Here is a 57671-nt window from a genome sequence, read left to right on the forward strand (position 1 = left end):
CTCAGGCCTTGAAAGCCGCTTAACAGAAATGTCCAACTTTACGGGGTCACTTCATATGAGCAGGCTTTTTAATATCTGCTAACAAATGAGACTGTAGACTGTATTGTCTAACAAACAGATGAAAAAAAGCTCGCTAATGCGAGCTTCTTTATCATTCAAATTTGTTTGGTATTACGATTTAGCCGCCGCTTTCGCTTGTTCAGCACGCTTACGGCGAATCTCTTTTGGATCGGCTAACAGTGCACGGTAGATTTCGATACGGTCTTTATCACGAACCGTCGCATCTAGCTTAACGTTACGGCTGAACACGCCAACCTTATTTTTCGCTAAGTCGATTTCTGGATACAGTTCCAAAACACCAGACTGCGCAATAATCTCTTCCACAGTCGCGTTTTTGTTCACCACCAAGGTAAACACACGCTGTTCGTGCGGAAGCGCAAACACAACCTCTACGTGGATCATATCTGATTCAATAGTCATGGCTTAGTAAACCTGTTTCGCGCGTTGAGTAAAAGCACTGACCATATTGCTCGTCAGCTCATTGAAAACCTTACCAAATGCCATTTCAATCATTCGGCTAGAGAATTCAAACTCCAACTTAAGCTCAACCTTACACGCTTGCTCATCGAGCGGAGTAAAATACCAACCACCCTGCAGTTTTTTGAACGGGCCATCCACCAGCTCCATCAAGATCTCAGCACCATCTGCTAAGCGGTTCGATGTGGTAAATGTTTTGCTAATACCAGCTTTAGAGACATCAACCGAAGCCACCATAGTTGAATCTGAAGATTCGATCACACGTGAACCAGAACACCCTGGCAAAAACTCGTGATAACGAGCAACATCATTGACCAAGTTGAACATCTGGTCGGCACTAAACGACACTAATGCTGAACGAGTAACCTTTGGCATATAGACTCCTGTTAAAGACAGCGTTACATTAACACAAACTGCAATTTTAATTGTATTGGGCCAGAGCGCAAATAAAAAGGATTCCCCAACTAGGGTGCAATCCGTATAATGAGGCCATTATGGCAAAGAATAAATCAAAATCAAAAGCCGGTAGTAATACCATTGCGCTTAATAAGAAAGCTCGCCACGAATATTTCATCGATGATGAGATAGAAGCGGGGCTTGAGCTACAAGGCTGGGAAGTAAAATCCCTACGTGAAGGCAAAACCAATATCGCAGAAAGCTACGTCTACATCCGAGATGGCGAAGCATTCATCAGTGGTATGACGATCACTCCGCTAACTCAAGCGAGTACTCATATCGTGGCGAACCCAACACGCATCCGTAAACTACTAATGTCGAGAAAAGAACTCGATAACCTTATCGGTCGTATTAACCGTGAAGGCATGACGCTTGTCGCAACCGCACTTTACTGGTCTCGCTCTTGGGCGAAGATTAAAGTTGGCGTAGCGAAAGGTAAAAAGCTGCACGATAAACGTACTGATATGAAAGAAAAAGATTGGGCGAGAGATAAAGCACGAATTATGAAGAGTAATTTGCGTTAATTTTAAGCACTTAAACGCACAGTGCTAGACAGGGTAAGCTTTTCTGGTACTATGCAAATAACACTTGGGGCTGATTTAGGATTCGACAGGAATTTTGAAGTCTGAGGTGCATGCCGTGGGGCGGTTGGCCACGTTAAAAGCCGCAAAAAAATAGTCGCAAACGACGAAAACTACGCACTAGCAGCTTAATAACCTGCTCAGAGCTCTCTTACCCTAGCTTCCGCTCGTAAGACGGGGACCAATAAGAGATCAAACCCAAACTAGCTAGCGTGGCTTCTCCCACCTGAGAGGAAAAGCGCGAATTATAATTCAGGTTAGCCTTTAACTAGCGTGTCGGTTCGCAGGTTGCTGGTGAAATTAAAGATCGACTAAGCATGTAGTACCAATGATGAATGATTTTTGGACGCGGGTTCAACTCCCGCCAGCTCCACCAAACGTTTGGAAACAGCGTTATTTCAATAGGTTAGCGCCTTTTGGGATAGCGCTGTTTTTGTATGGGTGCCACAGTAAAGTGCCACACTTCATAAAGTCTATTCTCTTCCTTTCCCCTATTCAACACCTTGCATTATCATGGTTATCTAACTATCTGATTAATAGGTGCTTGCCAATGGAAAGAGGCGTTGTATTATCACCCCAGTTCTCGTACTTACCCACGGGGCAAGTTCTCTTTAAGTCGGCGGTAGATGACTTCGAGCTGCGCAAGTACCTCACGTATTGGGATAAAATAGACATTCCTAAAAGTTCATTCATCGAATTTGATTGCCAACAATTCAGAACCCTAGAGTCTTCTGGTCACCTGATTCGCACTCCTTATGGCAGCCCTCAATCATTCCGAGCTGTTGACCTTTCCAACGTCAGGCAACTCTATCTTGGCAATGCAATGTCAGCTCGCATTAACGATTGTACCAACATGACTTTAAACAGGTCTTGTGGTGACCAAATCCTACAGGCGCATGAGGATGTCTACCTTTTGCAATCAGGTAAAGAGCCGGGGCAATGATCAAAGGCTCAAGTTTCTACATCCCTCCTGTCATTCGACCCAGAAGACAAGCCAGCTATCGAGATAGAACTGTACAACATGCTTCCAGTACCTAGTGCCAACACACCTCTGGAAGACATACTAGAATTCAAACTTCAGCACCACGATGAACTAGTAGCGTTTAGGTGTTATCTAGATGAAATGTATCAACAGATTATTGGTGCTGCTGACATACCGAGCGCGCGTAACAGCCAGCTAAACAGGCTAGAGCAAGCTGTCAGAGACGTGGATAGAACAATGCGTGAATCTAGGATAAGAGTCTTCCCTGATTCCTTACGGTCTGTCCTGTCAGGTCTTGATGGCATCGTTGGCACAGGTTTAGCTGTAGGCGGTATTGTAGCGGCAGCCTCTTTTGGGGTACCCCCATTAGTAGCTGGTTTAGCTAGTGCTGCTGTGATTGCTGGTACAAAGATGATTCCTCAATCAAAGGGCACTACCAAGAACGACCTGACGTACCTAAAGAGCTTACGCAGCAACTTCCGATAGCATTACTCTAGTCAAAGAGCCTGTACAGCGTAGCCCTACTTATACCTAGCTCTTTGGCTGCTTTAGCTTTTGGTACACCGTTATCTAATAGCTTCTGGACATCATCCCTAGTGACTTGCGCTTTCGGTCTGCCGATGTGTTTACCTGCTGCCTTGGCTGCTGCTATGCCTTCCGCTTGACGCTCTTTGATTAGCTCACGTTCCATTTGAGCAACGGCAGCCAGTATTCCCAGTACGCCTTTCTGTGCTGCACTCATAGCACCATCGAATCTCATACCCTCTTTATGGAATTGAACCGAGACACCTTTCTTATTCATCTGCTCCACCAGCCCAACAGCATCACCTGCACCGCTACGACAGATACGGTCTAGACTGTGAACATGTAGTACATCTCCATCCCTGACATAATCCAAGCATGCCTGTAACTGCGGTCTGTCTACTGTCTTAGCTGATACCTTTTCCTCGAACACCTTATCCAGTTTCACATCTGCTAACTGTCTGCTGGTGGACTGCTCTGCTGTACTAACTCGAATGTAACCTACGTTCGCCATGCTTACTCCTAGTGTCTCAAAACCTCTTAACACTTACAGGATTTCATGTATCAAAACTCTAAGTCAATGCTTTTGAGACAACCTTAGATACAGTCTCATAAGGTATAGTTTTTTATATATCCAGAGTCGCTCTATGAAACTTACCGCACTGCTTAAAAAGCACCTGAGCTAGGACTTTTTACCTCTAAATAAAACCAGGCAATAACAAGTTAAAAATAAAAACCATCATGCCACGCAAAAACAAGAACATAACACCACCAAACAAGCCAAAAACCAACTTAAAATTGACATTATATGCTTAATTAGTGATATTTTATGCCAATCTTAATTATAGCTAAAAACTGACAATGAGCACGACAACCACAACATCGGATACCATCCAAAATAAGACATGGAAAATGCCAGATACTCTGGTGCTAATTTTCTTTATCGCGTTGCTTGCGACTGCAATGACATATGTCATACCTGCAGGCATGTTTGAAACACAAGACATCAGCTATGTTTCTGATGGTGCAGAGAAAACTCGTACCGTTCTAGATCCAGCTTCATTTTCCTATCACACCGACCCCCAAGGCAACCCGATTTACAATACTGTCGGACTATTCGCCAGCGGTGGTGATATCGGCTTAATGAACTTCGTATTTGAAGGTTTAGTGTCTGGATCTAAGTGGGGTTCAGCAATCGGCGTTATCATGTTTATGCTTGTGATTGGCGGTGCTTTCGGCATTGTGATGCGCACAGGTACTATTGATAACGGTATCTTGCGTCTCATAGACAAAACCAAGGGCAGTCAATCGCTTTTCATTCCAGTATTATTTGCACTGTTCTCGCTCGGTGGGGCTGTATTTGGTATGGGTGAAGAAGCCGTCGCCTTTGCCATTATTATCGCGCCGCTAATGGTACGTATTGGCTATGATGGTATTACTACGGTAATGGTGACGTACGTAGCGACTCAGATTGGTTTTGCTGCTTCTTGGATGAACCCATTTTCTGTTGCTGTTGCCCAAGGCATTGCTGGTGTACCTGTCTTATCTGGGGCATCGGTGCGTATCGCTCTATGGGTTTTCTTCACCGCGCTCGGCATCGCTTTTACGATGTGGTATGCGAATTCGGTAAAGAAAGACCCTTCGAAATCTTACAGTAAAGCTGGTGATGTTTACTTCAAGAAGCAACAAGGAGACTTGACTCAATCACGTTGGAATATCGGCGATACGTTGGTGATTCTCACCGTGATAGCGAGCATGACCTGGGTTATTTGGGGTGTAGTGGTTCACGCATGGTACATTCCTGAAATTGCCTCTCAGTTTTTCACTATGGGATTTGTTGCTGGCTTAATCGGTGTTATTTTCCGATTAAATGATATGACCATCAACGACATGGCCGATTCATTTAAGGAAGGCGCAAGTGTGATGCTAGCGCCCGCTATTCTTGTGGGTAGTGCTAAAGGTATCTTGCTGATTTTAGGCGGCGGCAGCGATGCAACCGAGCCAAGCGTACTGAATTCAATCTTAAGCAGTGCGGGCGGTGTGATTAGTGCATTGCCAGAAGCGATGGCTGCTTGGCTGATGTTCGCCTTCCAAGCTATTTTCAACTTCTTTGTAACGTCAGGATCAGGGCAGGCAGCTCTAACGATGCCATTAATGGCGCCACTCGCCGATTTAGCAGGTGTGACTCGTCAAGTCGCGGTTTTAGCATTCCAGCTAGGTGATGGCTTTACCAATATCATCGTCCCAACATCAGCTTCTTTGATGGCAACACTAGGTGTATGCCGCATTGACTGGGGTGATTGGGCAAAATTCTGCTGGCGCTTTATCGTGCTGCTATTCTGCTTGTCGAGCGTTATTATTGTTTCGGCTCACCTGCTGGGTTTTGCATAACAGCGCCTTTCAATATTTACGTGTATCTCAATGGGCAGTTTACTGCCCATTTTTAATCACAGCTTTCAATAACAATCATCCAACACAGACTCAGAATAGATTGTGAACCAGAGACAAAGGAAACTAGTGTGAGAAAAACTACTTATACCAATGATGTTCTAAATGGACACCCTGTAATATCTCAACTCAATGTTGATGACTTACCGATGGGATGCCATCGTTTCTGGTTTGAGGCACAAACTAACGGTGTTGGTCAAAATCATCATTTACCTGTGGTCGTCTATCGCGGTGAGCAAAGTCAAAATGCTCGCAAAATAATGGTAACGGCAGGCGTTCATGGTGATGAATTAAATGGAGTTATTACCGCACAGAAGGTCATTCAAAAGCTCGTAAACGAGGAGATACACGGCACAGTCATCATTATTCCGATGATTAATGTGTCAGGTATGTTGATGCACAGCCGAGATTTTATTTCATCGGATCCGGATGCATCCCCAGCAAACCTTAACCGTATATTCCCTGGAAACCCGAACGGTGATGCCTCACAACGTTTTACACATTCAATTTGGCAGAACCTACTCAGCCATAATGCGGATCTTGCTATCGATCTGCATACCCAAACTCGCGGAGCAGAGTATCCTTTGTATGTCTTTGCCGATTATCGAATCCCCGCAGCAATCAAAATGGCTCGATTGATCAATCCTGACTGTATTTTTGATGATCCAGGTGATGATGGCGTTTTAGAAACGCAGCTCAATAAGAGTGGTACGCCCACTATCACCGTCGAGGTTGGTTCTGGAAAGGTTTTACAACCCGACCTCATTGAGCGTTCAGTGAATGGCGTGATGAATATCCTGCACTCGGAAAATATCATCTCTACAAAGATAGATCAGCCTCACTATGCCTGCTTTGAAGGCAAAGAAACGGTGACCATTAGAGCCAATGTCGGTGGTTTCGCTCTCCCTCAAGTTAAGGTCAGTGAATCAGTACAATCAAAACAATTGATTTCAATTCAATATGATAGTTTTGGTTCTGAGAAACAACGTTATTACGCCCCTGCTGATGGCTATGTACTCAGTGTCAATCAAGATCCGATGCGTGAACCGGGCGCTTTGTTAGTCAGACTATTGAAGTAACACGTCACTTCATCAAATGGCTCTTTACTGATGGCATTTGAGTCGTTAACCCATATTGTGAAAAGGGGATAACTCGTCAGCGCTATCCCCTTATTATTACTTATAAATATTAATCACTTACTGTGATCGGTATGACTATGATTAGTATTACTGCTGAGAAAGCCCAGTACCACTGCGCCAACCATGACTGCACAAACAATGGCAAATAGACGTGTCATTTGTGCCGAGAGGGACGCAGATCCTGGGTGGCTGATGATCTGATAAGCCAAGGTCGTAAAATTAGTAAACAAGAGCTGATAAATCGTCAGATTCGCCTGCCGCCTGATAGCAAAACACGCAAGTTGCAAACCACACACCAAACTCACGCCATAAATAACCAAGATTGGAGCGCCTGACACCATCATGATCATCACAGGTAACGTAAACAGAATGCCAACGCCAGTGGTGACAAGCTTGTTTCGGCTGAATGTACGGTGGTCGTGATTCGATGGGCTTTTCAACATACTGCCAAGCGTAATCGCAATCAACATCGTTTGTGACACCGAATTTCCTACCAAAATCGCCAGCACAACCACAACCGCGGTCGCTTTAAATGCAACCATGATATAGTCACCAGTAGTGGGCGCATCGGAAACGGCCGCAGTCGGAAGGACATTCACTTCATCCCCCGGGAACAACCAGAACCCCAAGTAAGTGACGATCAAAGCTATCACCAGCTTTTCAAAGAACAATAGGGGCAATCCCGCCATTGGGAGATGCATCTGCTTGTTGACCACCACCATCACGATGACCACGATAATGGTCAGTGTCGCGATGATATCTTTTGTATTCTGATGGCTACGCTGATAACTCCAGAACAGCAATAGCCAGCAATAGAGGACAAAACCGGTTGGCGAGTCGACCAATACACTACCAAAAAACACCACACCAAAGCTGATTAAGATTAATGCAACAATCACCTTTAATATTAAATTAATCGGTGGTTTGGATGGCATCAATGTCATGAACATCACAACAAATATGGGCGACAAAACAGCGAGCATCTGCCCACTTTGTTGATGGTAGAACAATAGCGAAAGCGGCAGTAACACCAATCGAATAATGGAGTTAGCTGAGCTATGAAACATAAGTCCACACGCTTAGAATTCTCATCCAAAGCTGAGCAAGCCACTCACCTGGGGTACTTTGCTCTGTCATGACAGCCACTGTGGCTTGTGAACCAAAACGAATGTTGCTTGGAACCTCACCATGATCAAACACAATATTGACTGGGTAGCGCTGCGCGGCAATAGAATTGGTGTCTGAATTTAAAAAGCCAGTCTCTTGGTCAGTGCTATTGCTGCCACCCGTTCCCCAACCAATGCTATCAACCGTGCCGTATAGCACTCGCCCCGGTAACGCATCCAATACGATCTCAACTCTTTGCCCGACTTGTATATGCTCTAGCGAGTTTTCTCTGTATAACGCAGATATCCACACCTCTCGCGGATCAACAAAGGTCAAAACAGGTGAGCCTGCGGTTGCTCGCTGGCCTACCGTCAGTTGTAGGTTACTCACCACGCCATGAGAAGGAGCCATCACTTGGGTTTTCTGTAAGTTGAGCTGAGCCTGCTCAAGGGCTGCAATCGCCGCCAACACTTGTGGATTATCACTCCCTTCTGGCCCTAACGCTTGTTTTGCCTGAACCAAAGAGGCTTCTGCGGCTTTCAATGACGCTTCAGCACGATCACGATTCTCTATGGCGTTGTCTAATTCAGAGCGGCTAACCAGCCCTTTACTGGCGAGTTCACTCACTCGACTCGCTTGCTCTCGAGAATTATCCCGAGCCGCAACCGCCTCGGTCACTTTCGCTTGTGCAACGTTAACCGCCGCTGTGCTTGCGCCAATATTTTGGCCTACTTGAGCAAGATTCGCTTCAGCGGAACGCAAACTGATCTGATAGTTTCGAGCATCAATTTCAAACAACACTTGGTTCGTTTCAACGACCTGATTATTTTCAGTTTGCACAGACGTGATATTGCCAGAAACTTCAGGAGCAATACGCACAATATAAGAGTGAACACGGGCGATCCCCGTCATTGGTGTGACGCGGTCGGCCCACAAACTGTAAAGCCACACTACTAAAATAACCGAAATAATAATTAAACTAAGCTTACGCGAAGATTTTTCTGCTTTTGACATGCTCTCTCTCTCGATCCGACAGCACGATTTACTCGCCTGCCGAATACGATGTTTTAAAAATTAAAGTGAATTCCACTTCATTGTAGTCTAGTCGATCTGTCTCTTGAGTAAAAACAAACGATTACTTGAAATATTGTCACGGCAACAATCATCAATTAACAATTAACAATTAACAATCAACAAAAAGCCACACATCCCATTAATGAAATGTGTGGCTGTTTAGATCTGTTCTGCTACGAACTTAGATAAGTTTAGGGGTTACTCCATATCACCTAACAAGTAATCTTCATCGCTGCTCACTACTGCGCCGTGCTTCAAGAAGTTCTTACCTAGGATCATGCTGTATTCGAAGCGAGAGCGGTCTTGAAGGTTTACCCTTACTTCTTTCTCTAGGTCTCCGAGCTTAACCTTCATTTCTACCACAGGGCGAATGTTCACCTTCTCGCCTTTCTTGGCTTTAATGCGCATTACATCAATCACTGGCTTGGTGAAATCTTGCTTATCGCCTTGGTTGTTTTGATAGGTAAAGCTCACCATGTCTTGGCCATCTTTCTTAAATCGTTTGATGTTGACTGCGTTCATTGAGCTTACATCGGCACCTGTGTCGAGCTTGGCCGGGAACTTCATGCCGTTCACTTCTACTACTTCAATATGCCCAACTTTAAACAGTGGTTCGGCTTTCAGAAGGTAATCAGAACGCGTATTAACGTAAACGCCCTCTTTTGCCATCTTCTTGCCTAAAATAAAGTACGCTTCTTTCTCATTTGTATTGAGCACGTCGATGGCGAACTCTTGCGTACGCACTTTTCCAGACACCGCAAACTCACCACTTACAACCGGACGAGTATCATCCCCGACTTTAAGCTTCTTAATAATTGGCTTGGTCACCTTCTGCTTCTCACCATTTACATCCGTAAGATAAAATTCAACGGAAGCATCTTTGCCTTTACCTGTCATTTCAAAACTGTCGACCTTCAACAAAGGCGTATTGACAGTGAAAGAAGCCACAGCCTTAAGCGGGAAATCATCTAAGGTGATGTCCTCTTCCGGAGAGATAATCATAGGCTCACCAGACTCAGCCACATCACTAAAGTTCTTTGAACCTTCGGATAAAATATTCTCAGCACTGGTATCAATCATGAAGAGTTCGCTGGCTGTGTTGGTTCCAAATCTCAACTGCGACTCACTACTCGAGCGCTCACGTAGGTACACCAGAACGTCTTTAGTCGTGTTTTCATCGAGTTGAACAGGCACATACACCAAAGGTCTCTTCTTACCGCTCACGCTTAACATACGAACCAACGGCAATGTCATCTCTTTTTGCTTGCCGTCGTTGTCGAACATATCAAACGTCACTTCACTGTTCTTCTTATCTATATCGATGTCTTTTGCATGAAGGATGCTGTAGCGATTTTTTAATGAGAAGGTCGCGTTCATCGCCATTCCAGAGATAGAAACCACCTCTTTACGGCCTACCACCGTTGCGTTTTCTTGCTCTTGCAAGTAGTCATAACCTGCAAACACCAGCGCGTTATCCGCAAGGAAGGTTTTACCAATCAGCACTGGCGCAGAGAAGTGGCTTCTGTCGGTCAGGTTAACGTCGGTTTTTAGCTCTTGGTCTGCAATGGTGAGCGACATTTTTACGGTAGGGCGAAGCAAAGGCGTGCTGCTGGTGCGGCTGCGTATCATGCTGACACGCTCTAAAGGCGCTTCGATTAATACCATGTCTCCCGTCCGCGGGTTTTGAACCTTAAAAGACACCACAGCCTCATATTTCGCAAAGGTACTGCCATCCCAATCATCGTAATCAACATCGGAATTGTTCAACAGGTCTTCGGTTAACGCCGCCATCAACTCTTGGTCTTTGAGATTTTGGTAATCGGGATTAGAGCTCTTCACATGAATGTCTTCAGCATGCATAGAAGTGGTTTCCGCACCGGTATCAATTTTACCAATGAAAGGAACGTCTTTTAGCCCTTGAACGCTAGATAGGTACACGTTCTCAGTGCGACCTAATACCGACTTACCATCGAGTTCGTAAGTGGGATTTTGAGTGGTAGGTGAAGTGTCAGTAGCCAAAGTGTATTGTGAAAAAAGTAGAGTGCTTAAAAGAGTTAGAGCCAAAGGTATCTTTTTCATTAGTTGGTCCGTTGTGATCAGTTCACTAATAATACTGGCGTTTGCGCGAAGAGTTCCCCCACCAGCAATGGTTCTCACATAACGTTAACGCTATGAGTTTTTAAATGACAAACCGATGACTTTGCGCTGCATTCGCTTATCGATTATTGACTAATGGATACCCAATAACCTTTTCAATGCTCGGTGTTCTATTGAAGAAATGAATACAAAAAAGGCCAACGACGAGCGCTGACCTTAGCTATTCAAAACACCTGAAGCGAGTTTAACTTGCTAAAACACAAACGGTTCTAGATAAACATAGCACTAAAAAGTCCCGACTGTTTTCTTTGCGCAGATAGCCCGAGCTTTTTCTGCGTCCTCACCTTTATTTTTGAGATAGCACTGTCGATAAGATTCGACGTAGCGCTCAAATAACACCTTGGCTTCAGGTTGTGGTTTAGAGAGCAGTTGGCTAACGAACTTTCTTGATCCAACCTCAAAATGCTGAGTATCGATTGGGCTATTCCAATCCCCTCCCCAGATCATAAATCCGTGATGGGCAAACAGCTCCACCACATCTTCAGCCATGCCGCGGCGTTCTATTTCATCACGCGCACGAAAGCGAGTACGGTTCACATAGCTTGTCGCAGATTGTGAAGGCTTTACCGTTATTCTTCCGTTGCTATCGAACTCTAAGAAAGGGTTTTGAACTGGGTTGATGTCTATCGCCACACCATAGGCATGCTTCGACCAACCTCCTCCTCCGGTAATAGGCCGAGCGTTAAACGCGCTGCTGTTGTTCGCATCCATTGAGGCGTTGTCGTCCCCTCTGAATTCACGCATAAGGCGAGCAGAATGAAGAGGAAAATTGCGCTGTTTAAGCTCTGAAAAGATTTGTTCAACAGCAGGCGCAACCACATCAAGCACGATCATATTGCCCTGTCGCGTTTCCCCTTTGAAATTAATGAAATCGAAGTCCACTTTGGATAATCGCTCACAACCAACGGGCGCACCACTACTCAAGACATTGTTCTTTTTCATCATGTCGCATTGCCATTGAGATATAGGGGCAACTTGGGCATAACTCGCAGCACTGAGCACAGTGACCAGCCAGCCGAGAATAAAACGTTTCATATCAAAGACTCAAAAATAGTAAGAGTGAAAAGTAGCAGAGTTGGAAAATAACATATTAAGCCAAGTTGAGCGTACGCTTTGTTAGCGCGTTTTGTCCCAATAGACAATCTCTCGAACTCGTCCGTTCTGGTCGACATCCGCTTCTCCACCAACATCAGAAGGCTCTGGTAAGGTCGATAATTGCGAAGCGTAATAGGCAACCAACATAAGTACGAACGCATCGTAAATATCGTCTATCGCGACGTCTTTGCGTTTAGTATTTGAAATGGCCAACGACAAGCCTTCACACCATTGAGGGGCGAGTTGCTGAATAATAGAAAGCCGTTCCTCTTTGCCTTCTTGAGTTCGTTTTGAAAACGCTAGCGGTTCACCTTTCAAAGCTGCAAACACCACCTCAGGATGTGATTCCCTGATAGAAAGACTGGGGTGAGATTCAATGAGCTCATCAAGCTCACGGATCTTGGGCACTATTCCCCAAGTCTGTTTAGAAAACTTCTTATCAAGCTGATCCACATTGGCACTGCACGCCGCAATGTAATCAGTTTGGTAAACCGCCTCACGGCACGGAACAGGAAACACGGAAGAACCACGCTTGCTGGTTAGAAAACGTCTTGCCGCTTTATCGCATAATCTATCTGGAGTAAGCGAATCGCTAAAGCCAATAGGCATGTCGATAAGCGCCGTTGAACCGATAAGATCACTCGCTAGCTCATCGAGGGTGTTTACCACTTTAAACGCAGGTATCTCATTGTCAGAGACAATCCAAGCGATCCAACCCGACTTGCAGCCATCAATTCCGATGTATTTCATTATGTTCTCGATGATTAGTTTGTTGAGGGTTATTTGGGATAACTAGCCCACTTAATGATCAGTGCCACTCACTAATCAGCAGTCTGCTTTTTACACCACGTACCTGCAAGCCCATTGCATCGAACACCTCTTCAAAGTCTCGACACTGCGCAGGGATGTTAGGTAACGAAAGCGCGGCTTCTGAAAAGAATTGTTGTTCAAAATGAGCCGAATCGTTCCAAGCGAGTTGCCACCACTCTAGAATCCTCGACTTAGACGAGCGCAGCTTTTCAGCCGTAGGAACTTTATCACTTTTACTTAAGTTCTCTTTGCTTGTAGTAGGAAAGAGGTTCCACTTATCGTTGTTTGGCCAGTAAGCGAAAGGCAAACAGTGATCAACGTGATACTCATTTTTTAATGATTTTCCACTCCACACGCTGACAATGTCGGCACGATCAGATCTAAGTTGCTCGACACGTTTACGCACATCGCGAGTATCATGGTTTTGATCGATCCATACCAAGCAGTCGTGATAAGTCTGTAGTGAAATGCTTCGCTGTCGGTTCAACTCGAAACGCTGCATCTCCATGACCCATTGATTCACCACCAGCGGTTCAATCCACGAGTGGTAGATTCTAAAGCACTCCCACAGGCTTTCATCGAGAGTAAAATAACCAAAACTTTCTAAGAACTCACTATCAATGACCAGTGATTCTCGGCTCTTCCGTCGTTTGTGAGGTGGGTATATATCGAATAGTCGGTTGTCTTTCGAGCCTTGATAAATGAAAGTCACAGGTCCTGATTTAATGGTGCTGATCGTTTGTGAAAATAGCTTTTGTAGAGCCTTAGCTTCATCGCCGAGAAACATAGCGCCTATCGCTAGATCATCAGCACTTAAGTGTTTGAGTTTATTCCACCCATCCTCTTTTACAAACCCAAGTCCCTTCGTTGTGTTGCTATTTTGCTGAATCCCTGCGCCTTCTATGTCGATATCAATCAGTCGCTTAAACTGCCTAACCCAATACAGAGCAACCAAGCCCACTGGTAGAGAAATTTTTCCATCAGTTCGATCAATCACAGCGCCTGAATGCGCATCAGCAATTCGCAGTAATGTTCTCAACAAAGCCAACTTGTATGTGGCCGACTTGTTGTCATTCACAATAATGTGGCGCACCTTGTTCAAATCACCGGAGCCATCATCTGGCAAGGTCATCACCACGGTTTGCCACCAAACCTCACAGCGCTTCAAGGTGTCTTGGCTGTTATCAACATGACGCACCAACAAAGCACTGTTCTTCGACAAACGCTCAAGCTCTTCAACCGAGACCTCATAACCCTCTCGGTCGTCATGAAACTCTCCGTGACGTAGGGTAATCACCAATTTGCCATTTGGAGCGAGTAAGTTAGATAACTTTCTGAATGCTCGCTCTCGATATGACGGTGCAAGGTGCATCCACACAGCACTGACCAATATCAAGTCAAAACGCATTCCGAGGTTTTCAGTGCGGCTAAGCGAGGGAAGTGAATCATCAATCCAGGTAACACTTGGGCCTGTATATTTCGAGCCTTGTTCGCGTAATGAAGCACTTGGTTCTATCGCAATAACATCAGCTCCGGCTTTGTGCATCCATAGCACATCACGACCGCTCCCAGCACCGACATCTAATACTTTATCGCCCTCTAAAGGCCAATAAGCTTGCCAGCTTTTATGCACCGTCTCGAACGTCACTGAGTTGTACTGCTGGCAAAGTGTGTGAGCATTTTTATCGTAAAAAGGAATCGATGAGGACATATGCGCTATTGGAGTAAGGAGTCTATCTCAATAGTAATGGGGAGCTTAGGCGATTGCTAGCAGCTCATGTAAGTTCAGCCACACCAATCAGCATTTATCGTTAGTGACTGTTTTATATCAATATCCACCTAATGAGTTCATCAGGCGAGTCACACCTCGAATTGATCTCGTCAGAAAAACAAAAACAAACAAGGTGCAAGCTGACGTGCGAACAGAGATAATTGTTTGAAGATGATTAACTCGCCTAAAGCACCTAGCCGATAAAGACTAATGAACACATACTCACACATAGATACCCCATTCAACCTGCGCCACACCTGTTGGTTTTGTGGTGAACCTTCCAGTAACCTTGTTGAATTCCCTAAGACAGCGCAGGCTGTTGCCAAGATTGGCCATTCACCGATAGCACTGCCGGCTTGTAATGAGTGTGCGAGAATTAACTATTCAAAGAATCTGACCTCAATTTGGTCTGTGCGCGATCAGATAAAACACACTCTGATAGACAAGTACGCTAAGCACCTTGGCATCGGTGAGAACTGGACAGAGCAAGAACTTATTGATTCTGATTTCTCGGGCTCGACACTTGGCGGGTTTGGGCGCAGCGCGTGGAAAATGTATCAAATCGCCAAGCAACGCGTCGATTATAAAGGCTGGCCTTTGTCGGTTGATGACATCCCACTTGAGGTATACGACGAAACCAGTGGCTTTGAGTTTGACGGTACTCGTTATGCCTCAATCAATTCGTGTATAGACTATTTCACCAAGGCTGCAGGCGTAGACAAAGAGCTGTTGTCGCAGCTTGTCGACATCGTTTCATCAGACCGATTTAGCTACGCACTGCGAATCGCTAAGCTGAACAAAAGTGTCTCTAATACCAAGCGCTCGGAGATCGTCGAAGAGGTACTACAACAAGAGTCTGAACAAGAAGAGATACTGCTTGAGCAAGCTAATTCAATGTTTAACCCAAACGTCGAAGAGGTGAATATTTCAGGCTCAGTTGCGCCTGTATTTGCCATTCAATGGGCGTTAGCTAACAAGGTTGAAGATTTGGCCCACCTATGTGCGCTCGAAGATGAGTATTTCGACTATTTCGAACACCTCGGCGGCCCTGCAGCTTTCATGTCTTATAACGGCCTACAACTCTACTTGGAATCGCGTCAAGATCCTGAATGGGTAGAAAAATCGGATCCAAATAAACAGTATTGGTGAACATGCCTCGCTACTGGTGAACACGTGTAAGCTCGATAATCGTGTCAAACACCCATTGTTAGTCCTTGTTTTATATAAAGATCTAAAAACAGAACCCTATAACAGTTAATTGTTGCAATTCGGTTAAATAGAGTGAAAACTTCAAGCATCTAAAACTATTTAATCACTGCCATCAGCGGTGAGTAAGGAGTGAATTGTGCTTGCTGTTCTTCGTATTATTTTGGCTACGGTGTTTATTATTTTCACCACTCTATGTGCTTTTGTTTACTGCTTGTTTAGCCCCAAGAACCCCAAGCATGTGTACGTTTTCTGTCGTTGGTTCAACCAACTCCAAAAGATCATCGGTGTAAAACTGGTGCAACGCGGCCTAGACAATGCCCCGACACCAGAAAACAGCGTCTACATCTCTAACCACCAAAGCATATTGGATTTTGTGACCGATCCAGGAATGCTAAGACCACGCACTGTTTCATTGGGCAAACGCGATTTGTTGTACGTGCCTTTCTTTGGCCTGCTGTATTGGATCACCGGTAACATCATGATTAACCGCGAAGACAAATCCAAAGCACGCGATACCATCAAGCAAGTGGCGGAAGCGATTCATCAGAGAGATCTGTCTGTTTGGGTTTACCCGGAAGGAACCCGTAGTAAAGGGCGTGGACTACTGCCATTCAAAACAGGCGCTTTCCGAATGGCAATTGAAGCTGGTGTGCCTATCACCCCGATGTGTACTAGCACCACGCACAATAAGATCGACTTTAATCGTGCCAATAATGGCATTGTGATCACCGAGATGTTGGAACCTATCGATGTATCCGGATACAAGCTTAGCGATGCGAGAGAGTTGGCCAATCGCTGTCACGCACTCATGGCAGAGAAAATAGCAGAGCTTGATGCCGAAGTGGCTCGTTTAGAGGCGCAGCAAAAAACAGAGTTGGATTCAGACCGTTCTTCTACGAACTAACTCGCAACGAAACCACTGAGTCATCGCTCAGTTACTTAAAAAGACACTCAACGATCGCAACTCTCATTGTTCTTGTTTTACTTGCTGGCGCTTATCCGCAAAATAAAAACAGGCGTTAACGGCTTTATAGAGCAATGGGAGCAAACGATGGAAGTGATTCACCATGGTGGCAAACATACTGTCACAGGATCTTGTCACGAGCTAAGAGATTCAGGCCAAGCGGTGCTCATCGATTGTGGCCTTTTTCAAGGTTTAGATCTTCAAGGTAAAAAACTTCAAGGTGCGGACACTCGCCCTCTTGATATTGAATTTGAAACATCCCACCTCAACGCTCTGCTGCTGACCCATACTCACATTGATCATATTGGCCGATTACCTTGGTTACTCGCCAGTGGGTTTAACCAACCGATTTATTGCACGCAAGCCACCGCTGAACTTGCCCCTTTAATGATTGAGGATGGCTTAAAGCTGCAACGACTCAGCAATAAACAGTCGAAGCTGATACTCAAAAAGATTCATTCGTTAATTGCTCCCAAGCCTTACGGGGAATGGTTTCCAATCACGTCTAAACAGCAAAACAACGGAAAGGATCATGATAGGCCAAATACTCTGTATGCTCGCTTTCAACCTGCGGGGCACATCTTAGGTTCTGCCTATATCGAGATTAAGTTACCCAACCAAGAGGTGGTGGTCTTTTCAGGCGATTTAGGCCCAAGTAACACACCACTACTGCCCGATCCTAAGCCACCACGACAAGCCGACTATCTGTTTATCGAATCCACTTATGGCACCAGTACACATGATGATATTGCTACGCGAGCTGAGCGTCTCAAAGCAATCATTGATCGTTCACTGCTCGACGGTGGCGTTATTCTAATTCCGGCATTTAGTATCGGCAGAACGCAGGAATTGCTTTTTGATATCGAACACCTGATCTTTGAGCATCAACTCAGTAGCGATATTCCTATTATTCTCGATTCTCCGATGGCTCAAAAAGTGACGCGTTCATACCGACGTTTTAAAGAGTTGTGGGGACAAGAAGCAAAGCAGCGTCTTGAACTGAAACGCCACCCACTCGCTTTTGAGCAGTGCATTACCGTTGATGGACATAGAATGCACAAGAAAATCGTGAATCGCCTCAAGTCGACAGGTGAACCCGCGATTGTGGTCGCTGCTTCTGGGATGTGTCAGGGTGGTAGGATAATGAACTACTTATCTGCCTTGCTTCCCGATAAACGAACCGATGTAATTTTAGCGAGCTATCAAGCGCACGGGACGCTCGGACGAGAGCTGCAACAAGGCGAAATGCAGGTTTCTATTGATAACAAAGACGTTGAGGTTAATGCTCAAATTCATGGCATGTCTGGCTATTCTGCCCATGCTGATAAAGAGGATCTTTACCAATTTATAGAGGGCATCGCGACTCCACCGAAAGAGGTGCATTTGATTCACGGCGAACCAAATACTCAGTCTGAGTTCGCTAAAGAATTACAGGCGCGAGGGTTCGTAGTTGTTTGAAACAGGCATCAAATTAACAACTTTTACTAGGTAGATATTAAGGCCTCAATTATCAAACCTTCAAAAGCCATAGTCTCATAGACCTGCTAGCTCACCTGATGCAGGTGATATATTCCAACCTACTTATCCCACCATCCATATGTCAGCCGTTTATGCTAATCGGCTTTAACCGCTGTTTTGCGCAATTTCGTTTCTTATGCGCACCTCAAGATCCCCTTTCTGTATTAATCACTATTTATTCACTTTTCAAAACACAACAAATCACAACTAGTTGCATATCAGATTAAATGGAACGATTCTAGAATTAGCACTAAGCATTAACAAACACCCTCTATAACTTGCTTTATGTCACAGTAATCCTAATGCGCAGTTAAATAATTTAACACTCGGGTTACAAGTGAAGTATTGTGTTGTTCGAAAAACAATCATAAGCAAAACTAACAGGGAAAATACTCATGCAGTCATTCGTTGATTTTTTGAATGGAATAATCTGGAGCCCAGTACTTATCTACCTATGTTTAGGTGCAGGTTTGTTCTACTCCATCATGACTCGATTTGTTCAAATCCGTCACTTCTTTGAAATGTGGCGCTTGCTACTATCGGGTAAAAGCTCATCAAAAGGCATCTCGTCTTTCCAAGCTCTAGCCGTTTCGCTATCTGGCCGTGTCGGTACAGGTAACATTGCTGGTGTTGCTGCCGCTATCGGTTTCGGTGGCCCAGGTGCCGTATTCTGGATGTGGGTTGTAGCCTTCTTTGGCGCCGCAACTGCTTACGCAGAATCTACGCTAGCGCAAATCTACAAAGAAGAAGACGAAGGCCAGTTCCGTGGTGGTCCGGCTTACTACATTGAAAAAGCAATGGGTCAGAAGTGGTACGCATGGATCTTCGCTATCGCGACTATTTTTGCATGTGGTATTTTGCTTCCAGGTGTTCAGTCAAACAGTATTGGTAATGCTGTAGAAGCTGCATTTGGATCAGGTGATATGATTGAAACAGCTGTCGGTACATTCAGTTTCGCTAAAATTTTCACCGGTACTGTTGTTGCTATCATCCTTGCTTTCATCATCTTTGGTGGTGTTAAACGTATTGCGAACTTCACACAAATCGTTGTTCCTTTCATGGCATTGGCTTACATCATCATCGCGTTCGTTATCATTCTGCTAAACATCAGCCAAGTGCCAACGGTTTTCGCAATGATTGTTGGTGATGCATTCACACCTATGGCAGGCTTCGGTGCTGCAATTGGTTGGGGTGTTAAACGTGGTGTTTACTCAAACGAAGCGGGTCAAGGTACTGGTCCTCACGCGGCAGCGGCTGCAAGTGTTGATCACCCAGCTCAGCAAGGTTTGGTACAAGCATTCTCTATCTACATCGATACTCTTCTAGTATGTTCTGCTACAGCGTTCATGATCATCATCACTGGTGCTTACAACGTTCACGGCGGCGCTGAAGGTGTGTTCCTTGTTCAGAACCTAGCAGCAAACATTGGTGCCAACGGTCCTGTATTTACACAGCTTGCTATTGAAAGTGCACTACCAGGCATTGGTAAGCCGTTCATCGCATTTGCTCTGTTCTTCTTCGCATTTACAACAATTCTTGCTTACTACTACATCGCAGAAACGAATATTGCTTACCTACGTCGTACTATCAAAATTCCTGGCATGATGTTCGTACTTAAGCTTGTTCTTATTACTGCCGTTTTCTATGGCACAGTTAAAACAGCGAACCTTGCATGGGCAATGGGTGATGTTGGTGTTGGTTTGATGGCGTGGTTAAACATTGTCGGTATTCTGATCATCTTCTTCATGTCTAAGCCTGCGCTTAAAGCTCTTGCAGACTACGAAGAACAGCAGAAACAAGGCGTCACTGAGTACACGTTCAACCCTGTAAAACTAGGCATTAAAGGTGCTACCTACTGGGAAGAGAAGTACAAGCGTAAAACAGGAAAATCTCCTGAAGCTGAAACTGCAGACACTAAACCTGTAGAGCAACCTTCAGCTTAAGCTTTCCTTAGCAAATAGATCGCTTTAACAAATAGTGCTATTAATAACGCATAAAAAAGGGGTTAGCTATTTCGGCTAACCCCTTTTGTTTTATTCATAACCAATAAATGGCTTATAACAAACTAACTGTTCCCGAGTTAGAGTATTAAGCAGCGATTTCTTGTGTTGCCATTTGAGGCGCTTTCTTCTCACCGATAGGCAGTACTGTGCGGCCGTATTCGTTGTTGATTACTTGTGCCATTGCAAAGTAGATAGCTGAAGCGCCACAGAAGATACCTTCAAAACCAGCGATAGTACCGATTAGTTCGCTGCCAGTGAAATCACGAGCTGCAAGTAGGAAGAACAAGATAGTTAGTGAACCGAATACTACTTGCTTCGCCACTGGGTAGCATAGAGAGCCGATGAACATGAAGCCTGTGAAGATGCCCCATAGTAGTAGGTACCAACCCATGAATGCTGCAGGGCTTGCAGGTAGGCCCATGTAAGGCATCACGATTAAACCAACCAAAGACAACCAGAATAGGCCGTAAGAAGTAAACGCAGTTGTACCGAACGTGTCACCACGTTTGAAACACATTGTGCCCACGATAACTTGGCTCAAACCACCGTAAAAAATACCCATAGCAAGAATCATTGAATCGATTGGAAAGAAACCTGCGTTGTGGATATTAAGAAGAATAGTGGTCATACCGAAACCCATTAAGCCTAGTGGCGCTGGGTTAGCTAGTTTGGTCGACATTGCGAATTTACCTTATTAAAGTGGTTGATTAAAAAAAAACAATAAAAGTTATCAGAAAATTTTAATCTATAAACCGTACAACTAGGTAATCCAGTTATCGAAAACTAAGATTGTGTAAATGATCTTATGGAAAATTAGTTTCATAACAACGCTAATTAATTCATAGAACCTATAAATGAACAAATTCCCTGTCGCGCTATGAAAAAGATGCGAGTAACGAGATGCGAGATACGAAAAGAGTCTTTAGATTCGAGTAAGCGGGATAAGAGGAGCAGGTCTCGATTGAAGCGTCATTCCAGAATCGAGGGACGAAATATCTGGAATCTCCTCTTCGATATAAGCACGTTTGGCGCACTAAAGAGATTCCCTATCACGTTCGTTCCTCACTGTAGGGAATGACGGAAGTTTGCTTAGATGCAAGTAAGTGAAATGAAGAACAAGAGAGCGAGCTTTTCGTTACTCGTTTACTCGCATCCCGTATCTACTCACTCACCCGTTATCTTAAATTATGCTTGTTGAGCTTTAGACTCAGACACTTGAGATTGAACGTCTGAAGAAGCGTTTTTACTCGCATCGCGCTTGGCTAACAACGTCACGACAATCAACTGAGCAACAAGAGCGCCTAACACAACCAATGCACTTCCCGTAAAGCCTGCGACTACAAAACTAATCAGAGCAATAGAGCCGTTCATCAATGCGTAAGGAAGCTGCGTCTTAAAGTGTTCAAACTGATCACACCCTGCCCCGGTTGAAGAAAGAATCGTGGTTTCAGAAATCGGTGAGCAATGGTCACCAAACAAGCCACCAGACAACACAGCGCCAATTGCGACGAGAAGCGGAGCATCTATCGCAATCGCGGTTGGAATAACCAATGGCATCATTATCGCGAAGGTTCCCCACGACGATCCCGTTGCGAATGAAATGATAGCCGATAATAAAAACGCGACCGCAGGTACTAACCAATATGGAAAGCCGCTCTGTGCTTGCTCAGCAATATAAGCTGCCGCACCCAACTCTTTACCAACGGTGCTTAATGCCCAAGCCAATACCAAGATGATCGCGACTGGCATCATGTTTCCCATGCCTTTTAAGTACACAGAAACACCATCAGACAACTTTCTTACACCGTAGTAAGCCATTAACGAAATTAATGTAATCGCCGCAAAGAAATAAGCCGATGATAACGCCGCTCTAAATGATGAACCTGCGACCTTTTGGAACGGGAAGCCTTGTGGAACCAACATGGCACACAACACCACCAGCATCACTAACAATGGTGCCCAGACAAAAGATGCCTTTGCATTTTTATGCGAGAACGGATTTAGTGATTCGTTATTCACGCCAGAGTTAATTCCCGCCTGGCAATCACGCTCGGCTTTTGCCATTGGCCCAAAGTCTAAACCTTTAACGGACACAAGCGGAACGATGAAAATCGCAAGAAATGCATAGAACTGAAAAGGAATCGCACCGATGAACGCATCCCAATCGGACATGTTGACATTCAACGCCGTGAACTCTTTCTGAATAAGGCTCATGATGTAAACACCCCATCCAATGAAAGGGATAAGAATAGCAACGGGCGACGAGGTTGAATCAATGATGAATGCTAGCTTCTGTCTAGAAAGTTTCAGTTTATCGAAAAGGGGACGAAAAACAGGGCCAACAATTAAAGGGGTGCCTAAGTCTGAGAAAAATATAACGATTCCACCCAACCATGCTGACAATTGAGCTTGGCATTTATTGCTTACCCACTGAGTCACTCGCTTTGCAAACGCGACGCCACCACCGGACTTTTCCATCAATGCGACAAAGCCACCGATGAATACCAACAGCATGATCACACCAGCGTTATAGCTGTCGGTAAGTTGAGGGACTAGGTAACCTTTCACCATGGTACCAAACGTATCAAGCGGGTTAAGTTCGCTAAACATGCCAGTCAGCATTGCAACACCACTCAGCACACCAGCAAAAAGGCCTATCACCACATTCCTTGTCGCCAATGACAACACCAAAGTAATCACAATGGGGATGAGTGACGTGATATCTGTCTGTTCCATAGGTACACCTTAACCCTAAAATAAGAGAATAAATATAAATTAAATTTGAATATAAATTCACAAGCATCATTTGTACAGAACTTTATCCTCTAACTGGATAATTAGTCTTTAAATGCGCTTCAACATAGCCAAATAGACCAATCACCCTGCTTAAATAGCAAAGTTCGAAACGGAAAAAAGCCGAAAGTAGAAACTTTCGGCTTTTGATTATTTATATCGCTATGGTCGTACTACTGAGCTCGTAACTTAGGCCACCTCTTCAGTATTCAAACGATCAATTACAGCTGATTTCATCCCAGAACCAATTCGATTGAACTGGGCTTTCCCAAACACCTGGGCCGTTTTTAGCCACGAAGCACTTACCGTTATGCGTCACTTTATCGCCATTACTCACTTGGCTAACACCGGCTTGCCACGTAATAAATTCAGATGGATCGACAACCACTGGCGGTTCTGTCACAGGTGGTTCAACGGGTGCAGGGTCTACTGGTTCTGGATCGACAGGGGCAGGATCAACAGGCGTTGGATCTGTCACAACTGGTGGTGTTGGCTCGCCCGCTACTAGTTTCCAAGGGCCACCATTGGCAGGGTCATCCCCTTGTGTCCACCATTTCGCTTCATAGGTTGCGCCGTTATGCGTCACTTGGTCACCCGCGTTGTAAACCTTGGTCGCACTCCAACCATTACCACCCGGATCAGTACCAAGATCTACCGGATCCAGCTTATCGACAACTTTCACTTCAGGCCAACTCGCATGAGAACCATAGAAGTTGGTCACACACTTCTCGTAATCACCAGCCACCAGTGCGGAATAAGCCGTTTGGAAACCAACAAGCTCACACTCAAACGAGTAACCTTCTGGGCGGTCTGCGTAGTATTTCCAGTTACCATCCCAGTTGGTGTACAACACATCCGTTGCTCCGTTGAGGTTTAAGCTTCCGTAAGGCGTTTGCTGCCAACAAGTATTAGCTTCATCCGCTTCTACCGGAATTTCATAGTGCGCTGCTAACCCTTCCCAATAACGAATACGGTTAACGGGTTGGCCTTTGTCTTTGTTCTGCTCGCCACATTCAATACCACCATTGATCACGTTGATTGTGGTACCAAAGCCATAACCAATACCCGCATCCAATTCGCGTTGAGATGGCGTCCAAGTGCGGTCGATGACATGCAGCATAGCTGGTTTAGGTGCTTGAGGGGTAAGGAAAAACCAAATAGCAGAAGCTAAGTTCAACCAAGAGTCCGCCACTAAGCCCGGATTGTTGAGAAGCACCGTCGCGTCACCATCAAACATCACTTCAGAGAACGCGCCATAATTAAAATGGTAAGAAAGCTGTTTAGCACCACGTCCGAAGTAGCCCTGTCCCGCAGCACATGGCCAACGGGCATTCTGCCAATCGTTCTGACCACAACCGGTGGTGTAACCTTCTTGGCCTTCAGACCAACCCATTTCGCGAACATGCACCAGCGCTTGCTGCCACTCTTCTAGAGCTAATGGATTATCAGAGGTGTTGTCTATCGCGATATGCCCACCCGTCTCTTGTGAAAAGTGAGCAAAGGCCGTGATGATGGATTTCTTACAGATGGCATCGGAGTCACGGCCATCGGTGTACTCTCCACAGAACGCTGGGAATTTACCGATCGCACGTAAGAAGCGAGTGTAGGTGTATTCTGGCGCTGCCATCTGAGTGAGGAAGTCCCATTCAGATTGAGGGAACACGCGCTCTACACGCTTTATGTTTTCAGGATTCGAGGGGGAACCGGGTTCAATCGCTTCAACGATTGTATTCGGGCGAGTTTGAAGGGCCTGTGACCAGATCGCATACATAGGATCGGATGTTTTCGCTTGTTCAGCAGCTTGTAGAGCCGACTTTTCAACAAGGTAACCATTCGGGTTTTGCGGATCAGGTTGAATGTTCAAAGACGCATGACTTTGCGCTGCTAATGTGCAGCCCAGTACTGTCGCCAAATATTTGATTTTTAACATGATGGATTCTCTTATCTGTCCTTAATAAGTCCATCAAAGAGTATGCTTCACATGTGGAATGGCCTAGCTGTAGCTGTGTGAATTTATAAAAAGTGCGAGTGATCTTTTTGATACATGGCTCAGCACAACAAAGCGTCTCATGGTTTCTTGAGCTGATATCTAGTTTCCAACTCATTTGGTTTCTAGTTATTGTTCATTTGATTTCGAGGTATTGCTCATAAGCCTTTAATGTAATGAATCAATATAATCAATCGAAAAGAAAAAAGCCCCGAACTGAGTTCGAGGCTTAAGATCTTAATCAAAGCTGGTTAAATCTCTAAGAGATTATTCCCACTCGATAGTTGCTGGTGGCTTACCAGAAATATCGTAAACAACACGTGAAATGCCGTTAACTTCGTTGATAATACGGTTAGAAACCTTACCTAGGAAGTCGTATGGTAGGTGTGCCCAGTGAGCAGTCATGAAGTCGATAGTTTCTACGGCACGTAGAGATACAACCCAATCGTACTTACGGCCATCGCCCATTACGCCAACTGAACGTACTGGTAGGAATACCGTGAATGCTTGAGATACTTTGTGGTAAAGGTCAGCAGCGTGAAGCTCTTCAATGAAAATAGCATCTGCGCGACGCAGTAGATCACAGTACTCTTTCTTGATTTCGCCAAGAACACGAACACCTAGACCAGGACCCGGGAATGGGTGGCGGTAAAGCATGTTGTATGGAAGACCAAGCTCAAGGCCGATCTTACGTACTTCATCTTTAAACAGCTCACGTAGAGGTTCAACAAGACCCATTTCCATATCATCAGGAAGGCCACCAACGTTGTGGTGAGATTTGATTACGTGTGCTTTACCTGTCTTAGATGCTGCAGACTCGATTACGTCTGGGTAGATAGTACCCTGAGCAAGCCATTTAGCATTAGATAGTTTCTTAGACTCTTCATCGAAGATATCTACGAATACGTGACCGATGATTTTACGCTTAGCTTCTGGTTCAGCTTCGCCTTCCAGAGCTTTAAGGAAACGATCTTCTGCATCGACTTTGATGATGTTTAGGCCGAACTGGTCACCAAACATATCCATAACTTGCTCAGCTTCGTTTAGACGAAGAAGGCCGTTATCAACAAATACACATGTTAGTTTGTCGCCGATAGCGCGGTGAGCAAGCATCGCAACTACAGATGAATCAACACCACCAGAAAGACCAAGGATAACTTCGTCGTCACCTACTTGTTCTTTAATACGTGCAACTGCATCTTCAATGATTGAAGCTGAAGTCCACAGACCTTCACAACCACATACGTTAAGAACGAAGTTCTCAAGCATTTTCAGGCCGTTTTTAGTGTGTGTTACTTCTGGGTGGAATTGAACACCGAAGTACTTCTTCTCTTCGTTTGCCATTGCAGCGTATGGGCAAGTGTCTGTTTCAGCGATCTTTGTGAAATCAGCTGGAATCTCAACTACTTTGTCGCCGTGGCTCATCCAAACATCTTGAGTAGACTCAAGGTCAGCGAAAAGTGCAGATTCGCCAGTCACTTGTACCGCTGCGTAGCCGAACTCGCGCTCAGTAGACGTTGCTACTTTACCGCCAAGTTGCTCAGCCATAGTTTGCATGCCGTAGCAGATACCGAATACAGGAACACCTGAATCAAATACGTACTGAGGTGCACGTGGAGAGTTCTCCTCCGTTACACTTTCAGGACCACCAGATAGGATGATGCCGTCTGGATTGAATTCACGAATATCCGCTTCTTCTACGTCCCAGCTCCAAAGTTCACAGTAAACACCGATCTCACGAATACGACGAGCTACTAGCTGTGTGTATTGAGAACCGAAGTCTAGAATTAGAATACGTTGGTCATGAATATTTTTAGTCATTGTAAGCAGTCTTATTGGCTATGTGATAAAACGGAGGTGAGTTTACTCACCTCTGATTAACTCTTCAAGAAATAAAGCAAACGTTTTCGTTAGATATCTTTAACCACGTGTTTTGAGACAATCGGACTTTTAACAAAACAGGCGGTAGATATAATACCAATCACAGTAAGTAAGTGTTCAGTAGTAGCGCTGGAAAAAGCTTGAGAACAAGGCTGCTCTATTCAACAAAGAGTTCTGATAAGTAGTTATTCTACAATCAAAAATTCTAACGAAGTTATCGAGGTTTTTAACAAGCTAGGATGACCAGTTATTTACTACGATTGGTATATTAATGTGCCGACTAAATCAGCACATTATTCAAACGTTTGGACGTATTATTAACCTAAACGGTAGTTAGGTGCTTCTTTCGTGATTTGAACATCGTGTACGTGAGATTCTTTCATGCCCGCACCAGAGATACGAACAAACTCAGCTTTAGTACGCATGTCTTCAACAGTTGCAGAACCCGTTAGGCCCATGCTTGAGCGTAGACCGCCCATCTGTTGGTGAACGATCTCTTTTAGACGACCTTTGTATGCGATACGACCTTCAATACCTTCTGGAACAAGCTTGTCTGCAGCGTTGTCAGATTGGAAGTAACGGTCAGAAGAACCTTGAGACATAGCGCCAAGAGAACCCATACCACGGTAAGACTTGTAAGAACGACCGTTGTAAAGAATAACTTCACCCGGTGCTTCTTCAGTACCCGCGAACATTGAACCAACCATCACACAAGATGCGCCAGCAACGATAGCTTTACAGATATCGCCAGAGAAGCGGATACCGCCATCTGCGATTACTGGAATACCGTATTCGTTAGCTACTTCAGCTGCGTCTGCGATTGCTGTTACTTGAGGAACACCAACACCAGTAACGATACGAGTCGTACAGATTGAACCCGGGCCGATACCTACTTTAACCGCACTAACACCCGCTTCGATAAGAGCACGAGCGCCAGCGCCAGTTGCTACGTTACCACCGATGATTTGTAGATCAGGGTATGCAGCGCGAGTTTCGCGGATACGGTTAAGTACGCCTTCAGAGTGACCGTGTGAAGAGTCGATAAGTAGAACGTCTACGCCAGCTTCAACTAGAGCAGCAACACGCTCTTCGTTACCAGCACCAGCACCAACAGCTGCACCTACACGTAGGCTGCCGCGCTCATCTTTACATGCGTTTGGTTTACGTTCTGCTTTGTGGAAATCTTTTGCAGTGATCATTCCAGTCAGTTGGAAGTCATCATTTACAACAAGAACTTTTTCAACACGCGCTTCGTGCATTTTCTCTTGAACTTCTTCACGAGTTGCACCTTCTTTAACAGAAGCAAGGCGAGCTTTAGGCGTCATTACTACATCAACTTTCTTAGAAAGGTCAGTAACAAAGCGAACGTCACGGCCAGTAATGATACCAACCAATTCGTTTGTTTCAGTAACAACAGGGAAACCGGCGAAGCCGTGTTTTTGAGTAAGGGCTACAACATCAGCGATTGTCGCGTCAGGGCTTACAGTTACTGGGTGAGAAACCACACCAGCTTCGTAAATTTTAACCTGGCGAACCATTTCAGCTTGCTGCTCGATTGACATATTCTTATGAATAAAGCCAATACCACCTTCTTGCGCAAGGGCAATTGCTAGGCGTGCTTCCGTAACAGTATCCATCGATGCAGAGATCATTGGGATGTTTAAAGAAATGTTTTTCGTTAACTGAGTGCGAAGATCAGCTGTGTTCGGAAGAACGGTTGAGTGTGCTGGGACGAGTAAAACGTCATCAAAAGTTAAAGCTTCTTTTGCGATTCGTAGCATTTGCAATATCTCACAACAAAGGTGTTAAAAGGAGTAAACCCAACTTTATCGTTTCGCATAATAAAGTGATTTGGATTTGATATTGCAGACGGATTATACGCACGGCGAAATCGCTTGGCTACACATTTTTGTATTTTTAATTTGCATTTACCCCCTTGCTATGTATTATATTGCCGCTATCTTCCATACTCACGCCCTGTGAGATTCCAAGAAAGACCTTCCTTCAAGGAAAGATAGTGCTTCTATGACTAATCCAAACATCTTTACTGTTTCTCGCCTCAACTCAGAGGTTCGTCTCCTATTAGAAAACGAAATGGGAATAGTCTGGCTCGTTGGTGAAATCTCAAACTTCTCTGCACCTGTCTCTGGTCACTGGTACCTCACGCTAAAAGACTCTCGCGCTCAAGTTAAATGCGCCATGTTTCGTGGCAATAACCGCCGTGTGACCTTTAAGCCTCAGAACGGCAATCAAGTTTTAGTCAAAGCTCGCCTATCTCTTTACGAGCCACGCGGTGACTACCAACTGATCATCGAAAGCATGCAGCCAGAGGGTGACGGTAAACTTCAGCAAGAGTTTGAAAAACTGAAGATGAACCTTGCCGCAGAAGGACTGTTTGCTCAATCAAGTAAGCAAGCTCTTCCTGAACACCCAAAACGTGTTGGCGTTATCACATCTAAAACCGGTGCAGCGCTGTTTGATATTCTTGATGTACTAAAAAGGCGCGATCCTTCGCTACCGGTTGTGGTTTACCCGACCATGGTTCAAGGCGAAGAGGCGGCGATTCAGATTGCCCAAGCGATTGGACGCGCTAACGAACGCAATGAATGTGATGTGTTAATCGTCGGCCGTGGTGGCGGCTCACTGGAAGACCTATGGTGCTTCAATAACGAGATCGTAGCTCGCACAATCGCAGCAAGCCAAATCCCGATTATCAGCGCCGTTGGCCACGAAGTGGATGTCACTATCGCTGATTTCGTTGCCGATATGCGTGCCCCAACGCCATCAGCTGCCGCAGAATTGGTTAGCCGTGACAACAGTCATAAAGAGCAAGCTTATGCCTCTAAACGTGCTCGCTTGGTGAGTGCGATTCGTCATGTGTTAATCAAACAAGCACAATCCACTCAAACGTTAAAATACCGCTTGGAGAAACAACACCCTAGCTACCAACTTCAAAAGCAGAGTCAGCAGCTTGATGACCTAGATATGCGTTTGCGTCGTGGTATGACTCAATACCTAAAACAGCATGCACAGCGTGTTGAACGTAAACAGCACCAGCTTCAATTGAACTCGCCAGTGAAACGCCTTGGCGAACAGAAACTGCATCTGCAACGTTCAGAGCAAAAGCTATTGGATGCAATGGACAAGACATTACTAACCACTCGCCACCAGCTCGCTATGGCTGCAGAGAAGTTAGAGACCGTTAGTCCACTGGCAACCCTAAAGCGTGGCTACAGCATTACTCATTCAGAATCGAGCAAGACGGTATCATCGATTAACGATGTCGAAGTCGGTGAAGTGATCACCACTCAAGTTGAAGACGGTGTGATTGAGTCGCAAGTGACCACAAGAGTGACTAAGAGCGAGCTTTAAGTTCGACCTAACGTTTCAAACCAGAAAGCCCTATCGATAATCGACAGGGCTTTTTAGTATCTAACGCTTTCAAAAAACTAACCTATTCCAACCCTACTCAGTAGTAGAAGGCTCCTTCATGGTTAGCATCCCTTCAGTCACAATAAAGTTGATGATGAAGTCTAGCCCTTGGCTCTCTTTGAGGTTGGTGAACACGTATGGCTTGGTTGGACGCATGCGTTGTGTGTCTTGCTCCATCACCTCAAGTGACGCACCCACATATGGTGCTAAATCGATCTTATTGATAACCAGCAGATCAGAACGCGTAATACCCGGACCACCTTTACGTGGGATCTTCTCCCCTTCCGCTACATCAATCACGTAGATGGTAAGATCGGCTAATTCAGGGCTGAACGTCGCACTCAAGTTATCACCGCCACTTTCGACGAATACCACATCGAGGTTCTTATGCAGCTTGGCAAGCTCTTCTACCGCAGCTAAGTTCATCGACGCATCTTCACGGATCGCCGTGTGCGGACAGCCACCCGTTTCAACACCAATGATACGATCCGGTTCTAGCGCTTCTGCTCGCGTGAGTATCTTGGCATCTTCTTGCGTGTAGATGTCGTTGGTTACCACGGCAATGTTGAGCTTGTCGCGAATAGCTTTACATAGCACCTCTAACAGCGCTGTTTTACCAGATCCTACTGGGCCGCCAATACCAATTCGAAGTGGTTGCTTATAACTTTCCATTGTCTACTTCCTTATATTCTTTTTACTATACCGTTCGAGCTGACCGCTACGAACGAAATAGTCGTGTGTATTGTGTTTCGTGCAGTGAACTTGCTAATGCCATTGATGGCGAAAAACTGCCTACCATCCAATCTTCTATCGCGTGGGCCTTTTCGATCACCTCAGGAAAGGTGTTGGTGATATTAATCAATGCCAACTGCCCGTCGGTTTGACCTAAAGGCACCAGTTTCACGCCTGCGGTAACGATATTTTCAAGCCAGCTCCATAAGTAACCTTGCTTGAGGCTTTCTAAATCAATGCCCCAATGCTGAGCCGCCATACACATGCCCAACAATTGGTTTGGGTGACTATCAACAGAGTCCACCAGTGAAATATCGATATCTAAGCGCTTCAACAAAGTATTCAATGCTTGCCCACGCTGTTTCTCTTCCGCTCGCAATTCACTGGTTTCACGGCTTGAGTACAGGTAATTACACCAGTGCTCAATCTCATCGAGTTCACCCTTTTCTAGAGCGTGGTAAAGACGCTCTAATATAGGCAATTCCAAGGTCGCGACACTGGAGTTGACGATGGTGTTGAGCCACTGTTCCATGCTGTTGCGATCGGTCACCCAACCCGCTTCAACCGCTAACTCTAAACCCTGCGAGTAAGTGAACCCACCAATCGGCAATGACGGACTGATCAATTGAAACAGGCGATAGATGGCGACATTTTCTGTTGTGGTCATAACCGTGCCCTCAATTTCCTAGAATCGAAAAAGTCCGAGAGCTTATGCGCCTAACAGTAATAGTGCGCTTGCTGAAGCCACGCCGACTGACAACCATTTAGAGTAAACCGCGCGGCCGACAAATGTACCGATAACCATCAGAGCCAAAGCTGTGATACTCATACCAGTTGCAAACTGAGTTAGGTTACTTGCCGCTTCAACGCCATGCGCATAACCATGGAAAAACAACATACCAATCGAAGCCGCTAATACACTGTTCACTCGCTTAGTCGATGGTGAGAACACGTGCCATAAACATAAGCTGACAACGAATAGAGAAGCGATGATTGCAGGTTCAACAATCACAGAGAAGCCTAGGGCTTGGCCTGCGATAAGCCCTACCACCAAAGACACCAACCCACCGCTAATCAGAGCGGCTTTTGTCTTGGTGGAAAATGAAAGTGCGCCAATTAACAGACCGAAAGCGATCAACATGATCAGGTGATCCATACCAGTCACAGGGTGAGTTAAACCAGACATAAATGAGTGAGACTCATGAACCGAATGCGAACCGTGCCCCGGGTGAGCGAAAGCCATCGTTGATGTTGTTAGAGAAGCTATTGTGAAAGTGCATAAGCCTGCAGCTGTTTTAAAGTTCATCGCGAGTTCCTTGCGTTTATAGTTATTAATATTTGTTGCTATATAAATCGTTTAGTGAGTCATCAATGACTCGATTAATGATGGTGATGATGTCCACCAGAGCGACCGCCATAAGCACCGCCTTCTGGTTCAAACGGTTGTTTCTCAGTGGTCACTTTCGCGCCTAAGCCTTCAACCATTTCATCTAAAACATGGTCGTGTTGATAACGAACCCAACCCGCTTCCACTTGCAGCGGAACATGACGGTTACCAAGGTGATACGCCACTCGCGTTAACAGGAGCAAGTCTTCACAGTAAACAGTCGAAACGGTTTCTGGTGCCGCTTTCACTTCTACGACTAAACCGCATTTACTTGAGAGTTGTTCGCCACCACGCAAGATATGACCTCGTGGTAGAAACAGTCCGGCATTGCGCCCGTCATCGAGCATCACCTTAAGGCGGCTCTTAATGCGGCTATCGATCGGCAGGCTTAAGTAGCCGTCCGGTGCATTTTGTATTTGAGTATTCAGTTGAGTCAGTTCAATCATGCTATTACCTCAATCTCCTTGTGAGATTTATAACGTTCAAAATAGGGTCACTAAAATAAGATTCTTTAGTCAAAGGCTTAGAATAGAAAGTACCGCTGAGCCATTGGCAGCTCTTCAGCAGGCTCACACGTGAGTAGTTCACCATCGGCGCGCACTTGGTACGTCTGAGAGTCGACTTCAATCTTCGGCATCCAATCATTGAGCTTCATGTCGGCTTTGCTGATGTTTCGGCAGTTGCTCACAACACCAATCAAGCTCTGCAGACCCAATTGCTTGTCGATGTTCTGCGCCTTGGCTTCTTTAGAGACAAACAGCATTGATGTGTTCTGACACGCCTTGCCGTAGCTACCAAACATAGAGCGATAGTGAACAGGTTGAGGGGTTGGGATAGAAGCGTTTGGATCGCCCATTGGTGCCATGGCAATCATGCCACCTTTCAAAATCACGCTGGGCTTCACACCAAAAAAAGCGGGCTTCCACAACACTAGATCAGCTAACTTCCCTGCTTCGATAGAACCGATTTCATGAGACATGCCATGCGTGATAGCAGGGTTGATGGTGTACTTAGCGACATAACGTCTTAAACGAAAGTTATCGCTGTAATCAGAATCTTCTTTTAGGCTGCCACGCTGAACTTTCATCTTGTGCGCGGTTTGCCAAGTTCGAGTTATTACTTCACCCACTCGCCCCATAGCTTGTGAATCCGAAGCGATCATCGAGAACGCGCCTAAGTCATGAAGAATGTCTTCTGCGGCAATGGTTTCACGGCGAATACGCGATTCGGCGAACGCGACATCTTCAGCAATCGATGGTGAAAGGTGATGACACACCATCAACATATCCAAATGCTCATCGACGGTATTGATAGTGTAAGGACGTGTCGGGTTAGTTGAGGAAGGCAGAACGTTCGGTTCACCTGCTGCGCGAATAATATCGGGAGCATGACCACCGCCTGCACCTTCGGTGTGATAGGTATGAATCACGCGATCACCGATTGCACCAAGTGTCGATTCAACAAAACCCGATTCGTTCAATGTGTCTGTGTGAATCGCAACTTGTACGTCCATCTCGTCAGCAACACTCAAGCAAGTATCGATTGAGGCAGGGGTTGTTCCCCAGTCTTCGTGCAACTTCAAACCCACAGCACCCGCTGCCACTTGTTCACGCAATGCTTCCGGTTGGCTCGCATTGCCCTTACCTAACAAACCAAAGTTCATTGGGAATTGGTCGAGTGATTCCAACATACGGTGCATGTTCCATGGACCCGGTGTACATGTCGTCGCGTTAGTCCCTGTGTTTGGCCCCGTACCACCGCCTATCATGGTCGTAACACCAGATGCTAAGGCTTCTTCAATCTGTTGCGGGCAGATAAAGTGAATATGTGAGTCGATACCACCCGCGGTGAGAATCGAGCCTTCACCTGCCAAAATTTCCGTGCCCGGGCCAATTACTATATCGACGCCCGGCTGAACGTCTGGGTTACCTGCTTTGCCTAAAGCTTGAACTCGGCCGTCTTTGATGGCGACATCGGCTTTTACGATGCCCCAATAATCCAACACAATCGCATTGGTGATCACCAAATCCGGTGTTTCGGCGCTTGGACGTTGGCTTTGTCCCTGTCCATCACGGATCACTTTACCGCCGCCAAACTTCACTTCATCACCGTATACGGTGTAATCCTTTTCAACTTCTAGCCATAAATCGGTGTCAGCAAGACGCACTCGGTCACCGACTGTAGGCCCAAACATTTCGGCATAAGCCTGTTTGGATATCGTCGCCATGATCAATCCTTTGTTGTTTTAATTCTTTCTATGGGAGCGCTTAGAGCTTGCCCATCACCTTTCCTTGGAAGCCATAAATCTCTAACTTACCGGCATAACGCACTAACTCGACGCTACGTGACTGACCCGGTTCAAAGCGGGTTGCAGTACCCGCAGGAATATTGAGTCGAAAGCCTTTAGTAGCTTCTCGGTCAAAGATCAGCGAAGGGTTTGCTTCATAGAAGTGGTAATGAGAGCCGATTTGCACGGGACGGTCGCCTATATTTTGAACCTTTACGGACGTCGTGTCTCGGCCTTCGTTTAGAGTGATATCACCGGGAGCGGTTTCGACTTTTCCGGGCACTAAGCCTGAATATTGTTTGGTGGATCCAGCCATATTTCTTCTCCCTACACGATAGGTTCATGAACGGTCACCAACTTGGTGCCATCGGGAAAAGTCGCTTCGACTTGTACATCTGGGATCATGGAAGGGATCCCCTCCATAACGTCATCGACGGTAAGCAGTGTGCGTCCAAAATCCATTAATTCTGAAACGGTTTTACCCTCGCGGGCACCTTCGAGAATGGCACTGCTGATCAGTGCGATAGATTCTGGGTAGTTGAGCTTTAAGCCTTTTTGTTTGCGCTGCTGTGCCAGCATTCCTGCGCAGAAGATAAGTAGCTTATCTTTTTCTCTTGGTGTTAATTCCATTTAGCCGCCCGCTGTTAGTGTTGTTTTCTTATTGCTCAAAAACGCATGAGCAGTAAGTGGGATTCAATCACAGCAAGCTTGAAAAAATGCACCTAGGGTCGGAAGTCACCCTAGGTACAAAAAGGGCTAATCGCTAAGTCGCCCAAATCCTTGGTAAATCAGGAGTCGTACCACATAAATGAGAGCGAGTTGCTTGCCATATCTGACCAAAGGCCTGGAGGATATCTTCACTCCAATTACCCAAGGCTCGCACCACAATCAATCCTTCTATCTGAGTCGCGCCCAATATTAATGTGGGTTCACTCGACATTTTTGATGTAACTGATTGCTGTGAAGCTTGCTGTGTAATAGATAAGAGCAAGCTCTGTACCAACTCTAAATCTTGCTTCTCATTTGAAGTGATATAAAAGGTTCCCATCATTGAATAATCAAGTAACCCCATATTTATCATTAACTTATCGCCACCATGAAAATTAAAGCCTTCAGTCAGAAGCCTTTGATTATCAAGATAGATTTCTGTTTTCCCAACGAGATGACCATGCTCGAATCCCTCATTCTGTGCAGGGCGTCCAAAACAGTGCATCTCCCAACCCCAAAACTGTGCACCCTTTTCTAGGCGAATTTCAGTATCTAAACGAACGTGTGCATTCGGGAAAAAGATGTTCTCTTGCGGCATCCATTCCAAGCGTGCATCTTTCTTCACTCGTAGGGTCTGCTTCTGCTTGGCGTACTTGTTGTTTGAGCGATAAAACTTGGTCGCACCGGGTGTGGTGATCAACGCATGCGCACCGCTTTCGATGGTCGCTTCAATATTGAGAGTGTCACCACCTACCACTCCGCCGGGGGGATGGAGTAAATAGGTGTGACACGTTTCCCCATCAGGATACAGGGGGCGTTGCACCGCAAGCGGACCAGACTGCTGACGATTCTTTAATACGGTTTTATCACTGCGGTCGACAAAAGTGAGGTTTAAACTCGCTTGCCAACCATCACGAATATCTTGTTCGATGGTCTCATTCAAAGATAAAGCTTCTACTAAAGAAGCCTTGCTTACTTCATTCGGAGAAAAGAGAGAATTCATACGGTTAGGTACTCCTTTATCAAGGACTCATCGAGCCCTGTCATTTCACCTTCTGCCACTTGGCGTCCACGGTCGATAATGCAAAAACGGTCACCGACCTTTCTTGCAAACGGCAGCTTCTGTTCAACCAACAGAACCGTGAGCCCCATTTTCTCGTTGAGCATGCGAATGATGTCGCCAATCTCTTGCACAATATTGGGTTGAATACCCTCCGTCGGCTCATCCAAGATCAATAGCTTTGGATTAACCACCAGCGCACGCCCAATCGCTAGCTGTTGCTGCTGGCCACCCGATAAATCACCACCGCGACGATGTAGCATCTCTTTTAACACTGGGAAAATATCGAAGATGAATTCAGGGATCTTGCGGTCACCCTTTTTACGAATCGGTAAACCGACCTCTAGATTTTCTTGAACAGTGAGCATTGGGAAGATCTGGCGACCTTGCGGTACATAGCCGATCCCTTGGCGTGGACGGTCCTCGGCATCGGTTTTCAAAAGTGACTCACCCGATAAGGAGATGTCACCGCTTTCAACCTTCACCAACCCCATAATGCATTGCAGTAAGGTGGTTTTACCGACACCATTTCGCCCCATTAGCACCGTGCATTTACCTTCTGGGATCTGCATATCCAAATCCCACAGCGTGTGGCTCTCACCGTAATATTGATTAACTGATTTAACCTCTAACATCCTATTCTCCGAGATAAACTTGTTTAACTTCAGGGTGAGCCTGCACTTGATCCATAGTGCCTTCAGCCAACACATGACCTTGATGAAGCACGGTGACATGGCTGGCGATAGAACGAACGAAATCCATATCGTGTTCAACGACCACAACCGAGTGCTTACCTGCCAGTGAGTTAAGTAACTCAGAGGTGCGATCCATTTCTTGGTGAGTCATACCTGCCACGGGTTCATCCACCAGCAATAGCCTAGGGTTTTGCATCAATAACATGCCTATCTCTAACCACTGTTTCTGACCGTGAGACAGGTTACCTGCCACATTCGCCGCTTCGTCTTTAAGGTGAATAAGCTCTAGTACCGAGGTGAGTTTGTCTTTCTGCTCGCCAGACATCACGGCAGTGAAAGTTGCCCACACCGAGCGATCACCTGCCATGGCTAATTCAAGGTTCTGCCACACAGTTAAACATTCAATCACGGTCGGCTTTTGGAACTTACGCCCAACGCCTGCGTTAGCAATTTCAGCTTCGTTCATCTTGAGTAGATTGATGTTCGAACCTAACCACACTTCGCCAGTATCTGGCTTAGTTTTCCCGGTAATGATGTCCATCATGGTTGTTTTACCTGCGCCATTAGGGCCGATGATGCAGCGTAGCTCTCCCTCTTTGATGTAAAGGTTGAGGTCGTTTATCGCTTGGAAACCATCGAAGCTTTTGTTGACGCCTTCGACATACAACAGCACGTTATGTCGAGTATCTATGGCAGGATGAATATCGGGTTTGAGGTAATCAAAGACTTCGTCTCGACGAGTGAACGCCTGAACCGATTCCTTTACGCTATTAAATGTGGTCATGCGATCACCTCCTTGGCCTTGTGCTGATCATCCTTATCTTTATCTTGGTTTTTCCCATTTGATGCCTTGCGCAGCTGCTGCCACTTTTCACTGACAAAGCCAATCACACCTTGTGGGAAGTACATGGTTGAGAGTACGAATAGTCCACCCAGAGCAAACAGCCACACCTCCGGGAACTCAACCGTAAACCAACTCTTGGCGTAGTTGATGATCAATGCACCGACAATGGCACCAAACAGAGTGGCACGACCGCCTAAGGCTACCCAAACCACAATCTCAATCGAGTTAAGAGGAGCAAATTCTCCCGGGTTAATGATGCCAACTTGAGGGACATATAAAGCCCCAGCAATACCAGCAATAACCGCTGAAAGAACGAAGACCCACAGCTTGATGCCATCGACGTCGTAGCCCATAAAGCGAGTACGTGACTCTGTATCACGAATCGCCAGTGCCACACTACCTAATCGACTGGTCACCACCATGCGACAAGCTATGTAGCTGAGAATAAGCGCAATACCAGTCGCGACAAACAGACCTATCTTGACCGCATCACTCTGTAAGCTCAGGCCGATGATGTCTTTGAAATCCGTCAGCCCGTTGTTACCACCAAAGCCCATCTCGTTGCGGAAAAATGCCAGCATCAATGCGTAAGTTAACGCCTGAGTCATGATAGAAAGGTAAACCCCTGACACGCGAGAGCGAAAAGCCAGATAACCAAACAAGTAAGCCAACGCGCCCGGCACCAACACCACCATCAAGCAGGCGAACCAGAACTGATCAAAGCCCTGCCAAAACCACGGCAGCGCAGACCAATCAAGGAACACCATGAAATCTGGTAAGACTGGATCACCATAAACCCCACGGTCACCAATCTGACGCATCAAGTACATGCCCATCGCATAACCACCAAGCGCAAAGAAAGCACCGTGACCAAGACTCAAGATTCCGAGATAGCCCCACACTAGATCGAGCGCCAACGCCAACATTGCGTAGCTCAGGTATTTGCCCATTAGTGAGATAGTGAAAGTCTCGACATGAAGCGGGTGCCCACTTGGTAACATGGTGTTAGCCAGTGGGATAAGAATGACGGCCGCAAGAATGGCAAGGATGGTCAGTTGGCCACCTTTGTCACCACGCATTGCCGAAAGTACAAATGATTTTGACTGCATGATGTTGTCCTTAACCTTCAGCCGCACGACCACGTTGCGGGAAGAGTCCGCGTGGGCGTTTTTGAATAAACAGAATGATGAAAACCAGTACCAGAATCTTGGCGAGAACCGCACCAGCCCATGGTTCTAAAATCTTGTTGAAAAGACCAAGGCTTAAGCCAGCGACTAGCGTGCCCCATAGGTTGCCAACACCGCCGAATACCACCACCATGAATGAGTCGATGATGTACGCCTGTCCCATATTAGGGCCAACGTTGGTCAGTTGAGACAGTGCCACGCCTGCAACACCCGCAACGCCAGAGCCTAAACCGAAGGTCATCGCATCAACTCGCTCTGAACGAATACCCATCGCACGAGCCATGCCACGGTTTTGAGAAACCGCACGAACCTGCAAACCTAGTGGTGTCTTTTTCAGAACCATTAATAAGCCCATAAACACCAAACCACAGAAGAGAATGATGTAAAGGCGGTTGTAGGTCAGGGACAACATTGGGTTTAATTGAAGTGCTCCAGACATCCATTCAGGCGTGCTCACTGAGCGGTTCAAAGGAGAGAAAATAGAACGAACAGCCTGCTGCAAGATTAAGCTAATACCAAAGGTCGCGAGTAAGGTTTCCAATGGGCGACCATAAAGATGACGAATCACACTGCGCTCAATCGCAATGCCCACTAAGCCAGAAACAATGAATGCCGCTGGAATGGAAAGTATCAGCGCTAGGCCAATATGATTCGGCATCAACAACTGCAATACATAGGTGGTGTAAGCGCCAATCATGATCAGCTCACCATGAGCCATGTTGATAACGCCCATCACACCAAAGGTAATCGCTAAGCCAATGCCTGCCAGTACCAATACCGAGCCTAAGCTCAAACCGAAGAATACGGTCTCTACACCCGAATAGAGTGCTTGGCTTTGTTGATAGCTATCCATCGCACGTTCTGCTGCAGCGGTAATGCTTGGATCTTGCTCAGTGTTTAACAGTTGATTCAGTGTTTTCAGAACCACCGAGTGTTTGAAGTCACCAACTCGTTCAATTGAAGCCACACGATCTTCAATGGTGGCACTGTTATTAAGAGAAGTGGCAATCGCTAACGACAAATCCATTAGCTCAGCTACTTTGCCATCTGATTCATTGGCTCTGAGTTCAGTTAGTCGTTCGATAATGTCAGCGTCTTTGGTTCCTAACAAATCCAAAACCGCCTTATAACGCACATCAGGGTTGCCGCTGTTCAGTCCAATCGAGGCTATTTCCCCGCGTAATATCCCGCGAAGTTTGTTATTCACACGAACCTTTTTAAACTGTCTCGCATTCTCGATATTAAGCGTTGAATCATCCCATACTGACTGAGCTGACGTCGCTGTTTTGATACTTTGAATGAGGTAGAGCTGTTTGTACTGCTCGCTCTGTTTCTCATTGAAGTAGTAAAGGTTTCCGTTTAACCAGCCATCTAAAATAGCTTTCGACACGTCTCCCGTTTGCGTCTCAATCACCCAATCGATAGCTAATTCTTTATCCGATGTTTTCTTACCAACTAGCGCCTTGGTAAAGCTAGCTTCATCCGTTATTCCAGCAAAAGCCAACTGAGCACTGACTGCCATGAGCAACAGCGCTTTAAATACGTTTAATACGTTTTTCATCCCTGCTTCCTTAACCAACCAAGTTAGATATTGTTATTTTTACTTGGAGGATGTGTGGATAGTGGTTATTACCTGAAACGATGAGCCTTCCGTTCGCTTCGCCCGTTAAACAGACGCGTTCTTCCCAAACCGGAAGGCTCAATATTCCTGAATTGACGCTCTAGTTACCGCCAGAACACTTCTTCGTTTCGACGTTAAACGCACCACATGAGAATGGCTTCGACCAGCTAGAGAACAGTTTTGCCGATTCAGGTAAGTAGCTCGACCAAGCATCACCCGCAACGAGTCCAGTGGTTTCCCAAACAATGTCGAATTGACCATCATCTTGGATCTCACCGATCAGTACTGGTTTGGTGATGTGGTGATTTGGTAGCATGGTAGAGTAGCCGCCAGAAAGGTTAGGAACAGACACACCAATCAAGGCATCTTGCACAGATTCAGGATCGGTTGTGCCTGCATTAGTGACCGCTTGAGCCCACATGTTGAAGCCAACATAGTGCGCTTCCATTGGGTCATTGGTGACACGCTTTTCACTCTTGATGAACGACTGCCACGTTTCAACGAACTCTTCATTGGCTTCGGTATCAACACTCATGAAGTAGTTCCAAGCCGCTAGATGACCCACCAGTGGTTCTGTGTCCATGCCTGACAGTTCTTCTTCACCAACAGAGAATGCAATAACTGGGATATCTTCAGATGAAATGCCTTGAGCGCCTAGCTCTTTATAGAAAGGTACGTTCGCATCGCCATTCACAGTAGAAACAACAGCGGTTTTCTTGCCCGCTTCACCGAACTTCTTGATGTCTGAAACGATAGATTGCCAATCAGAGTGACCAAATGGCGTGTAGTTGATCATGATGTCTTCTTCTGCGACACCTTTATCTTTTAGGTAGGCTTCAAGGATCTTATTGGTTGTACGTGGATAAACGTAATCGGTACCTGCAAGTACCCAGCGCTCGACTTCAAGCTCTTCCATCAAGTAATCCACTGCTGGGATCGCTTGTTGGTTTGGCGCGGCACCGGTGTAGAAAACGTTTTTAGAAGACTCTTCACCTTCATACTGTACTGGGTAGAAAAGGATGCTGTTGAGTTCTTCAAAGACAGGTAGCATGGATTTACGTGATACCGACGTCCAACCACCGAACACCACATCCACTTTCTCTTTTTCGATAAGCTCACGCGCTTTCTCAGCAAATAGCGGCCAGTTTGACGCAGGGTCAACCACGACAGGCTCTAGCTTCTTACCAAGCAAACCGCCCTTTTTGTTCTGCTCTTCGATGAGCATTAGCACGGTATCTTTTAGCGTTGTCTCACTGATCGCCATGGTGCCAGAGAGTGAGTGTAGAACACCGACCTTGATGGTCTCATCAGCAGCAAACACTGTTGCAGAAGAAAATGAAAGTGTTGTACACAGTGCAGCTAGCGATAAATTGAACACCTTGTTCATGATATTACTCCATAATTGTATTTTTGTTATTCAATTACAGAGTTACAATAAGAGTGCCAAACTTATAAACCAATGAAATTATTTATAAGTAATTGTATTAATAGAATTTAAAAGAAACTCACACCAATAGAGTGCATAGCAATCATGTAACTATGTTTCATACTGGTGCAGTGACGGTGGGAATGAACCAAGATGACACATTCCTGTTCTTCAGATACAAAAAAGACCCAACACTTTAGTATTGAGTCTCTGGTATAACATCACCGATGGTCGTTCAAACCATGTAGTTTAAGGCTATTCCGCTGTTTTAAATTCGAATTTTACTCTCGACTTAGATTTCAACTCGTTGCAATCACCGTTGCAAAAATAGCTCGCCGTACCACAGGCTTGAAGCTTCTCAAGTTGGCTGCTGCACTCAGGGCAAAACCCAACTTTAGTAAAGTGAGCCTGACAACTTTCACAATGATACTTGCCATCCCAAGCTAGCTCAGACTGGCACTTAGGGCAGATATTTTCACTCATTAGCATTTCCTAATTCACTACTATTTTTACAATCTACTACCGCTGAGACTTCGCTTGCTTGATTTGGTACATGTTCTTATCAGCTTGTGCGATCAACTGGTCTAATCCTTGAGGATCTTTCTCACAAGACAACCCAACACTCACTGAGAACTGCACATCATTGATATAAAGCGCTTGTTGCAGTGCTTTCTCTAAGCTGTGGTAGAAGCTAACAACGCTTTCTTGATCATCAAAGCAAGAGAACACCACAAACTCATCGCCACCATAACGGCCTATCTTGGCACATGCTGTGGTTGCCTCATCAAGAACTTCGGCAACCGCCAACAGCACATCGTCACCGAAACTGTGGCCATAGGTATCATTTATCGATTTGAACTTATCGACATCAACAAACAAACACGCCATCACCTTTTCAGAAAAGCATCGCTTGGCCAACACTTTCTCCGCTTCATTAAACAATGCGAGACGATTCAAGCAATGGGTTAAAGAATCTCGATTAGCGAAAAAGTTTAGCTGGTTCTCCAGCTCAAACTTCTCTAGTGCTACCGAATACAGGGAAGCCAGTAGCTCTAAGATCTCGAGCTCAAATTCATGTGGTTCAGAGATGTACTGGCTATAAATAGCGAAGGTAACCAACACATTACCGCGCGACGAGATAATGGGGACCGACCAACAGGCATGTAAATTCGCTTGATTGGTTAAGACCAGAAAAGGTGCCCAGTTTGGGTGTGCATTTATGTTGGAGACCATCACTGCTTTCTTAAGCGCAGCTGCCTCGCCACAAGAGCCTATCCCCGCACCAATTCCTATCCCTTCAATCTGTTGATTGTAAAAATCAGGCAGGTTTGGGGCATACTCAAGGTGTAACGTTTAGACTCTGAGTTGAGCAGTAAAATTGAAGCCATGCGCTGCTCGGTAAGCTGAATAATCTTGTGATTTAAATCTTTGCGATCCATCCCAAGCGCAAGCTTCCGCAGCAAACTATTGACGGCTCGATGACCTTCTAATAAAAATTGTTGTTCCATTCACTAAGGCTTTCAATTGTGTAATCGGGTACAGCTTGTTCCTATGCAAGCTTGTTATTGGTTAATAATAGCACACTAAATTAGTACGACACACAATCGAAGATCATAGGTTGATCTTTCGCTTTATCTATTTTGATCAGCGATCTACCCCAAAAAGAATATTTATATCACCACATACCGAAAGCATAAGTTACATGTGCTGCATTTCAATTTTAAACAGTAATTTATATTAAAAGTTACATGCAAAAACAAAACAAACAGCACAAGCCATTTCGATCTGTAGTCTAGATCATCGAATTACATGCGTCAGCATTTCAATATGCTGGTCATCTAACTGGGTTAACTTAACGGATAATGCCTTAAGTTCTGAGGTGTTCTCAATGTGAGTACCACCACACGGAATAGACACTAAAGTGTCGGCATCCAACTGCCATTCCCAATAGCGAGAGTCTGTTAATGCTTCGCCTTCCAGTCGCATTGCAACTGGCGTCGGCTCTGCAAACCAGCCCGCAATCATCTGGTTGATATCAGCTTCGATGTCATCAAGATTTGCTAGCATGTCTGCAACGTTCAAACCGCGCTTCTTGAGGGTTTTGCCTAAACGATACTTATCGGAACACAGCTCTGGAGTCACAAAGCTCGTCACTTGTGCGTAGCTATTGAAGTCGTAACTGCCAAGCGGATCTTTTCTATCCGCATCTTTACGCCAGTAGCGCTCAGCCAATACTTTATTCAAAGCTAGGAAAGCGATGTGGCCAGCACTGTGACCACGGCTCAAACTGGCTTGGTACTCTTTATCAACCGACAACACGACTTCGTCGTTAACCTTAATCATAGAAGCAGATGTAGGTAGCTGGTGGACAACAACAAACGCCCACCCTTCCGTATCACGCTTAACAGGGATATCTGCTGAGATATGAAGCTTGCCAGTAGATTGTTCTATAGCACCAACAAGGCAGTCTTCAACTGGATATAGCACGTCACCAACACTCACAAAGCCTTGGTCTGCAGGGTGATCTGGCCAAATGTGACTCACTGGGTGGAAGGGTGTCACGTCGGTGATCAGGTAAGTTTTGCTGTCATCGCTTTCAACGTACTGCGCTTTAGCATTGAGCTGCCAAGCCTGATGACAAAATTGAGTGATGGTTGGTGTGATTGCTGACACAGGTGTAATCAAATCGCTAGTAGTCATATCGTTCTTCTTCTGGAATCTAGTCTGATTCGTTGAGCCATGATGATAAAAACGTATTGTTATGGCTTAACGTGAATTTTGCTTAAAAAAATACCCGAGACAGGCTCGGGTATCAAATCTATTGGAAAGGTTTACTTACGACCTTTAACCATGCTCATCATACGTTTACGTTTACGTTCTTGAGAAATTGTCAGCTTGTTAGTCTTAGCTTCAAATGGGTTCTCGCTGTTCTGGAATTGAATGCGAATAGGTGTACCCATGATTTCTAGTGAACGACGGTAGTAGTTCATCAAGAATCGTTTGTATGAATCTGGCAAGTTACGAACTTGGTTGCCGTGGATAACTATAATCGGTGGGTTGTAGCCACCAGCGTGCGCGTATTTCAGTTTCACACGACGGCCACGAACCATAGGCGGTTGGTGATCATCAGTCGCCATCTTCATGATACGAGTTAGCACAGAAGTACCAACACGAGTAGTCGCTGACTTGTAAGCTTCTTGTACAGACTCAAACAAGTGACCAACACCTGTACCGTGAAGTGCAGAGATAAAGTGAATACGTGCGAAATCAACGAAGCCTAAGCGACGGTCTAGCTCTTTCTTAACGCGTTCTTTAACGTCGTTATCTAGGCCATCCCACTTGTTTACGGCAATAACAATTGAACGACCAGCGTTCAACGCAAAGCCTAGCAAGCTTAGATCTTGATCAGAGATGTTTTCGCGAGCATCGATAAGCAGCAATACAACGTTAGCATCTTCAATCGCTTTCAGTGTTTTAACCACTGAGAACTTCTCTACCGTTTCGTTGATGTTTTTACGACGACGAACACCCGCAGTATCGATTAGAACGTATTCACGCTCGTCACGCTGCATTGGGATGTAGATAGAGTCACGAGTCGTACCTGGCATATCGTAAACAACCACACGCTCTTCACCAAGAATACGGTTCGTTAGCGTTGATTTACCTACGTTAGGACGGCCAATGATCGCTAGTTTGATCGGTTGATCTTGAAGACGCTTGAATTCTGCTTCAGCTTCTTCTTCTGTAAATTCAACCTGCTCTTCTTCTTCGTCTTCAAACTCAGTTAAGTCGCTTACTTCGCCATTCTCAGCTTTTAGCGCTTCTGCGAATGGGTTAAGAGCAAGGTCAATAAGTGCAGTAACACCACGACCATGCGCCGCAGCGATTTGGTACATGTCTTCTACACCTAGTTGCCAGAAGTCAGCACTTGCAGCATCAGGGTCGATACCATCAACCTTGTTTACTACTAGCATTGAAGGCTTTTCTAGTTGACGTAGGTGCTTAGCAATCGCCACGTCTGAAGGTGTTAGACCCGCACGGCCATCTACCATAAATAGAACGACATCAGCTTCATCAATCGCCGCTAGCGACTGTTCAGCCATTTTAGTTTCAACACCTTCTTCAGTACCGTCGATACCGCCAGTGTCAATAACAATAAAGTCATGCTCGCTAAAATGAGCATGACCGTATTTACGGTCACGCGTTAAGCCAGGGAAATCCGCAACCAATGCATCACGAGTTCGAGTCAATCGGTTAAATAACGTAGATTTACCTACGTTCGGACGCCCTACTAGAGCAACAACAGGTACCATAACAACCTCTACAATTTCTTCTCTAAATGTAGTTATAGGTAAGCACTTGTTCGCAAGTTTAAACTCTTACCTATAACCACACGGTTTATTAATTTTTAACAACAAAACGGCTCCTGGCTGTTACCAACCAGGAGCCGACTGTGAATTATATCACGCTTTTATTGGCTAATCGTTAGTTTCTTTACATCGCCATTGCGAGTCGTCACTAAGTAGCCTTCAGGCAGTTCAATTGGTGCAACCGCAAAGCCGCTATCATCGACAAGCTGTTGAGCAACAAACTCACCCGATGAACGATCCAACCAGTGCAGATAACCTTCAGTATCACCCACGACTACATAACCATTAATAATAGCAGGTGCTGTCAGTAAGCGGTTTTCTAACAATGGAGTGCTCCACAGTTCAGTACCACTACGCGCATCAACCGCAACCACATGGTCTTTGTCGGTAACAACGAACAAACGGCTACCATCACTTGCTAAATCAATCGCTGATGAGTAGTTACGTTTCCAAATTGGCTTACCAGAACGAAGGTCGATAGCAATCAGCTGACCATTGATACCTACGGTATACAGGGTGCCACCAAGAACAATTGGAGATGCATCAACATCAACCAAACGATCAATTTCCGTTGCACCTTTTGGTGTGCCTACTGGCTGTTGCCAAATAAGCTGACCACGATCAACGATAGCCGCAGCTAGACGACCATTTGCTGTACCCCAGAATACACCACCAGAAACTGCAACAGGCGAGCTATCGCCACGCAGTGTTAGGCTTGGTACTTCCGTACTGATGGTCCATTTTTGTTCACCGCTTGCTTGATCTAACGCGATCAACATACCGCGACTGGTATGAACAATGACCATGTTGCTATCAGTTGCTGGGGATGCAAGCACCTCGCCATTGACTGATACACGCCACAGCTCTTCACCGGTCGATTCTTCCAGTGCGATCACTTCGCCATTTTCAGAACCAACAAAAACTTTACCGTAAGCCGCCGTTAAGCCACCCGATAAACGAGCCAATACGTCTTTCTCAAGATCGACTTTCCACAGCGCTTTACCTGTATCAGGATCAAGCGCTTTAACCATACCTTCACGGCTTGCAACAAACACTTTGTCGTAAGCCAATTCTGGCGTTAGTTTTGAAAAGTAGTGACCAACACCATCACCAACCGACGTAGACCATTCCTGACTAGGAGTGAACTCGCTGTTTACCGTTGGGACTGGAGCCATGATTACGGTGTCTTCTTCACCCGCACAGCCAGCTAGTAGGCCAAGAGCAATCGCACACAACGCCGCTTTTGGAAACATCTTCTTCATTCAAAGCGCCTTATTTAGCTAGGTCGTCAAGTTTGATTTGAAGCGTTTGGCTAGCGTCAACAGCTTGCTGTGCTTCTGTGTAAGCACTGTATGCTGCGTCTGTGTCGCCTTTACGAAGTGAGATATCACCACGCAGTTCAGCAACACGGCCTTTCCAAGATTCGTCTGTCATAGCAGCAAGATCAGTCAGTGCTGCGTCAAATTCACCTTGCTCAGCTTTAATACGTGCAACACGGTAAGTAAGTAGTGGCGCAAGTGCCGCGTCCTTAGTTGCCGATTTTGCCCACTCGAGCTGTTCAAGTGCCGCCGCTAGATCGCCTGCTTGTACTTGTACTTTTGCTAGTTGCATAGCAGCAAGTACTGAGTACTCAGCATCTTTGTTTGCGTCGATGAAAGCTTGAATATCAGATTGAGCATCAACACCCTTAACATCAAGAGCTGAAATTACAGAGGTGTAGCTTTCTGAAGCTGCTTCACGCGCTTCAACTACTGAATCTTGGTAATAGCGCCAGCCAAATAGACCACCTAAACCAATAACCGCACCAAAGATTACGGCTTTACCGTTCTCTTTCCACCAATCTTTAATGGCTTCAACTTGTTGCTCTTCGCTATCGTAAAGTTCCACTTCCTGTCCTCTTTAATTCTTTAAACGCCAGCATAGTGCTGACGTTAGTATTCATTATGAGCGTTTGCTCAATGGCTAATTAGATTAGCGCAGCAACTTTCTCTGCAACTTCCGTTTGAGACACGGTTTCTTGCTCGCCGCCAACCAGATCTTTTAGCACAACTGTATTGTCAGCAACTTCGTTCTCACCAAGTACCAGCGCCACAACAGCACCTACTTTGTCAGCACGTTTGAATTGCTTCTTGAAGTTACCACCACCGAAGTGGTTCATTACACGCACGCCTTCAACGGTGTCGCGTAACTGATTCGCTAACTGCATGCCCGCGATCATAGTACCTTCGCCAGCAGCAACTACGTATACATCAACGCTACGACGAACTTCTGTTAGCTCTAGCGTTTCCATCATCAGAACCAGACGCTCTAGACCCATTGCGAAGCCAACTGCATTGGTTGCTTTGCCGCCTAGTTGCTCAACAAGACCATCGTAACGACCGCCGCCACATACTGTACCTTGAGCACCAAGGCTGTCTGTGATCCACTCAAATACGGTGCGGTTGTAGTAATCTAGGCCACGTACTAGACGCTCATTAACTTGGTATTCGATACCAACAGCGTCAAGAAGTTCACACAAACCAGCAAAATGTTGCTTCGATTCTTCACCTAGATATTCAGATAGTCGAGGTGCGTCACCTAAGATAGCTTGAACATCAGGGTTCTTAGTATCAAGTACACGTAGAGGGTTAGTGTGCATGCGACGTTTGCAGTCTTCGTCAAGCACATCAATATGTTGCTCAAGGAAAGCCACTAACGCAGTGCGGTAGCTTACGCGATCTTCTTGAGAACCGATTGAGTTCAGCTCTAGGCGAACGTGCTTATCGATACCTAGCTCACGCCATAGACGTGCTGTCATCATGATAAGTTCTGCGTCAACGTCTGGACCGTCTAGACCAAACACTTCAACACCACATTGGTGGAATTGACGGTAACGACCTTTTTGAGGACGCTCGTGACGGAACATAGGGCCCATGTACCATAGGCGCTGTTCATCACGGTTGATAAGGCTATTTTGAATACATGAACGAACACAACCTGCTGTGCCTTCTGGACGCAGCGTTAGGCTATCGCCATTGCGGTCGTCAAAGGTGTACATCTCTTTAGAAACAACGTCTGTCTCTTCACCAACTGCACGGCTAAATAGGTTTGTTTCTTCAACGATAGGCATACGTACTTCGTTGTAACCGTATGCGCTCACCACGCTTTTAACTGCGCTTTCTACTTTCTGCCACAGTGGTGATTGAGTTGGAAGGCAGTCGTTCATGCCTCGAATTGCTTGGATATTTTTAGCCACAGTATTTATTCCGTAATTTCTCACGACCAGGTGTTAGTGCGAATAGACAATCACACCCCATCGCGTTGTATTAATCTTCTAAGTTTTCTACATCAATGCGATTTGCTTTATCAAGCACTGACGCTTTTGCACGAATCTTAGCTTCAAGTTTGTCGACAAGGTCATCGTTGTCGAAGCGCTCTTTCTGACGCTTACCATCTTCGTAGAAGGCACTCTTACGTGCACTACCAGCTAAACCTAAGTGAGACACTTCAGCTTCACCAGGGCCGTTAACCACACAACCGATGATAGATACGTCCATTGGAGTGATCACGTCTTCTAGGCGCTCTTCAAGGGCATTAACGGTGTTAATAACATCGAACTCTTGACGAGAACAGCTCGGACACGCAATGAAGTTGATGCCACGCGAACGAATGCGCAAAGATTTAAGAATATCAAAGCCAACTTTGATCTCTTCAACCGGATCAGCCGCTAGCGATATACGCAGCGTATCGCCGATACCTTCAGAAAGAAGCATACCTAAACCTACCGCTGACTTCACAGAGCCTGCACGCGCACCACCCGCTTCGGTAATACCAAGGTGGAGAGGTTGATCAATCTGCTTAGCCAGCAAACGGTAAGAACCGACAGCAAGGAATACATCAGAAGCCTTCACGCTGACTTTGAATTGATCAAAGTTCAGACGGTCTAGGATATCTACATGACGCATTGCTGATTCAACAAGCGCTTCTGCTGTAGGTTCTGTGTATTTCTCTTGGATCTCTTTCTCAAGAGAACCGCCGTTAACACCAATACGAATCGGAATATTCATATCACGTGCACAATCAACAACTGAGCGGATACGGCTTTCGTTACCGATGTTACCTGGGTTGATACGCAGACAGTCAACGCCGTATTCCGCCACTTTAAGTGCGATACGGTAGTCGAAGTGAATATCAGCAACCAAAGGAACAGAGACCTGCTGCTTGATTAGCTTAAAGGCTTCAGCTGCATCCATAGTCGGTACAGATACGCGAACGATATCAGCGCCAACTTTTTCCAGAGCTCTAATTTGAGCAACGGTCGCGGCTACATCTGTTGTTCTTGTGTTGGTCATGGATTGCACAGCAATTGGTGCACCATCACCGATCGGCACATCACCCACATAAATACGGGTTGATTTGCGACGAATAATAGGAGATTCGTGTTGCATATTAACTCTAAGGTAAGGTTATTCTAGCTACTTTGCCTGAAGTATACCCAGAAAGGTCGACAGGTTCACTTGCAAATGTCATTGATACGCCTTCTGGCGCACCTAGAATCACTTTATATGGCGCAGTTCCTGATAGATTTAACGACTGACCTGCTTTTTTGATGCCAGTCGACAAGGTTTTACCCGTTGCATCTTTTACTTGGATCCAGCAATCAGCGGTGAACTGCATCACTAGTTCGTTAGCCACAGCTTCAGGAGCCGTGCTAGCTTCAACCGTTTCTGCATTCGCAGCAGCTTCAGCAGTTGGTTCAGTCTCTGTTGTTTGTTGTGCAGAAGTTTCGTCAGCTGGAGTAACAGCATCTGAACTTTCTTCCGCATCGCTTATCGCAGCAAGGCCTTCAGCACCTTCAACAACAGAAGCACCCGCTTCGTTTTGTTCAGCTTCAATCACTTCCAAAGAGGTGAATTCAGGGGCAAGTGATTCTTCTACCGCTAGCTCTTCTGAGCTTTCAGTATTCGCTAAAGATTGAGATAGGGTGTCTTGCTGTTGGTTCTGCCACCACCAAAGTGAGGAGATACCCGCAATGACCGCAAAAATGCTCCAAGTCAGGATCATAATACGGCTGTTGTGCTTCTCGGTTTTGGTCTTACGAGAAAAACTCAGCATTTCTTGCTCTTGATGCTGAGCATCACCGGCATGATGCAGCGCACTCAATACGACTTTTTCGTCAAGATTGACGTATTTCGCGTATGAACGAATATAGCCACGCATAAACGTCGCCACTTGATCTGACTCGAATTGGTTTTCTTCAATTTGTTGGATCAGAGTAACGCGAAGTTTCAAGCGATCAGAAATCTGCTTTTGCGTTAAACCAAGAGATTCTCGTTTGTTCTTAAGCAGCGTTCCCGCTTCCAAAGCTGGAGCTACGTTTTCTTGCGCTTGTGTATCTTGTTCTGTGTTCATAGAGAGTGAACTTCTAAAGTATTATCGCAGGTTGAGGAGAGCGTTTTCTTATTGTCGTTTAAGCTCAATCTAACAACCCACGTTATGTGGAATTTTTCCTGCTATCTAAATCATCAACCCTTAAAGGCGAACATCATTCATTTATTATGGATGACCTTCTCAGGAAGCTAGTTTATCAAGTAGCCAACCTAAATAGACATATTGATGATCAGTAGCAAGCGAGCACTTAAATTAATTTAAGATTAGTTAATCATAAGCTAATGCCATTACAAGGCAAAAACACTTTAAACAAAATTTACCGTCAGCTCATGGTTTTGTCCAAAATTTGACGAAAAATGTAAGAAAGCGTGGGCAAGAAGTCCAAAAAATCAAAAACTGCACCCCAGAAAAGCAACAAGCCAGAAGTAAGACTTCTGGCTTGTTTAGGTTCTAATCGCGTTTTATAGCGCTTTTACTTCAATCACACCACCGGCAATCAAGTTCGCTTCAGAGGCTGCTTTGATCATTTTGGTACGTTTGGTTCTATCAATCACATCACCGACTAACTGACCACACGCGGCATCAATATCATCACCACGAGTCTTACGAACGGTTACTGTGTAGTTGTATTCCATCAGCGTTTTTTGGAAGCGATCAATACGAGAGTTGCTTGGCTTCTTATAAGGCGAACCCGGGTAAGGGTTGAATGGAATCAAGTTGATCTTACAAGGCGTCTCTTTCATTAGCTCTGCAAGTTCACGTGCGTGGTCCATATCATCATTCACATGATCCAATAGCACGTACTCAACCGTTACTTTACCGCGGTTAGCGTTTGAAGATGCAATGTAACGACGAACAGATGCTAGGAAGTCTTGGATATCCCAACGGTCGTTGATCGGCATGATTTGGCTACGTAGTGCATCGTTTGGCGCATGTAGAGAAATAGCCAATGCGACATCGATGTTGTCTGTCATTTGGTCAAGGCCAGAAACAACACCAGAAGTTGATACGGTTACACGACGCTTAGACAGTGCGAAACCTAGATCATCAAGCATGATTTCTAATGATGGCATTAGGTTCTTCATGTTCAATAGAGGCTCGCCCATACCCATCATTACAACGTTAGTAATTGGACGACGACCGGTTTCTTTTTCTAGGCCGATTTCGCGAGATGCACGCCAGATTTGGCCAACAATCTCTGAAACTTTTAGGTTACGGTTGAAGCCTTGTTGAGCTGTAGAACAGAACTTACATTCAAGTGCACAACCAACCTGTGAAGATACACATAGCGTCGCACGGTCACCATCTGGGATGTATACCGTTTCAACGTCTTGGTCGCCAACGCTCATCGCCCATTTAATTGTGCCATCTGAAGAGTGTTGAGCTTCAGAAACAACAGGTGCAACAATCTCACAGCGACGTTGAAGTTTCTCACGTAACTTTTTGTTGATGTTATTCATTTGTTCGAAGTCATCGACACCGAAGTGATAAATCCACTTCATCACTTGCTCTGCTCGAAACGCTTTCTCATTCAGTTCTTCTGTGAAAAATTTACGAAGACCTTTACGATCAAAATCGAGTAGATTGACTTTAGCTGTGGTCATGATGCCTCTCAATGACGGAACAATAATTAAGGGCGCGAATTGTACAGGCTTTACGCAACTTCAACAAGCATTGTAAAACCCTGTGTTTATTAAGACATTCAAACTTAAGCGATTAAAATTTGAACAATTGTATTTATCGGCCTGAGATTACCCAATTTAAACAAAGATTCCCGATTACACTCCTTCGTCGCTTTCGGGAATGACGTAAATAATCACCAATTGCTCGATAATATTTACCACGAGATGGTTGCTCCAAAGTTCCCCGTCATTCCAGAACTGAGGAACGAAGTATCTGGAATCTCCAATAACAAAAACAGATTCCCGATTACGCTCCTTCGTCGCTTTCGAGAATGACGACTAAATTGATTATCGAGAGCGTAAAATCCACTTACAAAAAAGGCCTCACCGAAGTGAAGCCTTTAGAATCATTTGCTGTGCCGATTATTGAGCTGGGCGTGGGCAAATTTCAGATTCTGGGAAGAAGAATTCGATTTCGCGAGCTGCAGACTCAGGGCTGTCGCTGCCGTGTACTGAGTTGTAACGCATGCTGATTGCGTAGTCAGCACGGATAGTGCCACATGCCGCTTCTTCTGGGTTTGTTTTACCCATAAGCTCACGGTAACGAGCGATAGCGTTTTCGCCTTCAAGCACTTGAACCATGATAGGACCAGAAGTCATAAACTCTTTAAGAGCCGGGAAGAACTCTTTGCCTTCGTGTTCAGCGTAGAAGCCACTCGCTTGCTCTTCAGTAAGACGAACCATTTTAGCAGCAATAATTTCTAGGCCTGCTTTTTCGATACGGTGGTAGATTTCACCAACAAGGTTACGCTTAACTGCATCCGGCTTAACAATTGAGAACGTTCTTTCTAGAGCCATAGGGATTCCTTCACTTCATTTTTTTGTTATTAAATACTGAAATTACTGAGATCTTTCGATCTGAGCTTTATGAATGAGCGGCACAAAATACCGCTCACCCTTATTATTATTTTGCTTGGTCGATAAGAAGACGAGCCAGTGTGCGAACGCCCATACCCGTTGCGCCTGCCGCCCACTTGTCACTTGCTGACTTACGGTAAGTACCCGCGCAATCCATATGAATCCAACCTTTTTTGTAATCATCTACAAAGTAAGAAAGGAATGCCGCTGCTGTACTTGCACCCGGTGTGTAATCGCCTGTGCTGATGTTTGAAAGATCAGCAAAGTTTGAAGGCAACATACCACGGTGGAAATCAGCAAGAGGCAGTGGCCATAAGCCTTCTTTCTCTTGGTTTGCCGCTGTTAGCGCTTGGTGAGACAACTCATCATCGAAGCTTAATAGTGCGTGGTAGTCGTTACCTAATGCGTTTTTAGCCGCGCCTGTTAGCGTTGCACAGTCGATGATCAGCTCAGGGCTTTGTGCACTTGCGTACATCAGGCCATCAGCTAGCACTAAGCGACCTTCCGCATCAGTGTTCATGATCTCAACTGTTTTACCGTTTTTGTAGGTAATGATATCGCCAAGCTTCAATGCGCGACCAGAGATCATGTTCTCTGCGCAACATAGAATAAGCTTGATGCGCTTGTTAAGACCGCGTTCAATCGCAAGACCTAAACCACCAGTAATCGTTGCTGCGCCACCCATGTCAGCTTTCATCGCTGTCATGAATTGGCCTGGCTTGATACTGTAACCGCCCGAATCGAACGTAATACCTTTACCGACTAAACAAGCAAATACAGGTGCGTTTTCATCGCCTGTTGGGTTGAAGTCCAGTTGCAGCATTGCTGATGTACGCTCAGAGCCACGGCCGACCGCGTAGATGCCTTCCCAACCTTCGGTTAGTAGATCCTTGTCTTTAACAATCTTCGCTTTAACAGTGCCCGCTGGTGCCACTGACTTGATGTATTCTGCAGCCATTGTCGCAAGTTGACGAGGTGCCACTTCTTCAGCGGTTTTATTGATAATGTCACGCGTCCAGTCAGTTGCGCGAATACGAGCTTCAAGCTCAGTTTGATCGGCTTCTGAAAGTGCATCCCATTCCAATGCATTCTTTTTCTTTGGTCCACGGTAGCCTTGGTAGAAAGCCCAAACGCTTTCTAGAACCCAACCTTCACCACGAAGTGAAACGAATGCGATACCTTGTCCGTCAAGCGTACGACCCGCACGTTGAACTGCGCCTAGATCGTGGCCTTCACCAATGTGAATTGTCGCTCCCGCTTCTGAGAACGATAAAATAGCTCTTGCTCCCCACTGAGGCTGGGCAGCTTCTTGACTTAAAAATACTGGCATCTGTGTAGACATGATTTCTCCTTGTCATGAACCACTTCGAGAGTGTGATTCTGATTATTTTTTATTAGCTCACTGATGTTAGCATTATGTAGGAGGAAAATGTCATTTTGATAAAAAAACGGACCATAAGGTCCGCTTTTTTTAGTAAGAATTGTTAACTTGGCTGCGTTTTATATTGGACTGATGCCAACCCGCGACCAAATCATCAGATAAGAGGATTAATCCATCTCATCCATCCAGCACAAAATAATAGCCTCTAAGATTTTCTCATTCGAGTGGTTAGGCTCGTCGTCGAACTCTTCAAGGTCTAGCACCCATTGATGCAGATCGGTAAAACGTACCGTTTTAGGATCAGTATCAGGGTACAAATCACATAGCTCAATTGCGATATCTCGCGAATCAATCCACTTCAAGCTCATAACACTTCCTTATATTTATCAGCGACGCTTGGTCACCTTTATGATCTATATTCTAGGCCAGTTTTCTTAGTATGTTTGTCTAAGCAATAACTCTCTCAGTCATCGCTGTATTAGCCATGACTGAGAACAGGTTCTTAATGGTCTTCAGAAGCCAGGTTCAACGTGTACTTTGGAATCTCTACAACAAGATCCGTATCAGCCACTTTAGCTTGGCAACCCAAGCGAGATTCCATCTCTAAGCCCCATGCTTTATCTAGCATGTCGTCTTCTAGATCATCACTCTCTTCTAAAGAATCAAAACCTTCACGAATCACAACGTGACATGTTGTACATGCGCACGATTTCTCACATGCGTGTTCAATACCAATACCGGCCTTCAGTGCAACATCAAGAACCGTCTCACCAGTTTTTGCTTCTAAAACAGCGCCTTCTGGACATAGATCTTCGTGAGGTAAAACAATAATCTTTGGCATGTTTATCTATTCTCTAACTATTAAATATTATCGACTGACTGACCTGACAGTGCAGCACGAATTGATTTATCCATACGACGAGAAGCAAAGTCTTGGCTCGCTTTGTCGGTATTCTTAATTTCTAGTTCAATAGCATCAGCGTTGTCGCCATTACGCACTTCAATCAGTGCTTCAATCGCTTGAACAAGTTGTTGTTTGCCTTGCTCATCAAGTAGCTCGTCACCGTCGGCTTGCATTGCAGCGATAAGGCCTTCGATAACGCGATCCGCTTCTACGCGTTGCTCAGCAAGAGCACGCGCTTGCATGTCTTCTTTTGCAAACGTCATCGAATCTTTCAGCATGCTAGCCACTTCGTTGTCGCTTAGACCGTAAGAAGGCTTAACTTGGATTTCAGCTTGAACGCCAGTGCTCTTCTCCATTGCGGTAACCGATAGCAGGCCATCAGCATCCACTTGGTAAGTAACACGAATATGAGCAGCACCTGCAGTCATCGGCGGGATGCCTTTCAGAGCAAATCGAGCCAGTGAACGACAGTCATCAACCATCTCACGCTCGCCTTGCACGGTGTGTACTGTCATTGCAGTTTGACCGTCTTTGAACGTGGTAAATTCTTGTGCGCGAGCAACAGGGATCGTGGTGTTACGAGGGATGATCTTTTCGACTAAGCCACCCATGGTTTCGATACCCAGTGACAGAGGGATAACATCCAATAGCAGCATCTCAGAGTCAGGCTTGTTGCCAACTAAGATATCCGCT

Annotated in this window: 51 protein-coding genes, 1 other RNA gene and 1 pseudogene (1 of these 53 running past the window's edge); 11 read left to right on the top strand and 42 right to left on the bottom strand. The window is 45.5% G+C overall.

Annotated elements, in window-relative coordinates:
• Window positions 1-171 precede the first annotated feature (171 nt).
• Window positions 172-480, bottom strand: a complete 309-nt coding sequence (locus AB6E78_RS11825) for an RnfH family protein (RefSeq protein ID WP_017069541.1) — start codon at window positions 478-480, stop codon at window positions 172-174.
• A 3-nt stretch (window positions 481-483) separates the two neighbouring features.
• Window positions 484-912 carry an SRPBCC family protein gene (locus AB6E78_RS11830; RefSeq protein ID WP_017065998.1) on the bottom strand — a complete coding sequence of 143 codons (429 nt, stop codon included), beginning with the start codon at window positions 910-912 and terminating at the stop codon, window positions 484-486.
• 119 nt (window positions 913-1031) lie between these two features.
• Here AB6E78_RS11830 and smpB point away from each other — a divergent pair, with 119 nt between their 5' ends.
• The 4 genes from smpB (at window position 1032) to AB6E78_RS11850 (ending at window position 3042) form a co-directional block, all read left to right on the top strand.
• Window positions 1032-1517 carry an SsrA-binding protein SmpB gene (smpB, locus tag AB6E78_RS11835; RefSeq protein ID WP_004735156.1) on the top strand — a complete coding sequence of 162 codons (486 nt, stop codon included), beginning with the start codon at window positions 1032-1034 and terminating at the stop codon, window positions 1515-1517.
• 66 nt (window positions 1518-1583) lie between these two features.
• Window positions 1584-1950: a transfer-messenger RNA gene (gene ssrA / locus AB6E78_RS11840) on the top strand.
• Between the two features lie 174 nt (window positions 1951-2124).
• Entirely contained in the window at window positions 2125-2517 is a 393-nt protein-coding gene (locus AB6E78_RS11845; RefSeq protein ID WP_372133651.1) for a hypothetical protein, read from the top strand.
• Between the two features lie 63 nt (window positions 2518-2580).
• A complete protein-coding gene (locus AB6E78_RS11850; RefSeq protein ID WP_372133671.1) occupies window positions 2581-3042 on the top strand; it encodes a DUF6236 family protein in 462 nt (153 codons plus the stop codon).
• Between the two features lie 7 nt (window positions 3043-3049).
• Here the strand turns inward: AB6E78_RS11850 and AB6E78_RS11855 are convergent, their stop codons facing one another.
• Window positions 3050-3592 carry a recombinase family protein gene (locus AB6E78_RS11855; protein WP_372131445.1) on the bottom strand — a complete coding sequence of 181 codons (543 nt, stop codon included), beginning with the start codon at window positions 3590-3592 and terminating at the stop codon, window positions 3050-3052.
• Between the two features lie 398 nt (window positions 3593-3990).
• On the opposite strand from AB6E78_RS11855, the gene yfcC reads away from it, so the two are divergent.
• Complete coding sequence (gene yfcC, locus AB6E78_RS11860; RefSeq protein WP_372133673.1) at window positions 3991-5469, top strand: putative basic amino acid antiporter YfcC; 1479 nt, start codon at window positions 3991-3993, stop codon at window positions 5467-5469.
• Between the two features lie 128 nt (window positions 5470-5597).
• Complete coding sequence (locus AB6E78_RS11865) at window positions 5598-6605, top strand: succinylglutamate desuccinylase/aspartoacylase family protein (protein ID WP_372133654.1); 1008 nt, start codon at window positions 5598-5600, stop codon at window positions 6603-6605.
• A 113-nt stretch (window positions 6606-6718) separates the two neighbouring features.
• On the opposite strand, the gene AB6E78_RS11870 is transcribed toward AB6E78_RS11865, so the two are convergent.
• The 6 genes from AB6E78_RS11870 to AB6E78_RS11895 all read right to left on the bottom strand — a co-directional run bounded on the left by AB6E78_RS11870 (window position 6719) and on the right by AB6E78_RS11895 (window position 14619).
• Entirely contained in the window at window positions 6719-7732 is a 1014-nt protein-coding gene (locus AB6E78_RS11870; protein ID WP_017059742.1) for a DUF2955 domain-containing protein, read from the bottom strand.
• Window positions 7722-8786 (bottom strand): HlyD family secretion protein, encoded by a 1065-nt coding sequence (locus AB6E78_RS11875; RefSeq protein WP_017059741.1) that lies wholly within the window; start codon window positions 8784-8786, stop codon window positions 7722-7724. The genes AB6E78_RS11870 and AB6E78_RS11875 overlap by 11 nt, the downstream gene beginning before the upstream one ends.
• A gap of 258 nt (window positions 8787-9044) precedes the next feature.
• The gene (locus AB6E78_RS11880) at window positions 9045-10925 is read right to left on the bottom strand and encodes an ATP-dependent zinc protease (protein ID WP_372133656.1); all 1881 of its coding nucleotides are present in this window, start codon (window positions 10923-10925) and stop codon (window positions 9045-9047) included.
• A 303-nt stretch (window positions 10926-11228) separates the two neighbouring features.
• Window positions 11229-12038: a M15 family metallopeptidase gene (locus AB6E78_RS11885; RefSeq protein ID WP_372133658.1), complete on the bottom strand. Its 810-nt coding sequence runs from the start codon at window positions 12036-12038 to the stop codon at window positions 11229-11231.
• Between the two features lie 81 nt (window positions 12039-12119).
• A complete protein-coding gene (locus tag AB6E78_RS11890; RefSeq protein WP_372104493.1) occupies window positions 12120-12848 on the bottom strand; it encodes a DUF429 domain-containing protein in 729 nt (242 codons plus the stop codon).
• 58 nt (window positions 12849-12906) lie between these two features.
• Window positions 12907-14619, bottom strand: a complete 1713-nt coding sequence (locus tag AB6E78_RS11895) for a class I SAM-dependent methyltransferase (RefSeq protein ID WP_372110122.1) — start codon at window positions 14617-14619, stop codon at window positions 12907-12909.
• Window positions 14620-14889: 270 nt separating this feature from the next.
• Between AB6E78_RS11895 and AB6E78_RS11900 the strand changes: the two genes are divergently transcribed.
• The 4 genes from AB6E78_RS11900 to AB6E78_RS11915 all read left to right on the top strand — a co-directional run bounded on the left by AB6E78_RS11900 (window position 14890) and on the right by AB6E78_RS11915 (window position 20313).
• Entirely contained in the window at window positions 14890-15828 is a 939-nt protein-coding gene (locus tag AB6E78_RS11900) for a hypothetical protein (protein ID WP_048658812.1), read from the top strand.
• 196 nt (window positions 15829-16024) lie between these two features.
• Window positions 16025-16792, top strand: a complete 768-nt coding sequence (locus AB6E78_RS11905) for a 1-acylglycerol-3-phosphate O-acyltransferase (RefSeq protein ID WP_065584647.1) — start codon at window positions 16025-16027, stop codon at window positions 16790-16792.
• 147 nt (window positions 16793-16939) lie between these two features.
• Complete coding sequence (locus AB6E78_RS11910) at window positions 16940-18310, top strand: MBL fold metallo-hydrolase (RefSeq protein WP_372133660.1); 1371 nt, start codon at window positions 16940-16942, stop codon at window positions 18308-18310.
• Between the two features lie 455 nt (window positions 18311-18765).
• A complete protein-coding gene (locus tag AB6E78_RS11915) occupies window positions 18766-20313 on the top strand; it encodes an alanine/glycine:cation symporter family protein (RefSeq protein ID WP_372133662.1) in 1548 nt (515 codons plus the stop codon).
• Window positions 20314-20458: 145 nt separating this feature from the next.
• Here the strand turns inward: AB6E78_RS11915 and AB6E78_RS11920 are convergent, their stop codons facing one another.
• The 5 genes from AB6E78_RS11920 to guaB form a co-directional block, all read right to left on the bottom strand.
• Window positions 20459-21052, bottom strand: coding sequence for an acetate uptake transporter (locus tag AB6E78_RS11920; RefSeq protein ID WP_010440610.1), 594 nt, complete (start codon window positions 21050-21052; stop codon window positions 20459-20461).
• 506 nt (window positions 21053-21558) lie between these two features.
• Window positions 21559-23109 (bottom strand): Na+/H+ antiporter NhaC family protein, encoded by a 1551-nt coding sequence (locus AB6E78_RS11925; protein WP_065584648.1) that lies wholly within the window; start codon window positions 23107-23109, stop codon window positions 21559-21561.
• Window positions 23110-23383: 274 nt separating this feature from the next.
• On the bottom strand, window positions 23384-25096 hold the full coding sequence (locus AB6E78_RS11930) for a glycoside hydrolase family 19 protein (RefSeq protein WP_372133664.1): 1713 nt from the start codon (window positions 25094-25096) through the stop codon (window positions 23384-23386).
• Window positions 25097-25420: 324 nt separating this feature from the next.
• Entirely contained in the window at window positions 25421-26974 is a 1554-nt protein-coding gene (guaA, locus tag AB6E78_RS11935) for a glutamine-hydrolyzing GMP synthase (RefSeq protein ID WP_017059729.1), read from the bottom strand.
• Window positions 26975-27351: 377 nt separating this feature from the next.
• Window positions 27352-28815: an IMP dehydrogenase gene (gene guaB, locus AB6E78_RS11940; RefSeq protein WP_017062496.1), complete on the bottom strand. Its 1464-nt coding sequence runs from the start codon at window positions 28813-28815 to the stop codon at window positions 27352-27354.
• A gap of 244 nt (window positions 28816-29059) precedes the next feature.
• Here guaB and xseA point away from each other — a divergent pair, with 244 nt between their 5' ends.
• A complete protein-coding gene (gene xseA, locus AB6E78_RS11945) occupies window positions 29060-30406 on the top strand; it encodes an exodeoxyribonuclease VII large subunit (protein WP_017071855.1) in 1347 nt (448 codons plus the stop codon).
• A 93-nt stretch (window positions 30407-30499) separates the two neighbouring features.
• On the opposite strand, the gene ureG is transcribed toward xseA, so the two are convergent.
• The 28 genes and pseudogenes from ureG to hscA all read right to left on the bottom strand — a co-directional run.
• Complete coding sequence (gene ureG, locus AB6E78_RS11950) at window positions 30500-31138, bottom strand: urease accessory protein UreG (protein ID WP_017062498.1); 639 nt, start codon at window positions 31136-31138, stop codon at window positions 30500-30502.
• Window positions 31139-31184: 46 nt separating this feature from the next.
• On the bottom strand, window positions 31185-31865 hold the full coding sequence (locus tag AB6E78_RS11955; protein ID WP_017062499.1) for an urease accessory protein UreF: 681 nt from the start codon (window positions 31863-31865) through the stop codon (window positions 31185-31187).
• 42 nt (window positions 31866-31907) lie between these two features.
• On the bottom strand, window positions 31908-32504 hold the full coding sequence (locus AB6E78_RS11960; RefSeq protein WP_017062500.1) for a HupE/UreJ family protein: 597 nt from the start codon (window positions 32502-32504) through the stop codon (window positions 31908-31910).
• A 74-nt stretch (window positions 32505-32578) separates the two neighbouring features.
• A complete protein-coding gene (gene ureE, locus AB6E78_RS11965; RefSeq protein WP_017062501.1) occupies window positions 32579-33031 on the bottom strand; it encodes an urease accessory protein UreE in 453 nt (150 codons plus the stop codon).
• 77 nt (window positions 33032-33108) lie between these two features.
• Window positions 33109-34812, bottom strand: a complete 1704-nt coding sequence (ureC, locus tag AB6E78_RS11970; protein ID WP_102320706.1) for an urease subunit alpha — start codon at window positions 34810-34812, stop codon at window positions 33109-33111.
• Window positions 34813-34852: 40 nt separating this feature from the next.
• Window positions 34853-35188 carry an urease subunit beta gene (locus AB6E78_RS11975; RefSeq protein ID WP_017069302.1) on the bottom strand — a complete coding sequence of 112 codons (336 nt, stop codon included), beginning with the start codon at window positions 35186-35188 and terminating at the stop codon, window positions 34853-34855.
• Between the two features lie 11 nt (window positions 35189-35199).
• Window positions 35200-35502: an urease subunit gamma gene (ureA, locus tag AB6E78_RS11980; RefSeq protein WP_004735119.1), complete on the bottom strand. Its 303-nt coding sequence runs from the start codon at window positions 35500-35502 to the stop codon at window positions 35200-35202.
• A gap of 133 nt (window positions 35503-35635) precedes the next feature.
• On the bottom strand, window positions 35636-36583 hold the full coding sequence (locus AB6E78_RS11985; protein WP_102394412.1) for an urease accessory protein UreD: 948 nt from the start codon (window positions 36581-36583) through the stop codon (window positions 35636-35638).
• Complete coding sequence (gene urtE, locus AB6E78_RS11990) at window positions 36580-37275, bottom strand: urea ABC transporter ATP-binding subunit UrtE (protein WP_017062505.1); 696 nt, start codon at window positions 37273-37275, stop codon at window positions 36580-36582. The genes AB6E78_RS11985 and urtE overlap by 4 nt, the downstream gene beginning before the upstream one ends.
• A gap of 1 nt (window position 37276) precedes the next feature.
• Window positions 37277-38119, bottom strand: a complete 843-nt coding sequence (gene urtD / locus AB6E78_RS11995) for an urea ABC transporter ATP-binding protein UrtD (RefSeq protein WP_372111255.1) — start codon at window positions 38117-38119, stop codon at window positions 37277-37279.
• On the bottom strand, window positions 38116-39288 hold the full coding sequence (urtC, locus tag AB6E78_RS12000) for an urea ABC transporter permease subunit UrtC (RefSeq protein ID WP_017071842.1): 1173 nt from the start codon (window positions 39286-39288) through the stop codon (window positions 38116-38118). The genes urtD and urtC overlap by 4 nt, the downstream gene beginning before the upstream one ends.
• A gap of 10 nt (window positions 39289-39298) precedes the next feature.
• Window positions 39299-40927, bottom strand: a complete 1629-nt coding sequence (urtB, locus tag AB6E78_RS12005) for an urea ABC transporter permease subunit UrtB (RefSeq protein WP_372111257.1) — start codon at window positions 40925-40927, stop codon at window positions 39299-39301.
• A gap of 160 nt (window positions 40928-41087) precedes the next feature.
• The gene (gene urtA / locus AB6E78_RS12010) at window positions 41088-42374 is read right to left on the bottom strand and encodes an urea ABC transporter substrate-binding protein (protein WP_004735113.1); all 1287 of its coding nucleotides are present in this window, start codon (window positions 42372-42374) and stop codon (window positions 41088-41090) included.
• A 294-nt stretch (window positions 42375-42668) separates the two neighbouring features.
• Complete coding sequence (locus AB6E78_RS12015; RefSeq protein ID WP_372111261.1) at window positions 42669-42896, bottom strand: zinc ribbon domain-containing protein; 228 nt, start codon at window positions 42894-42896, stop codon at window positions 42669-42671.
• 36 nt (window positions 42897-42932) lie between these two features.
• Window positions 42933-43921: pseudogene (locus AB6E78_RS12020) on the bottom strand (sensor domain-containing diguanylate cyclase).
• A 289-nt stretch (window positions 43922-44210) separates the two neighbouring features.
• A complete protein-coding gene (locus tag AB6E78_RS12025; protein ID WP_372133668.1) occupies window positions 44211-45113 on the bottom strand; it encodes an alanyl-tRNA editing protein in 903 nt (300 codons plus the stop codon).
• Window positions 45114-45244: 131 nt separating this feature from the next.
• Window positions 45245-46726, bottom strand: a complete 1482-nt coding sequence (gene der / locus AB6E78_RS12030) for a ribosome biogenesis GTPase Der (RefSeq protein ID WP_017062511.1) — start codon at window positions 46724-46726, stop codon at window positions 45245-45247.
• A gap of 158 nt (window positions 46727-46884) precedes the next feature.
• Complete coding sequence (gene bamB / locus AB6E78_RS12035; protein ID WP_017062512.1) at window positions 46885-48045, bottom strand: outer membrane protein assembly factor BamB; 1161 nt, start codon at window positions 48043-48045, stop codon at window positions 46885-46887.
• A gap of 10 nt (window positions 48046-48055) precedes the next feature.
• Window positions 48056-48670 (bottom strand): YfgM family protein, encoded by a 615-nt coding sequence (locus AB6E78_RS12040; RefSeq protein ID WP_017062513.1) that lies wholly within the window; start codon window positions 48668-48670, stop codon window positions 48056-48058.
• 79 nt (window positions 48671-48749) lie between these two features.
• Window positions 48750-50018 (bottom strand): histidine--tRNA ligase, encoded by a 1269-nt coding sequence (hisS, locus tag AB6E78_RS12045; RefSeq protein WP_004735105.1) that lies wholly within the window; start codon window positions 50016-50018, stop codon window positions 48750-48752.
• A gap of 70 nt (window positions 50019-50088) precedes the next feature.
• Window positions 50089-51210, bottom strand: a complete 1122-nt coding sequence (ispG, locus tag AB6E78_RS12050) for a flavodoxin-dependent (E)-4-hydroxy-3-methylbut-2-enyl-diphosphate synthase (RefSeq protein ID WP_009848294.1) — start codon at window positions 51208-51210, stop codon at window positions 50089-50091.
• Window positions 51211-51217: 7 nt separating this feature from the next.
• Window positions 51218-52174: a cytoskeleton protein RodZ gene (gene rodZ / locus AB6E78_RS12055; protein ID WP_017062515.1), complete on the bottom strand. Its 957-nt coding sequence runs from the start codon at window positions 52172-52174 to the stop codon at window positions 51218-51220.
• 440 nt (window positions 52175-52614) lie between these two features.
• Window positions 52615-53757 carry a bifunctional tRNA (adenosine(37)-C2)-methyltransferase TrmG/ribosomal RNA large subunit methyltransferase RlmN gene (locus tag AB6E78_RS12060; protein WP_372111268.1) on the bottom strand — a complete coding sequence of 381 codons (1143 nt, stop codon included), beginning with the start codon at window positions 53755-53757 and terminating at the stop codon, window positions 52615-52617.
• 441 nt (window positions 53758-54198) lie between these two features.
• A complete protein-coding gene (gene ndk / locus AB6E78_RS12065) occupies window positions 54199-54633 on the bottom strand; it encodes a nucleoside-diphosphate kinase (protein ID WP_016797173.1) in 435 nt (144 codons plus the stop codon).
• Between the two features lie 106 nt (window positions 54634-54739).
• The gene (gene pepB, locus AB6E78_RS12070; RefSeq protein ID WP_372111269.1) at window positions 54740-56035 is read right to left on the bottom strand and encodes an aminopeptidase PepB; all 1296 of its coding nucleotides are present in this window, start codon (window positions 56033-56035) and stop codon (window positions 54740-54742) included.
• A gap of 206 nt (window positions 56036-56241) precedes the next feature.
• Complete coding sequence (iscX, locus tag AB6E78_RS12075; RefSeq protein WP_004740335.1) at window positions 56242-56442, bottom strand: Fe-S cluster assembly protein IscX; 201 nt, start codon at window positions 56440-56442, stop codon at window positions 56242-56244.
• 134 nt (window positions 56443-56576) lie between these two features.
• Window positions 56577-56915 (bottom strand): ISC system 2Fe-2S type ferredoxin, encoded by a 339-nt coding sequence (fdx, locus tag AB6E78_RS12080; RefSeq protein ID WP_010440525.1) that lies wholly within the window; start codon window positions 56913-56915, stop codon window positions 56577-56579.
• Between the two features lie 20 nt (window positions 56916-56935).
• Window positions 56936-57671, bottom strand: partial view of a Fe-S protein assembly chaperone HscA gene (gene hscA, locus AB6E78_RS12085; RefSeq protein ID WP_372111272.1) — the 3' portion only. It continues 1115 nt past the right edge of the window; only the last 736 of its 1851 coding nucleotides appear in the window; its start codon lies off the right edge, out of view — the gene reads right to left on this strand; it ends in the stop codon at window positions 56936-56938.

The sequence above is a fragment of the Vibrio sp. 10N.247.310.98 genome (assembly GCF_041467395.1).
GTDB classification, from domain to species: domain Bacteria; phylum Pseudomonadota; class Gammaproteobacteria; order Enterobacterales; family Vibrionaceae; genus Vibrio; species Vibrio crassostreae_C.

Bases quoted from the DNA above. Each gene is read 5' to 3' on its own strand.
- AB6E78_RS11825 (WP_017069541.1), bottom strand. From the start codon at position 480: ATGACTATTGAATCAGATATGATCCACGTAGAGGTTGTGTTTGCGCTT.
- AB6E78_RS11830 (WP_017065998.1), bottom strand. From the start codon at position 912: ATGCCAAAGGTTACTCGTTCAGCATTAGTGTCGTTTAGTGCCGACCAG.
- smpB (WP_004735156.1), top strand. From the start codon at position 1,032: ATGGCAAAGAATAAATCAAAATCAAAAGCCGGTAGTAATACCATTGCG.
- AB6E78_RS11845 (WP_372133651.1), top strand. From the start codon at position 2,125: ATGGAAAGAGGCGTTGTATTATCACCCCAGTTCTCGTACTTACCCACG.
- AB6E78_RS11855 (WP_372131445.1), bottom strand. From the start codon at position 3,592: ATGGCGAACGTAGGTTACATTCGAGTTAGTACAGCAGAGCAGTCCACC.
- yfcC (WP_372133673.1), top strand. From the start codon at position 3,991: ATGCCAGATACTCTGGTGCTAATTTTCTTTATCGCGTTGCTTGCGACT.
- AB6E78_RS11870 (WP_017059742.1), bottom strand. From the start codon at position 7,732: ATGTTTCATAGCTCAGCTAACTCCATTATTCGATTGGTGTTACTGCCG.
- AB6E78_RS11875 (WP_017059741.1), bottom strand. From the start codon at position 8,786: ATGTCAAAAGCAGAAAAATCTTCGCGTAAGCTTAGTTTAATTATTATT.
- AB6E78_RS11880 (WP_372133656.1), bottom strand. From the start codon at position 10,925: ATGAAAAAGATACCTTTGGCTCTAACTCTTTTAAGCACTCTACTTTTT.
- AB6E78_RS11885 (WP_372133658.1), bottom strand. From the start codon at position 12,038: ATGAAACGTTTTATTCTCGGCTGGCTGGTCACTGTGCTCAGTGCTGCG.
- AB6E78_RS11890 (WP_372104493.1), bottom strand. From the start codon at position 12,848: ATGAAATACATCGGAATTGATGGCTGCAAGTCGGGTTGGATCGCTTGG.
- AB6E78_RS11895 (WP_372110122.1), bottom strand. From the start codon at position 14,619: ATGTCCTCATCGATTCCTTTTTACGATAAAAATGCTCACACACTTTGC.
- AB6E78_RS11900 (WP_048658812.1), top strand. From the start codon at position 14,890: ATGAACACATACTCACACATAGATACCCCATTCAACCTGCGCCACACC.
- AB6E78_RS11910 (WP_372133660.1), top strand. From the start codon at position 16,940: ATGGAAGTGATTCACCATGGTGGCAAACATACTGTCACAGGATCTTGT.
- AB6E78_RS11915 (WP_372133662.1), top strand. From the start codon at position 18,766: ATGCAGTCATTCGTTGATTTTTTGAATGGAATAATCTGGAGCCCAGTA.
- AB6E78_RS11920 (WP_010440610.1), bottom strand. From the start codon at position 21,052: ATGTCGACCAAACTAGCTAACCCAGCGCCACTAGGCTTAATGGGTTTC.
- AB6E78_RS11925 (WP_065584648.1), bottom strand. From the start codon at position 23,109: ATGGAACAGACAGATATCACGTCACTCATCCCCATTGTGATTACTTTG.
- AB6E78_RS11930 (WP_372133664.1), bottom strand. From the start codon at position 25,096: ATGTTAAAAATCAAATATTTGGCGACAGTACTGGGCTGCACATTAGCA.
- guaA (WP_017059729.1), bottom strand. From the start codon at position 26,974: ATGACTAAAAATATTCATGACCAACGTATTCTAATTCTAGACTTCGGT.
- guaB (WP_017062496.1), bottom strand. From the start codon at position 28,815: ATGCTACGAATCGCAAAAGAAGCTTTAACTTTTGATGACGTTTTACTC.
- xseA (WP_017071855.1), top strand. From the start codon at position 29,060: ATGACTAATCCAAACATCTTTACTGTTTCTCGCCTCAACTCAGAGGTT.
- ureG (WP_017062498.1), bottom strand. From the start codon at position 31,138: ATGGAAAGTTATAAGCAACCACTTCGAATTGGTATTGGCGGCCCAGTA.
- AB6E78_RS11955 (WP_017062499.1), bottom strand. From the start codon at position 31,865: ATGACCACAACAGAAAATGTCGCCATCTATCGCCTGTTTCAATTGATC.
- AB6E78_RS11960 (WP_017062500.1), bottom strand. From the start codon at position 32,504: ATGAACTTTAAAACAGCTGCAGGCTTATGCACTTTCACAATAGCTTCT.
- ureE (WP_017062501.1), bottom strand. From the start codon at position 33,031: ATGATTGAACTGACTCAACTGAATACTCAAATACAAAATGCACCGGAC.
- ureC (WP_102320706.1), bottom strand. From the start codon at position 34,812: ATGGCGACGATATCCAAACAGGCTTATGCCGAAATGTTTGGGCCTACA.
- AB6E78_RS11975 (WP_017069302.1), bottom strand. From the start codon at position 35,188: ATGGCTGGATCCACCAAACAATATTCAGGCTTAGTGCCCGGAAAAGTC.
- ureA (WP_004735119.1), bottom strand. From the start codon at position 35,502: ATGGAATTAACACCAAGAGAAAAAGATAAGCTACTTATCTTCTGCGCA.
- AB6E78_RS11985 (WP_102394412.1), bottom strand. From the start codon at position 36,583: ATGAATTCTCTCTTTTCTCCGAATGAAGTAAGCAAGGCTTCTTTAGTA.
- urtE (WP_017062505.1), bottom strand. From the start codon at position 37,275: ATGTTAGAGGTTAAATCAGTTAATCAATATTACGGTGAGAGCCACACG.
- urtD (WP_372111255.1), bottom strand. From the start codon at position 38,119: ATGACCACATTTAATAGCGTAAAGGAATCGGTTCAGGCGTTCACTCGT.
- urtC (WP_017071842.1), bottom strand. From the start codon at position 39,288: ATGCAGTCAAAATCATTTGTACTTTCGGCAATGCGTGGTGACAAAGGT.
- urtB (WP_372111257.1), bottom strand. From the start codon at position 40,927: ATGAAAAACGTATTAAACGTATTTAAAGCGCTGTTGCTCATGGCAGTC.
- urtA (WP_004735113.1), bottom strand. From the start codon at position 42,374: ATGAACAAGGTGTTCAATTTATCGCTAGCTGCACTGTGTACAACACTT.
- AB6E78_RS12015 (WP_372111261.1), bottom strand. From the start codon at position 42,896: ATGAGTGAAAATATCTGCCCTAAGTGCCAGTCTGAGCTAGCTTGGGAT.
- AB6E78_RS12025 (WP_372133668.1), bottom strand. From the start codon at position 45,113: ATGACTACTAGCGATTTGATTACACCTGTGTCAGCAATCACACCAACC.
- der (WP_017062511.1), bottom strand. From the start codon at position 46,726: ATGGTACCTGTTGTTGCTCTAGTAGGGCGTCCGAACGTAGGTAAATCT.
- bamB (WP_017062512.1), bottom strand. From the start codon at position 48,045: ATGAAGAAGATGTTTCCAAAAGCGGCGTTGTGTGCGATTGCTCTTGGC.
- ispG (WP_009848294.1), bottom strand. From the start codon at position 51,210: ATGCAACACGAATCTCCTATTATTCGTCGCAAATCAACCCGTATTTAT.
- rodZ (WP_017062515.1), bottom strand. From the start codon at position 52,174: ATGAACACAGAACAAGATACACAAGCGCAAGAAAACGTAGCTCCAGCT.
- AB6E78_RS12060 (WP_372111268.1), bottom strand. From the start codon at position 53,757: ATGACCACAGCTAAAGTCAATCTACTCGATTTTGATCGTAAAGGTCTT.
- ndk (WP_016797173.1), bottom strand. From the start codon at position 54,633: ATGGCTCTAGAAAGAACGTTCTCAATTGTTAAGCCGGATGCAGTTAAG.
- pepB (WP_372111269.1), bottom strand. From the start codon at position 56,035: ATGTCTACACAGATGCCAGTATTTTTAAGTCAAGAAGCTGCCCAGCCT.
- iscX (WP_004740335.1), bottom strand. From the start codon at position 56,442: ATGAGCTTGAAGTGGATTGATTCGCGAGATATCGCAATTGAGCTATGT.
- fdx (WP_010440525.1), bottom strand. From the start codon at position 56,915: ATGCCAAAGATTATTGTTTTACCTCACGAAGATCTATGTCCAGAAGGC.